The organism is Alkalibacterium subtropicum, from assembly GCF_900112455.1.
Classification (GTDB): domain Bacteria; phylum Bacillota; class Bacilli; order Lactobacillales; family Carnobacteriaceae_A; genus Alkalibacterium; species Alkalibacterium subtropicum.
On sequence record NZ_FOLT01000011.1, the window covers coordinates 1 to 54,638 of the forward strand.

At 44.5% G+C, this 54,638-nt stretch carries 43 protein-coding genes; 34 read left to right on the forward strand and 9 right to left on the reverse strand.

What is annotated here, in order from left to right:
- The first annotated feature begins 101 nt into the window (after positions 1 to 101).
- The 9 genes from BM049_RS09365 to BM049_RS09405 all read left to right on the forward strand — a co-directional run bounded on the left by BM049_RS09365 (position 102) and on the right by BM049_RS09405 (position 14,215).
- Positions 102 to 2,423 (forward strand): glycoside hydrolase family 31 protein, encoded by a 2,322-nt coding sequence (locus BM049_RS09365; RefSeq protein ID WP_091530921.1) that lies wholly within the window; start codon positions 102 to 104, stop codon positions 2,421 to 2,423.
- Between the two features lie 470 nt (positions 2,424 to 2,893).
- Positions 2,894 to 3,325 carry a GNAT family N-acetyltransferase gene (locus tag BM049_RS09370; RefSeq protein ID WP_091530923.1) on the forward strand — a complete coding sequence of 144 codons (432 nt, stop codon included), beginning with the start codon at positions 2,894 to 2,896 and terminating at the stop codon, positions 3,323 to 3,325.
- A 252-nt stretch (positions 3,326 to 3,577) separates the two neighbouring features.
- Positions 3,578 to 5,050 (forward strand): lipopolysaccharide biosynthesis protein, encoded by a 1,473-nt coding sequence (locus BM049_RS09375; RefSeq protein WP_281242227.1) that lies wholly within the window; start codon positions 3,578 to 3,580, stop codon positions 5,048 to 5,050.
- Positions 5,051 to 5,122: 72 nt separating this feature from the next.
- Positions 5,123 to 6,286, forward strand: coding sequence for a DegT/DnrJ/EryC1/StrS family aminotransferase (locus BM049_RS09380; protein ID WP_091530927.1), 1,164 nt, complete (start codon positions 5,123 to 5,125; stop codon positions 6,284 to 6,286).
- A 195-nt stretch (positions 6,287 to 6,481) separates the two neighbouring features.
- A complete protein-coding gene (locus tag BM049_RS09385) occupies positions 6,482 to 7,684 on the forward strand; it encodes an ATP-grasp domain-containing protein (RefSeq protein ID WP_091530929.1) in 1,203 nt (400 codons plus the stop codon).
- Positions 7,685 to 8,342: 658 nt separating this feature from the next.
- Positions 8,343 to 9,377 (forward strand): GNAT family N-acetyltransferase, encoded by a 1,035-nt coding sequence (locus tag BM049_RS09390; RefSeq protein WP_091530931.1) that lies wholly within the window; start codon positions 8,343 to 8,345, stop codon positions 9,375 to 9,377.
- 247 nt (positions 9,378 to 9,624) lie between these two features.
- Positions 9,625 to 10,767, forward strand: a complete 1,143-nt coding sequence (locus tag BM049_RS09395; RefSeq protein WP_091530933.1) for a DegT/DnrJ/EryC1/StrS family aminotransferase — start codon at positions 9,625 to 9,627, stop codon at positions 10,765 to 10,767.
- A gap of 18 nt (positions 10,768 to 10,785) precedes the next feature.
- On the forward strand, positions 10,786 to 11,673 hold the full coding sequence (gene rfbA / locus BM049_RS09400; RefSeq protein WP_091530936.1) for a glucose-1-phosphate thymidylyltransferase RfbA: 888 nt from the start codon (positions 10,786 to 10,788) through the stop codon (positions 11,671 to 11,673).
- A 244-nt stretch (positions 11,674 to 11,917) separates the two neighbouring features.
- Positions 11,918 to 14,215, forward strand: coding sequence for a glycoside hydrolase family 65 protein (locus tag BM049_RS09405; RefSeq protein ID WP_091530937.1), 2,298 nt, complete (start codon positions 11,918 to 11,920; stop codon positions 14,213 to 14,215).
- A gap of 565 nt (positions 14,216 to 14,780) precedes the next feature.
- Here BM049_RS09405 and BM049_RS09410 read toward each other — a convergent pair.
- Positions 14,781 to 15,479: an SDR family oxidoreductase gene (locus BM049_RS09410; protein WP_091530940.1), complete on the reverse strand. Its 699-nt coding sequence runs from the start codon at positions 15,477 to 15,479 to the stop codon at positions 14,781 to 14,783.
- A 265-nt stretch (positions 15,480 to 15,744) separates the two neighbouring features.
- On the opposite strand from BM049_RS09410, the gene BM049_RS09415 reads away from it, so the two are divergent.
- The 8 genes from BM049_RS09415 (at position 15,745) to BM049_RS09450 (ending at position 27,373) form a co-directional block, all read left to right on the forward strand.
- Entirely contained in the window at positions 15,745 to 16,785 is a 1,041-nt protein-coding gene (locus BM049_RS09415; protein ID WP_091530942.1) for an ATP-binding protein, read from the forward strand.
- 445 nt (positions 16,786 to 17,230) lie between these two features.
- Positions 17,231 to 18,088, forward strand: coding sequence for a metallophosphoesterase (locus BM049_RS09420; RefSeq protein ID WP_218147242.1), 858 nt, complete (start codon positions 17,231 to 17,233; stop codon positions 18,086 to 18,088).
- 110 nt (positions 18,089 to 18,198) lie between these two features.
- Positions 18,199 to 19,446: an MFS transporter gene (locus tag BM049_RS09425; RefSeq protein ID WP_143079478.1), complete on the forward strand. Its 1,248-nt coding sequence runs from the start codon at positions 18,199 to 18,201 to the stop codon at positions 19,444 to 19,446.
- A 244-nt stretch (positions 19,447 to 19,690) separates the two neighbouring features.
- Positions 19,691 to 20,539 (forward strand): aldo/keto reductase, encoded by an 849-nt coding sequence (locus tag BM049_RS09430; protein ID WP_091530947.1) that lies wholly within the window; start codon positions 19,691 to 19,693, stop codon positions 20,537 to 20,539.
- A gap of 128 nt (positions 20,540 to 20,667) precedes the next feature.
- Positions 20,668 to 23,352 (forward strand): HAD-IC family P-type ATPase, encoded by a 2,685-nt coding sequence (locus tag BM049_RS09435; protein ID WP_091530949.1) that lies wholly within the window; start codon positions 20,668 to 20,670, stop codon positions 23,350 to 23,352.
- An 849-nt stretch (positions 23,353 to 24,201) separates the two neighbouring features.
- Positions 24,202 to 24,771 carry a GNAT family N-acetyltransferase gene (locus BM049_RS09440; RefSeq protein ID WP_091530951.1) on the forward strand — a complete coding sequence of 190 codons (570 nt, stop codon included), beginning with the start codon at positions 24,202 to 24,204 and terminating at the stop codon, positions 24,769 to 24,771.
- A 215-nt stretch (positions 24,772 to 24,986) separates the two neighbouring features.
- Positions 24,987 to 26,135 carry a plasmid pRiA4b ORF-3 family protein gene (locus BM049_RS09445; RefSeq protein ID WP_091530953.1) on the forward strand — a complete coding sequence of 383 codons (1,149 nt, stop codon included), beginning with the start codon at positions 24,987 to 24,989 and terminating at the stop codon, positions 26,133 to 26,135.
- Between the two features lie 164 nt (positions 26,136 to 26,299).
- Complete coding sequence (locus tag BM049_RS09450) at positions 26,300 to 27,373, forward strand: bifunctional glycosyltransferase family 2/GtrA family protein (RefSeq protein ID WP_177188669.1); 1,074 nt, start codon at positions 26,300 to 26,302, stop codon at positions 27,371 to 27,373.
- Positions 27,374 to 27,438: 65 nt separating this feature from the next.
- On the opposite strand, the gene BM049_RS09455 is transcribed toward BM049_RS09450, so the two are convergent.
- Positions 27,439 to 28,155 (reverse strand): GntR family transcriptional regulator, encoded by a 717-nt coding sequence (locus BM049_RS09455; RefSeq protein WP_091530957.1) that lies wholly within the window; start codon positions 28,153 to 28,155, stop codon positions 27,439 to 27,441.
- 177 nt (positions 28,156 to 28,332) lie between these two features.
- Between BM049_RS09455 and BM049_RS09460 the strand changes: the two genes are divergently transcribed.
- Positions 28,333 to 29,013 (forward strand): N-acetylmannosamine-6-phosphate 2-epimerase, encoded by a 681-nt coding sequence (locus tag BM049_RS09460; RefSeq protein WP_091530960.1) that lies wholly within the window; start codon positions 28,333 to 28,335, stop codon positions 29,011 to 29,013.
- Positions 29,014 to 29,136: 123 nt separating this feature from the next.
- Here the strand turns inward: BM049_RS09460 and BM049_RS09465 are convergent, their stop codons facing one another.
- From BM049_RS09465 to BM049_RS09480, 4 genes are all read right to left on the reverse strand, one after another.
- Positions 29,137 to 29,838: an FAD-dependent oxidoreductase gene (locus BM049_RS09465; protein ID WP_091530962.1), complete on the reverse strand. Its 702-nt coding sequence runs from the start codon at positions 29,836 to 29,838 to the stop codon at positions 29,137 to 29,139.
- Between the two features lie 89 nt (positions 29,839 to 29,927).
- Positions 29,928 to 30,740, reverse strand: coding sequence for an aldo/keto reductase (locus tag BM049_RS09470; protein WP_091530964.1), 813 nt, complete (start codon positions 30,738 to 30,740; stop codon positions 29,928 to 29,930).
- 80 nt (positions 30,741 to 30,820) lie between these two features.
- Positions 30,821 to 32,587 (reverse strand): DUF4153 domain-containing protein, encoded by a 1,767-nt coding sequence (locus BM049_RS09475; RefSeq protein ID WP_091530966.1) that lies wholly within the window; start codon positions 32,585 to 32,587, stop codon positions 30,821 to 30,823.
- Positions 32,588 to 33,191: 604 nt separating this feature from the next.
- Complete coding sequence (locus BM049_RS09480) at positions 33,192 to 34,118, reverse strand: alpha/beta hydrolase (RefSeq protein ID WP_177188670.1); 927 nt, start codon at positions 34,116 to 34,118, stop codon at positions 33,192 to 33,194.
- A 189-nt stretch (positions 34,119 to 34,307) separates the two neighbouring features.
- Between BM049_RS09480 and BM049_RS09485 the strand changes: the two genes are divergently transcribed.
- The 6 genes from BM049_RS09485 (at position 34,308) to BM049_RS09510 (ending at position 40,076) form a co-directional block, all read left to right on the forward strand.
- Positions 34,308 to 35,669 (forward strand): diguanylate cyclase domain-containing protein, encoded by a 1,362-nt coding sequence (locus BM049_RS09485; protein WP_177188671.1) that lies wholly within the window; start codon positions 34,308 to 34,310, stop codon positions 35,667 to 35,669.
- Between the two features lie 513 nt (positions 35,670 to 36,182).
- Complete coding sequence (locus BM049_RS09490; protein ID WP_091530973.1) at positions 36,183 to 36,920, forward strand: SDR family NAD(P)-dependent oxidoreductase; 738 nt, start codon at positions 36,183 to 36,185, stop codon at positions 36,918 to 36,920.
- Positions 36,921 to 37,322: 402 nt separating this feature from the next.
- Entirely contained in the window at positions 37,323 to 37,790 is a 468-nt protein-coding gene (locus tag BM049_RS09495) for a hypothetical protein (protein WP_091530975.1), read from the forward strand.
- Between the two features lie 135 nt (positions 37,791 to 37,925).
- Complete coding sequence (locus BM049_RS09500) at positions 37,926 to 39,035, forward strand: NADH-dependent flavin oxidoreductase (protein WP_091530977.1); 1,110 nt, start codon at positions 37,926 to 37,928, stop codon at positions 39,033 to 39,035.
- A 63-nt stretch (positions 39,036 to 39,098) separates the two neighbouring features.
- Positions 39,099 to 39,509, forward strand: a complete 411-nt coding sequence (locus BM049_RS09505; RefSeq protein WP_091530979.1) for a GtrA family protein — start codon at positions 39,099 to 39,101, stop codon at positions 39,507 to 39,509.
- A gap of 18 nt (positions 39,510 to 39,527) precedes the next feature.
- The gene (locus tag BM049_RS09510) at positions 39,528 to 40,076 is read left to right on the forward strand and encodes a cysteine hydrolase family protein (protein WP_091530982.1); all 549 of its coding nucleotides are present in this window, start codon (positions 39,528 to 39,530) and stop codon (positions 40,074 to 40,076) included.
- 73 nt (positions 40,077 to 40,149) lie between these two features.
- Here BM049_RS09510 and BM049_RS09515 read toward each other — a convergent pair whose 3' ends face one another.
- Together BM049_RS09515 and BM049_RS09520 are read right to left on the reverse strand one after the other, a co-directional pair.
- On the reverse strand, positions 40,150 to 40,671 hold the full coding sequence (locus BM049_RS09515; protein ID WP_091530983.1) for a hypothetical protein: 522 nt from the start codon (positions 40,669 to 40,671) through the stop codon (positions 40,150 to 40,152).
- Between the two features lie 181 nt (positions 40,672 to 40,852).
- Entirely contained in the window at positions 40,853 to 41,725 is an 873-nt protein-coding gene (locus tag BM049_RS09520) for a competence protein ComK (RefSeq protein WP_091530985.1), read from the reverse strand.
- Between the two features lie 359 nt (positions 41,726 to 42,084).
- Here BM049_RS09520 and BM049_RS09525 point away from each other — a divergent pair, with 359 nt between their 5' ends.
- The 9 genes from BM049_RS09525 (at position 42,085) to BM049_RS09565 (ending at position 52,066) form a co-directional block, all read left to right on the forward strand.
- Positions 42,085 to 43,170: a sensor histidine kinase gene (locus BM049_RS09525; protein WP_143079479.1), complete on the forward strand. Its 1,086-nt coding sequence runs from the start codon at positions 42,085 to 42,087 to the stop codon at positions 43,168 to 43,170.
- 28 nt (positions 43,171 to 43,198) lie between these two features.
- On the forward strand, positions 43,199 to 43,840 hold the full coding sequence (locus BM049_RS09530) for a response regulator transcription factor (RefSeq protein WP_091530991.1): 642 nt from the start codon (positions 43,199 to 43,201) through the stop codon (positions 43,838 to 43,840).
- Positions 43,841 to 43,932: 92 nt separating this feature from the next.
- Entirely contained in the window at positions 43,933 to 44,865 is a 933-nt protein-coding gene (locus BM049_RS09535) for an ABC transporter ATP-binding protein (RefSeq protein WP_091530993.1), read from the forward strand.
- A gap of 12 nt (positions 44,866 to 44,877) precedes the next feature.
- Positions 44,878 to 46,149, forward strand: a complete 1,272-nt coding sequence (locus BM049_RS09540) for an ABC transporter permease (RefSeq protein WP_091530996.1) — start codon at positions 44,878 to 44,880, stop codon at positions 46,147 to 46,149.
- Complete coding sequence (locus BM049_RS09545) at positions 46,150 to 47,241, forward strand: ABC transporter permease (RefSeq protein ID WP_091530997.1); 1,092 nt, start codon at positions 46,150 to 46,152, stop codon at positions 47,239 to 47,241.
- A 391-nt stretch (positions 47,242 to 47,632) separates the two neighbouring features.
- Entirely contained in the window at positions 47,633 to 48,532 is a 900-nt protein-coding gene (locus tag BM049_RS09550; protein WP_091531001.1) for an ABC transporter ATP-binding protein, read from the forward strand.
- The gene (locus BM049_RS09555; protein ID WP_091531003.1) at positions 48,533 to 50,131 is read left to right on the forward strand and encodes an ABC transporter permease; all 1,599 of its coding nucleotides are present in this window, start codon (positions 48,533 to 48,535) and stop codon (positions 50,129 to 50,131) included.
- 637 nt (positions 50,132 to 50,768) lie between these two features.
- Entirely contained in the window at positions 50,769 to 51,101 is a 333-nt protein-coding gene (locus tag BM049_RS09560; RefSeq protein WP_091531005.1) for a PadR family transcriptional regulator, read from the forward strand.
- Positions 51,098 to 52,066 (forward strand): permease prefix domain 1-containing protein, encoded by a 969-nt coding sequence (locus BM049_RS09565; RefSeq protein WP_091531008.1) that lies wholly within the window; start codon positions 51,098 to 51,100, stop codon positions 52,064 to 52,066. Before BM049_RS09560 ends, BM049_RS09565 begins: the two co-directional genes overlap by 4 nt.
- A 268-nt stretch (positions 52,067 to 52,334) precedes the next feature.
- On the opposite strand, the gene BM049_RS09570 is transcribed toward BM049_RS09565, so the two are convergent.
- Positions 52,335 to 53,363: a zinc-binding alcohol dehydrogenase family protein gene (locus tag BM049_RS09570; RefSeq protein WP_177188672.1), complete on the reverse strand. Its 1,029-nt coding sequence runs from the start codon at positions 53,361 to 53,363 to the stop codon at positions 52,335 to 52,337.
- A 167-nt stretch (positions 53,364 to 53,530) separates the two neighbouring features.
- Here BM049_RS09570 and BM049_RS09575 point away from each other — a divergent pair, with 167 nt between their 5' ends.
- Positions 53,531 to 54,493 (forward strand): aminopeptidase, encoded by a 963-nt coding sequence (locus BM049_RS09575; RefSeq protein ID WP_091531014.1) that lies wholly within the window; start codon positions 53,531 to 53,533, stop codon positions 54,491 to 54,493.
- The last annotated feature ends 145 nt before the right edge of the window (positions 54,494 to 54,638 follow it).

Sequence of the window (54,638 nt, forward strand, 5' to 3'; positions counted from 1 at the left end):
CTCATATCTTACGAGATGAGGTAATCGAAAAGAGGTTCATAGGGTTATCCAGTAAAAACCGGAAGGTTAAAACCCTAAATATAATATACAAGGAGTATTGTATGAACCAACTAAAAAATATCATCAAGGGAAACACCTATCGTTTTACCGTGCTGACCAATAAACTGGTGCGCATGGAGTATTCTAAAAACGGCATTTTTGAGGACCGGCCAACACAGATCGTGAAGAACCGGGAGCTCGGCGAAGTGGATTATGAGCTGAAGGAAACCCATCAGATGATCGAGATCATCACGGATTCCTTCCATCTGCGCTACATGAAAGAGAAAGAGTTTTCTCCAAAGAATTTGTCGATAGATGTTAGGTACAACTATACGAATTATACGAACAGGTGGTATTATGGTCAGTACATTCCGACGCTCAAAGGGGCATTGCGGACCGTTGACCGAGTGGATGGCGAGGCACCGCTAGAAGAGAGTATCATTTCTAAATACGGCTACGCGACGCTTGATGATTCGCGGTCTTTTGTTTTTGACGAAAATGAAAACATCAAGGTGAAGAATCACACGCAGACGGATATGTACTTTTTTGCTTATGGCAGAGAGTATTTGAAAGCCGTTCAGGATTTTTACCGCTTATCCGGGCATCCGCCTCTATTGCCGCGTTACGCTTTAGGCAACTGGTGGAGCCGCTACTGGAAATACACAGAACAATCCTATATGAAACTGATCGATAAGTTTGAAGAAGACGAAATCCCGCTTGCCGTCAGCGTCATCGACATGGACTGGCACCTGACGGATGTGCCGTCGAAATACGGCAGCGGCTGGACAGGCTATACCTGGAACAAAGAATTGTTTCCCGATCCGGAGCGGTTTTTACAAACGCTGCAGGACAAAGGTCTTGCAGTCACGCTGAATGTCCATCCGGCAGACGGTATAAGGGCTTTTGAAGAGCAGTATGAAGTCATTGCTGAAAAGCTGGATCTTAACACAGAGATCGAAGAACCGGCTCATTTTGATTTGATGGATGAGGACTTCCGACAAGTCTATTTTGAAGATGTCCACCACCCACTGGAAGAGCAGGGCGTCGATTTCTGGTGGATCGACTGGCAGCAGGGTGAATTCAGCAGCAGCGATATCGATCCCCTGTGGCTACTTAATCATTATCATTTCAAGGATATGAAAGAGCGCGGCAAAGACGGTCTGATCCTGTCGCGTTACGGCGGACCAGGCAGCCACCGCTATCCCGTCGGCTTTTCAGGCGATGCGATCATAACGTGGGATTCCCTGCGTTTTCAGCCGTATCTCACAGCCACGTCTTCCAATATCGGCTACACTTGGTGGAGTCATGATATCGGCGGGCATTTCAAAGGGTATAAAGATGAAGAGCTGACGCTGAGATGGTTCCAGTTCGGTGTATTCAGTCCGATCAACCGTCTGCACAGCTCGAACAGTGCCTTTTCAAGTAAGGAGCCCTGGAAGTATAGCGTCAACATCCGTGATGATATGACGACGTTCCTGAGACTGCGTCACGCACTGATTCCCTATCTCTATACGATGAACGTGTTGAACAGCGAAAAGGGGATCCCAGTGATTCAGCCGGTGTACTACAAGTATCCGCATGAAGAGTCAGCTTACGCTATCAAAAATGAATACTTCTTTGGAAGCGAACTGCTCGTTCTGCCGATAACGAGTAAGAAAGACGAAGAAACCGTCTACGGCAGTGAAGTCTTCTATTTCCCCGAAGGACACTGGTTCGATGTGTTCTCCAACTTCAGATATAAAGGTCAGACTGAACTGAACGTTTTCAGAGACGAAACGACGATCCCGGTCTTTGCCAAAGAAGGGAGTATCATTCCGCTTGATCCGAGACCGACGGAAACGGATGCCCACAAGCTTCCTGTAAATATCGAATGGCTCATCTATCCGGATAGAAGCAACTCATTCGATCTGATCGAAGACAGAGAAGAAGGCAGAGCAGTAACGACCTTCGAATTGAATGAACTGGAACAGTCGCTGACCCTGCGGATCGAAGACAACAGGAACGTGCTGCCGGAAGAGCGCAGACATATCATTCATTTTAATGCGTCTGAAGAAGTGAACATCCTGGATGTAGAAAACGGAACAGTGCTTGACAAGGCCGTCGACAACGAAGTCAACAGAACGACAGTCACCTTCCTCCCGGATAAAGGGAAAGAGATGATCGTGAAATATTCGAAATTCAGAATTATCGAAAACCAGGACATCAGTGTGGAACTATTCAAGCGTCTGGACAAAGCCCAAGTCGGCTATTTCCTGAAAGACGACCTGCTCATTTCCTTTAACAGCGACTTGTCCGACTTCAGTCTGCTTTCATTACTGAATGAACTGGAAGAAGAACAGCTCAGTCAGTCGTTGTTTGAACTGCTTTATATTAAGAACAGCTGATAAAAGCCCTTTACAATGATTAGAAAAAGGTATTTAAAGATGATCGAATTTGAAATAGGTCCTTATTCACAGAGAATAGGGGCCTGTTTTCTTCGCGGTCAGCCTTTTCTTTCTTCACCTAATAAGACTTAAGCTATAATCGATCTGGAAAGAACAGGATTTAGAGGAGTTCAACAGTAGAATGAAGAAGCAGGAAATTTCTGCTGGGAATCCCTTGAGACATTTTACTGATCGAAAGTGGTTTGACTTCTCAAATAGAAGACAATCCATTATTATATACATAAGATTATATAATCATTTATATACTTTTTCTTCAGCGTTTACTACAGAGAGCCTCCCGTCATTTACTCCCTTTTTTAGATTATTCTCAGATACAGGGTGGAATGACTTTCATTCATTTTTTTCATATCCTAGCAGATTATTTCAAGTTATTGTGTTAAACACATCTTAAACAGAGGTCAGTGATTATTATGAACGAAATATCAGATGTAGATACAATGTATCAGCTTTTGATCAAATTTGACACTGTGTTTTCTCCCTCTCTTTCTGAGAAGGCGCGTGGTTTAAAGGATTATGCAGAAAAACTCGTAAATAATGCGGTGACATACGCTGCTATAAAAGATTGCGAGGTGGTTGGGTTCATCTCTTTCTATTTAGGTGATGAGAAGCAGGCATACGCTTATATCACATTGTTGGCGGTAGTGCCAGAGTATCAGGGCAGAAAAAATGCTCAGGCACTTTTTGATAGATGTATCGAAAAAATCAGAGAAGTTAAGATAAATACAGTTGAGTTAGAAGTTGAAAAAAATAATGTATCAGCTATCAGTTTTTATAAAAAAAACGATTTCAAAATCATTGAGGAAACATCAGATAATAATTTTTATATGCAAAAGCAACTGTGAACAATTAATCTGCACCAACAAATTATAGTTAAGGCATGACCAGCTAGTCTAGTTTCTAAATCTTTATACGTCAGTAAAAAATGAACAGTGAGGAGTAGTCATGAAATTAATAACGCTCTCATTGGGGGATGACCGTTCTTGACTTGATTTTCTGAAGGAGATCCTGTTTAAGATAGATCAAGGAGTCAATATCAGGTTGCTGCTTTTAAGTTTTTGATTATTTTATATCACCTTGACTACTAGAGAAAGAAGGTGGACATCATAGGGAAATCACATAATAAAACGACTATTATATCTTCACTTTTCTGGAGGCTCATGGAAGGTGGAGGGACCCAAGGCATACAATTTATCATTCAGATTGTTTTAGCAAGATTACTATTGCCAGAACAGTTCGGTACGATCGCGATAGTTATGGTGTTCATACATGTGGCCCAAGTGTTTGTTCAAAGTGGGTTTGGAACGGCATTGATTCAAAAAAAGAATGTGGATGAAGAAGATTTTTCGTCGATTTTTTACTTAAGTTTAATGATTGCTGCCGTTTTGTATTCACTTATTTTTCTCATATCACCGGCTATTGCATCTTTTTATAGCATGCCCGTATTAATACCTGTTTTAAGAATTTTGTCCCTCATTTTGTTTACAGGAGCATTTAATTCGATTCAATATTCATTTGTTTCCAGGAACCTTCAATTTAAGAAGCTGTTTAAAAGCAGTTTAGGTGCGATGTTTATATCTGGGGTTTTAGGTGTGGCTGCCGCCTATAATGGATTAGGGATATGGGCATTGGTCATTCAACAGTTAACAAACCAAATCTCCATTTCGGTCATTATGTGGTTTACGATTGAATGGAGACCTAAGTTAGTATTTTCGCTCGCTAAAGTAAAAGATTTGTTTACTTTCGGCTGGAAATTATTAGCTTCATCATTGTTGAATGTTTTTTATCTCGAAATCAGGACGTTGTTTATTGGTAGACTATATAGTTCATCAGCTTTAGGATTCTATAACAGAGGTGAGCAATTCCCTAAATTAATTGTGAATAACATAAATGGATCGATAGATGCTGTGATGCTGCCCACCTTATCAGCACTGCAGGACGACCGAAAAAGGGCGAAGGAAATGATGCGTAGATCGATCGTAACCAGTTCTTTTCTTATTTTCCCTATGATGATCGGTTTGGCAGTGGTCGCTGAACCCTTGGTTATTCTTATACTGACAGATAAATGGATTCCCGCTGTACCATTTTTACAGATGTTCAGTATTTCATACGCCTTGATGCCCATACACACAGCTAATCTCCAGGCGATCAATGCTATGGGAAGAAGCGATATATTTTTAAAACTCGAGGTCATAAAAAAGCTGATCGGCCTTACGATCTTAGCTGTCAGCTTACCTTTCGGCGTATACGCTATAGCCATGGTTCAAGTGTTGAGCGGGATTATTTCAACGTTTATCAATGCATACCCCAACAAACAAATTCTGAATTACAGTTATAAAGAACAGTTAACAGATATCATGCCCTCCTTTTATATTTCCATGATTATGGGGAGCATTGTATACAGTATGAACTATTTAAATATAGCAGAATGGCAGATTCTTGTTATTCAGGTCTTTGCCGGTACGGTTATTTATATAGGGCTGGCAAAAATATTCAAGAATGAAAGTTATGGTTATTTATTAGAAACGGTCAGGCAACTGATTCTAGAAAAAAGAAAAGCATCTGTATAAAGTAATCAATCATGTGATTTATTCGGACATGGTATTCAGTCTAACCAATAGTGTGAAGGGAGTATCAGGTAAATGAAAGAATCGATCAAGGTGGTTAAATCATCGATGCCGCCATTTGAAGAATATGCCGAAGAAATCAGAGAATTGTGGGATACCCATTGGCTGACAAATAACGGAAGCAAACATAATGAACTGGAAGTGAAAATGAAGGAGTTTCTGGATGTCAAGAATCTGGAATTATTTGTAAATGGTCATTTAGCTTTGGAACTCCTTATAAATATGATGGATCTGTCGGGCGAAGTCATTACCACTGCGTTTACGTTTCCCTCAACGACACATGCGATTGTTCGCAACGGATTGACCCCAGTCTTTTGTGATATCAATCGCTACGACATGACGATCGATGCAGATAAAATCGAAGAGCTGATAACTGAAAAAACATCTGCAATTCTCCCTGTTCACATATTTGGCAATCCATGTGATGTAGAAAAAATCGATAAAATCGCAGAGAAGCACAACCTGAAAGTTATATACGATGCAGCCCAATCGTTTGGTGTGAAAGTTGGCGGAAAAGGAATAGGCACATTCGGTGACGCCTCTATGTTCAGCCTGCATGCTACTAAATCGTTTCACACGATTGAAGGTGGTGCAGTTACTTTTAATGATGACCTCATGAAAGAAAAGTTGATGAAACTTAGAACATTCGGATGTATAAATAAAAGGGGTGGCGGTAGAAATATAGTCGGAATCAATGCAAAAATGAATGAATTCCAGGCCTCAATGGGATTATGTAATCTGAGACACTACCAGGCTGAGATAGAAAAGAGAAAGTCTATCTATCATTACTATTTAGACAAATTGAGTGATGTAAAAGGTGTTAGGACTATTGGTGACATGCCAACTATAGAGAAAAATTATACCTATTTCCCTATAGTTATCGATCCGGATAACTATGGACTCTCGAGAGACGACTTATTCGATTCGTTTATCAAGAATGATATTCATCCAAAAAAGTATTTTTATCCACTTATGACAGACTATGATTGCTATAAAGATCATTATGGCGAGGCTGATATTCCAGTGTCGAGATACATAGCTGATAATGTATTAGCATTACCTATGTATGCCGATCTGAAACATGATGATGTTGACAGAATTCATGCCATACTGATTGAAGGCGGATCACAAAGTATTCAGCAGGGCTCGGAAAGAGTTGGGCGCGAGGATAAGCTTTAATATAGTGGTACAAGGCTTCGCGCTGACGAGACAAAGCACATGTCAGCGTATCGAGCCATCCAACTATGACACTAGGCGCTGTTATTAAACTTAAACCATTTATACTTAATTATATGTTTGAACGAACAGTCAGTTAGTCGGACTTTATCATAAATTTTTATGTATACAGAACAATCTGAGGGGAATGGATACAGTATGAAAAAAATTTTAGTTTTAGGTGGGGCCGAAAAAATGCTCCCTCTTTTAAATTATGCTAAGGAAAAGGGGTATTATATTATTCTTTGTGATTATTTATTAGACAATCCGGGCCGTGAGTTTGCTGATGAATACTTTAGCACCAGTGCCACCGATAAAGAAGCGATCCTTGAATTAGCCAGGGAAAAAAACATTGACGGTATTATTTCATTTTCGTCGGACATCATAGCATTGACTGCGGCATATGTTGGGAACAGACTCAATATACCTTCAAATCCATATGAATCTGTATTAACCTTGAGCAGAAAAGATTTGTTCCGCCATTTTCTGCAAAAGAATCATTTTAATTGCCCGAAGGCAGTCAGCTTTCATTCGTATGAAAGTGCCGTAAGAGAAATTGACCGGTTTAAAATACCTTTCATGGTCAAGCCCGTTGATTCCGCCGGCAGTTCTGGTGTCGTAAAGATCGAGGATCTGAAGCATTTTAAACAAGCATTCATGAATGCCATTCAAATTTCAAATGAAAAAAAAGTAATCATTGAGGAATACGTGGAAATGAATCACGAGTGTATGATTGCCGGTGATGCGTTCGTGCTCGATGGTAAAGTTGAATTTATGGGATTATTGAACAGTTACCGTGGGGCCATCATAAGTCCGTATATACCAACGGGTACAAGTTATCCCGTTTATCTTGATGAAAAACAGGTTGGAGAAGTGAATGAAACAGTTCAACGAGTAATGGACATTCTTGACATTAAATTTGGCGGATTCAACTTAGAGCTGATGTTTGACAAACAGGGGGAACTTTATATTATTGAAATTGGACCCAGAAACGGCGGCAATATGATTCCACAGTTACTAAGAATGGCAACCGGAATAGATCTGATTTCTACTTTGGTTGAAACCTCTATCGGCAATTACGATATTGATTTACAAGTCAAAAATATTGCGCCATACTGTTCAACGTACGTTATACATTCAAATAGAAAAGGGAAATTGTGTAACATTAAATACAAAAACGGGATCAAAGATAAAATCGTTCATGAGTTTATGAATTTGAAGAAGGGTGATATGGTAGAAATGTTTGACAACTCAAAAAAAGCAATTGGTATCATCTTTTTAAAATTTAACAGTTTAAAAGAAGAAAAGACGATCCTGAATAACATAGAAGATTATCTTGAAATCGAATTGGATAATCAATAAAAAGTATCTTTCTATTCCGGGGAGTTTATTATGAGAAGACTTAACAGAGGTTAAGCAGAAAGGTGAGAAACAAACAACTTCTGCTGGACATCCCACTGAACGCCCGGTTTTAACAGACAAATAGCTTACGTTTGACAAATGATCGATTCAAACTTAGACTTTATGTATGTTTAAAAATTAATCTATCACAATCTAAAAATATATTTTAATTAGATCAATAAACCAACTCAGAGAATAAATAGTCACAACCGAACACCCGACATTTTCCACATCGAGTGATCCTACTACTGCCTCGAAAAGTCACTTCAATTCAAATTTATTACTGCATCAACCGATACTTCCAGTCTGATCAGCCTTAAACTCAAAACCATTCTAGTCAACGTACTCCTGCTCTATCTTGGGGCTAGTCAATAGATTTCTTCATTATTGATTGCTCCCCCCTTATATTCCTGACCTTTGATATCCGTTAGTACAAAGACTGATGCTCCAGCGGATGAAATTATGCGAGCATCATCCCAGTTAAAATCTGCTGGATAATCGACCTATAATTTTTACATCAATATTTATCTCGACACTCTTTGATCATGTATAAATTGATTATAATTGCCGCACAGAAAATCTAAACTCTTTAACTATTTAGTAAAGGTGAGTGATAGCTATGGAAATAAGTGTAGTAAATGGACACCGCATTCAGAGTAAAACCCTCAATAATCCTCTGAACTATAAAGATATTTACTCTTCTTACACATACGCACAACTGTATGAGGAGATAGAAAACGGAGAGGCAGTATCCTATACCTTTGAGAATGAGTATGGAATAGTCGACTATACGTTTATTAAACGTAAAATACCTTTCTTAGTGGAAGGAAAACAGTTCTATGATATTACTACAGCCTATGGTTACGGTGGACTTGAAATCTCCAATGTCACTGATAGTGAGGCCCTGCTCGATACTTACTTCAAGGCATTTCATGACTATTGTCAAACTAATGATATAGTCAGCGAATTCATCCGGTTTCATTTATTTGAGAATGAGGAAATAAAAAAATATTTTTATGGCGAAATTGGTTTGATCGGGTCGCATATATCAAGAAATCTGAACGACCCAATCGACTGTAATTTCCATAATACGATTTCCAGAGCAGCTAGAAAAGCTGAAAGACTAGGATTACATGTCTCCTTTGATACGTCTGGAGAAAGTGTGGACGATTTTCTCAATGTATACACAGAAACAATGGATAGAAATAACGCGAAAGATTTTTACTACTTTGATAAGAAATTTTTCGAAAAGCTGCACCATCATTTAAAAGATCAATTTATCTATGCCAATGCTGTATATGAAGACAAAACGGTCTCATCGATTTTGGTTTTATTTGGAGAAAAATACGCCTATTTCTTTCTAGGCGGCACTCTTCAAGAATACTTAAGCACGGATGCATCAACTTTCCTTCAGTATAATGTCATTCAATACCTTAAAGAAAAAGGCCTTGATTACTATACTTTAGGTGGGGGGTATAAAGGAAATGATGGTTTGTACAGGTATAAAAAGAAATTTGACAAGCAGGGGGTTTATCCGTTCCATGTCGGTAAAAAAGTGCATGATCTGGATGTATACAACAAGCTGGTGGAAATGAGCGCTTCAAAAGGTGATATTGATACAGAATCAAGTTTTTTCCCGCTTTATCGCATGTAAACAGTCATTTACCGCCAAGATAACCTCTGCAATTCGACATAGGAAGCAGACGATCACTTTACCTTATTTTCTGAGACTATTCCATACTTACTGCATTGAGAGAGCCAACTGTAAGTTTGTTCATGTCTATCTTGTTTCTGCTTCTTAGTTTCATAAAAATATTACTAAACTATTCTAGTTGCACTTTAAGCAACATTGATGCAAGGACATTGAACGGTCAAAAGCATTCTATAGGAGTTGAAATGTTATGTCGGACATACCCGTCACTAAATCTTCTTTACCTTTGTTTAAAGAGTATGTAGATGAAATCAGTGATATATGGGACTCGCACTGGTTAACCAATATGGGTTCAAAACATGAAAAATTGACAAGTATGCTGGAGGAGTACCTCCACACGCCATATGTATCATTATTTACTAATGGCCATCTGGCACTAGAAAATGCCATAGAGTCATTTGGGTTAGCCGGTGAAGTGATCACTACACCCTTTACATTCGCATCCACCACTCATGCGATAGTTCGAAACAACCTTATCCCAGTTTTTTGTGACATCGATCCCGAAACCTTTACGCTTGATCCTAATAAACTGGAGCAATTGATAACAGAAAGAACATCAGCCATTATTCCGGTTCATGTTTACGGGACGGTCTGTGATACGGAAGAAATTGAACGTATTGCTAAAAAGCATAATTTAAAAGTCATCTATGACGCAGCTCATGCTTTTGGTGTAGAAGTCAAGGGAAGAGGGATCGGAAACTTTGGCGATGCCTCGATGTTCAGTTTTCATGCCACTAAAGTGTTTAATACGATCGAAGGCGGTTGTGTCACTTTTCAAGATGCTCAACTTAAAGAAAGACTCTCTCAGCTGAAAAACTTTGGCATAACAGGTCCGGAAACCGTTGAATTTGTTGGAGGCAATGCAAAAATGAATGAGTTTCAAGCTGCTATGGGGATCTGCAATCTGCATCATTTGAAAGATGAAATAAGTAAGAGAGAAAAAATCGTCAATATATATAGAGAAAGGTTAGAAGGAATACCGGGTCTGAAACTCATGGCAGTGCAGGAGGGTGTTAAACCGAACTATGCTTATTTCCCTGTGGTCTTTGAAGGAGAAGGATGGGATCGAGATGAGGTCGTTGCTCAATTAGGCAAGCATAATATTTTCGTTCGTAAATATTTTTACCCGCTCGTTAGTGATTATGCCTGTTACAGTCATCTGGAAAATAGCACTGAAACACCCATTGCTAAAAAAATCGCTTCCCAAGTGATCACGCTACCGCTTTATGCTGATTTATCTCTGGAAGCAGCAGAGCACATTTGTCAACTTATTCAAGATCTTTATTATACTAAATCAAAAAATACTCAGGCACACATGGGGACCACTCTATAATCGAAAGGTGGAATATCGATGAAAGGTATTATTCTAGCAGGCGGCAGAGGAACACGGTTGTATCCAATGACACAAGCGATTTCCAAACAGTTACTCCCTATATATGATAAGCCGATGATTTATTATCCATTAAGTACGTTATTACTTGCAGGGATCAGCGATATACTGATTATTTCTACCCCCGAAGATACACCGATTTTCGAAAAATTACTGGGAGACGGAAGGCGACTGGGGATTCGTTTATCTTACGCGATACAGGATTCTCCTAACGGTTTAGCCGATGCCTTTATTATCGGGGAGGATTTTATTGGCAACGATGACGTCTGTCTGATTTTAGGAGATAACTTTTTCTATGGGCAGGACTTTACTAAAGTGCTGATGAGAGCTCAAGAGATCAACACAGGGGCAGTCGTTTTTGGTTATGAGGTCAAGGATCCCAGAGCATTCGGTGTAGTCGAATTTGATGATAATTTCAAAGCCTTATCCATTGAAGAAAAACCGTTAAATCCTAAATCGAGTTTCGCCGTTCCTGGCTTGTATTTCTACGATAACCGAGTCGTTGACTTTGCCAAATCAGTTATGCCATCAGAAAGGGGAGAAATCGAAATTACGGCTATCAACAATGCCTATATGGAAATGGGTGATTTATCTGTCTTACCTCTAGGACGTGGGATGGCATGGTTGGATACGGGAACCCCGGAAGGGATGCTGAAAGCGGCAGAGTATGTCGAAACGATTCAGACCAGACAGGGACTTTACATTTCCTGTATTGAAGAAATTGCCTGGCGAAGAGGATTCCTCAGTGATGAACTGTTAAGAGAGACAGGCGAAGCGTTGATCAAAACTGACTATGGTCAGTATCTGCTGAAATTGCTTGAAGTAGTGAAATGGAAAATGACTTTGTAGGGGAATTTGTTCTTCGCCGACTAGGCTGTAATAAAATATTTCGGGATGAACAGTAAATAGAGGTATCTTATATTTATGAATATCATTTGAGTTTGTCAAAAAGATCAAATTATATTCATTATTTCACTTCGTTATAGTTATTATTGGGATGACTCTAAAACATCTGTCAAACAATATAGTGTAAATCTAAATCTATTAGATTTACACTATATTTATAATAAGATTTACAAAAGGGGAGAAACATATGAGTGCAAAAACCACTAAAGACTCAAAATGGATTGTGACAGAAGAAGGAACAGATGCGAAAACGATCAGACAGAATGAGACGTTGTTTGCATTGTCCAACGGTCACATCGGGACACGAGGGAGTCTGGAAGAAGCGGAGCGGACAAAGGAATACAGTCACAGCGAAGCGACGCTTGTCAATGCCTACTACGACAGCGAACCAATCCAGTACGGGGAGTGGGCATACGGTTATGCTAAAGAACACCAGACCGTCATCCCCGTGCCCAATGGAAAAAAACTGGCTATCCGTTTAGAGAATGACTTGTTTGATCTGACAACGGGGAAGACCACTAACCATAAGCGTCAGCTCGATCTGAAAAAAGGACTGCTTACCCGTTCGTTTACTTGGGAAAATACGCAGGGACATAAACTGGACGTCAAGATCGAGCGGTTCGTCTCTTACGATTATCCTGAGCTGCTGGCGCAGAACATCACACTTACCCCACAGGATGATGGCTGTGACCTTCAGATGGTTGCGAATCTTGATGATTTAAAAGAGCTGGGAAATATCACAGAGGAAGAAAGCAATGATCCGCGAATCAAGGCACACAAAGAGAGGCGCTTCCAGTCCAAGCGTCTGGAAGACTTCGACAACCAGCTGTTGCATATAGAAACAAATAATACACACCTGCATCTGATTGTTGGAGAAAAGAATCAGCTCTCTGATCCTTCAGTGCAGTCACATTTTGAAGATGGGGCGGAAAGCTGGAAGCTGGAAACGAAAAAAGGCGATACGATACAGCTTGAACGATTGATTGCCTATAGCAACATCTTTCATGAGGAGTCAAAAATAGAAGATAAAGCACAAAGACTGACCACGATCTTAAACGAAGCGTCAGCAATCGGTTTCAAAGGGCTCAAAGAAAAGCATATCGCGCATATGGAAGAGTTCTGGGAACTTTCTGATATTGAGATCGTCGGAGATGACGAACTACAGGTTGGGCTGCGCTTCAATCTGTTTCATCTGTATCAGGCAGCCGGCCGCGATGGTAAGCGAAACATGTCCGCCAAAGGATTGTCGGGTGAAGGCTATGAAGGACACTATTTCTGGGACACAGAAATGTATATGCTGCCGTTTTTCTTGTATACGCAGCCTAAAATCGCCAAACATCTTTTAAATTATCGCTATACGATCCTTGAGGAAGCCCGGAACAGAGCAAGGGAAATGGCCGTCGATAATGGCGCACTCTTTGCCTGGCGTACCATCAACGGGAAAGAAGCCAGTCCGTATTATCCTGCCGGGACCGCTCAGATCCATATCAATGGTGATATTGCTCATGCCGTTCACACCTACGTCAAGGCAACTGGGGACAAACGGTTCGGTATGAAAGAAGGGCTTGAGATTTTGGTAGAGACTGCAAGGTTCTATGCCGGCTGGGGACATTTCGACGAGAAGCGAAAAGGCGCGTTCGTCCTGAATGATGTGACCGGGCCGGATGAATATACGGCCATTGTCAATAACAACTATTACACGAATCTCATGGCCAAGCATAATTTCAAGTATGCCGCTGAGATGGTCGAAGCCGTTTTGGAGTCGAATGACGAAGATGGTTTAGGCGTCCTGAAGCGTATCGGTTATGATAAAGCAGAACTTGAGAACTGGAAAAAAGCGGCTGATAAAATGTTCCTGCCTTACGATGATGAACAGCAGCTGACGATGCAGGATGACAGTTTCTTCCATAAAGAAGTGTGGGACATCGAAAACACGCCGAAAGAGAACTTCCCGCTGCTGCTGCATTATCATCCGCTGACGATCTACCGCTATCAGGTCAATAAACAGGCGGATACGGTGCTGGCCCAGTTTCTGTTCCCGGATGAGTTTTCACAGGAACAGAAAGCCAGAGACTACGACTACTATGAATCGGTCACGACGCACGATTCATCCTTGTCGCGTTCGGTGTTCGGCATGATGGCCAGTGACCTCGGTCAGATGGAAAAAGCCTATAACTATTTCATGGACACGGCTCTGATGGATATTACTGACTTGCAGAGCAACACGAGAGATGGGGTGCATGCGGCTAATATGGGCGGTACCTGGATGAGCATGGTCAATGGTTTTGGAGGCATGCGTCTAGTGGAAGACAGGCTCCATTTCAGACCGCGGCTGCCCAAAGACTGGACCTGCGTCACCTTTAAAGTCCAGTTCCGTCATCGCCTGATCAAAGTATCGATCAGCAAAGATGATACTGAGTACACTCTGATCAAAGGTGAACCGCTCGTTATCAGACACTTTGATGAAGAGAAGCATTTGAAATAGGCAACACTATACGAAAAGGGTGCTGACCTTGACTGGTCAGCACCCTTATTTCTCCAGATCCTCTTTTGTTTTGAGCATACTCGCTGTCAGCGAGTATGGCCCGTATTTTCGAACCGCTCATTGTCGGCTTTTTCATGAGTAGGTCGAAATTGTTTCAGTTATGCCTGCTCGAAATGTTTTGCCAGCCGGTGGTAATAGTAAAGGGGAAGTAAGGCCAGCCCAGCTCGAGACACACACTGAGATGGCAATAAAACAGTCTTTTACTTACTACCGGTTGTGTCGATCGATTTGAGAAGGTAAAAGAGACCGGTTTTGTTTGCCACTCCAACCTAATACTGCTCTGGGTGGGTAGAAGTTGGTCTTTTTACTGCCCACCCGAAGTGACAAAAAAGTTTACCGGACAGAACATAGCTTATGTTGAGCATACCAGGGTCGCTTAAACCTGTCAGTTGATCCAATCGTTCATAGTTGGGACAACTGACAGGCCTGACAGCAGTAACGGGCCACTTATACAACCAGACTGCTCTATTAAAAAGAAAGCCTTCGATTTCGAAGGCTCTCCATCTTAAGTCAAATGATTTTTGATCACGATCTCTGGGACAGTCAGGTTTTTGCGCGCTTTGACGTTGGCTAAAATGATGTCTGCCACGTCGTCGGGATCCATGAGATGCTGAATCTCTTCTTTTGAATAAATATCATCCCAGAAGCTGGTTTTCATGCCGCCCATATAAGCTGCCAGGACATGGATATCGGTATCGGCCAGTTCTTTCACGATGCTTTCTGTAAAGCCGCGGGCCCCGAACTTACTGGCGCAGTATACTGATTCAGATGCTTTGCCTTCCAGCCCTGCGGTGGAGATGACTTGAATGATGGTTCCTTCATTGCGTTCTTTCATTTCCGGTAAAACGGCCTGAGTACAGAAGATGGTGCCTTTCAGATTGATGTCGATCATATCGTCGATAGACGTTGATGAGATCTTTTCCGCATCATCGAACACGCCGACGCCGGCATTGTTCACTAATATATCGATAGTCCCGCTTTCTTCTTTGATCTCTGAAAAGACGCGGGTGACTTCTTCTGCAGATGAAACATCCAAAGTATAGGCGGAGACACTGTCCGACTTCATTTTATCTGCCACGAATCTCAACTTGCTGTAGGTGCGTCCGAGCAGGGTGATGTGATACCCCATTTCAGAATACTTTAAAGCCAGCGAGGCGCCTAAACCGCTTCCTGCACCTGTGATCACGACATGTTTTGCTTCCATTACTACTTCCTCCTTCACGGTATCTTTCTTATTATCAAAGTACCAGATAAACCCTTTTTTAGCAACGATTAAGGCGGGCGACCCAGATGGAAAAGAGGAATGCAGGCATAACTCAAGAGGAATGCTGAATCTCACAGGATATAGATTTTCTCTATGTATGTTACAGGTCCTTCAAAACATAAATGACGCATCACATATGTTAGAATTGATATAATACAAGAACGAAACTGAAAATTTTCCTATTACATGTTTGGAGGGAAACTACATGGTAAACATTGAAAAAGCTGATCTGAAAATAATCGAAAGAGAAGAAGCGGATTTTGAATTGAAAGAAGGGCTGAAGTCAGCACTTTTAGAAGAAGCCGCAATCAAACGAGGTTACAAGGTCGAACGTCTCGGGTTTGATACCATGATACTCACGCTTGAAGGCAAGGATCTGCTGTTTCGTGATATGAACGGCCCCCTGTCGTCGGCAGCGATGATGCGTATCGTTGATGACAAATACCGGGCGCGTTCTTTGATCAAAAGACAGAACATCACAGTACCAGAGTCGACCTACTTACGTATTCATGAACGGGATAAAATCAAAGCGTTTGCTGACCAAATCGGTTATCCGGTCGTGCTGAAACCGAACGATCTCTCACGGGGGGAAGGGGTTCATACTAATATCAACGATGAGCGGGCACTTATGGAACACCTTGACAAAATCGCAGAACTCATAGGCAATGAGTATGAACGTATCCTGATCGAAAAACAGTTCAATGGAGATGATTACCGCTTCTTTGTCGTCGACGGGACAGTGTTTGCCGCTTCCAAACGGGCACGCGCGAATGTCACCGGCGATGGGGAGCACACTGTTCTGGAACTCATAGAAGAAAAAAACAGGCTTCGGGCCAAGGATAGAGACTTGAAACACTTCCTCATCCCCACTGAGAAAAATAAACTGGGACGTCTCTACAGAGAGGGACGGACACTGGAAACTGTTCCGGACAAAGGGGAAACGGTCGTGATCCGCGATGAATCCAACATAGCCAGCGGCGGTGATGGGATCGACTTTACAGATACCGCACATGAGGCATTCAAGGGTATTGCAATCAGAGCTATACAGGCTATTCCCGGGTTCCATTACGGAGGGGTGGATATCATCACCAACGACATTACGAAAGAACCGGCAAAAGACGAGTATGTGGTCACGGAAGTGGAATTCAGTCCCGGCCCCATGAGTATGTCTCACTGGGAAGGCAAGCAGCGGGATATGCCTAATCCTATACTGGATTTCTATCTGAAAAATCTTGACAGGCTTTAAACTGATTTTTTCACAAAGTGGTCCCCCAGGGAAGAAAATCCTTCGGGGACTATTCTTATGGATTTTCGGTGAGTGCAGGTCTTTACTTCAAGACTGCGGTGATGAACTGATGAGTGTGACCTTGGCGCTTCAAAGAAAGCTTTGGTCGCCCGAAGCACTCTGAATAAGGCAGTTGAAAGCAGATAGTACTGGAATCAGTAAATCATTTCTAATAATCAGTTTACTGATCGAAATAAGTGCTGAAACAGCTTCTATATTTTCCCAATAAAGTATATAGTAGAATCAGTTTGATCCTACACTACTTTACTGGGAATATTTTCGTGAAATGATAGAATCCTCAAACAGTATAGTTGCAGCGATCAGCTCGTGAGTTTTATACTTAACAGATGCCCCTTTATACTAATAAAGAGAAAACTGAATCAAGTCATTCATTAAGGAGATTATAATGAATCATAAAAGAGAGATACGAAAAGCGATGCTGGTTCTGCTGCTGATCGTTGGACTGGCCTATTATTTTTACTGGGGAAACAATGCGGTCGAAACGACTCATTACACCTACACGAATGAAGCGATCCCGGATAACTTTGACGGCTATACTGTCGTTCAAGTATCGGACTTGCACAATAAAGATTTCCACGGCGAACTGATCCCTAAAATAGAGGAAGCAGATCCTAATATCATTGTGGTGACCGGAGATCTTATAGACAGAAACCGGACGGATCTGGCCTTTGCTGAGGCCTTTCTTGAAGAGGTGATGACGCTGGCACCGGTTTATTTTGTGTCCGGCAACCATGAAGTTGCATCTGGCAATTATCCTGAGCTACGGGAAATCATCGACCAGACGGGGGTCTTAAATCTGGACGATGCCAGCCGGGTCCTGACTCAAGATAATGAGCAAATCAACTTGCTTGGACTGGCTGATCCGCTCACTATGCAACTGGATGACGTTATTGAAGAAGGATCAGAATCTGGTGTCATCAAGCAAACGATCGAAGAGATTTCAACTGATGATCCGGAACGCTTTGATCTGCTTTTATCCCATCGACCGGAGCTGTTTGACATGTATGAGGAAGCTGGCATCGACCTCGTTTTGACTGGTCATGCTCATGGCGGACAGATCAGGCTGCCGTTCATCGGCGGGCTCTTTGCACCATCGCAGGGATTCTTTCCCGATTACACTGATGGCAGATATGTGGAAGACGAGACGACCATGATCCTTAGTCGCGGCCTGGGGAACAGTATTTTCCCGCTGCGGGTCTTTAATCGTCCTGAATTAGTCGTGATCACTTTACACACAGAGTGAGCTACGAGACGAGAAGTGATTTTTTAATGAGAATTGAGCAGACGTTCTTACTTCTCAGAGCGGCTTTACGTATAATAGTCAGTATTGATTGAAAAGTGAGGAGAGATGGTGTGCAGAATAGAAGTAGCATGCACTGGATCGTGGCTGTGGCTATGAGTGGCCTGGCGATCAGTGCCGTTGGATTACCGATAATGACAAACGGGGTATTTATTACACCTATTGCTGACAGTCTGGATGTTTACCGCGGATCTGTCGCCATGCATAATACGCTGACCTTGCTGATGAAGGCAGTCATGTCCTTGTATGTACCCAGACTGATCGACCGGTTCGGTTTTAAACGGACGATCATCTCCGGTGTCCTTCTGGCCGGGGTGTCCAACTATCTGCTGGGATGGGTAGCTTCGCTATGGCTCTTTAACATCCTGGGGACCCTTCGCGGGATCGGAGCGGGGCTGCTGGCATGGGTACCACTGACTATCGTCATCAATGAATGGTTCAATGAGAAACACGGACTGGTCACCAGCATCGTGCTGAGTTTCAGCAGTGTCACGGGAGCGATTTTCTCTCCCATTTTCTCCGGTCTGATCTCATCTCTAGGCTGGGAACAGTCCTACCGCATCATGGGGATCCTGATCGTCCTGTTTGCTTTACCGGCCATTCTTGTCCCCTATACGCTGGATCCCAGAGAGAGTGGTTATTTACCTTACGGCACGGATGATTCACAAGAAGGCAAAGCCAAGGAACGGGCCGTCATCAAACGGGATGAACAGCGGGATGTATCTCTGTTCATCTTCGGACTGTTATTTATTTTCACTCTGTTTCAGACCTTGCTTATAGGCGTGCCGCAGCATTTCCCCGGGTTTGCCCAATCGCTGGATTATTCTTCGGATGTCGGGGCAACCATGCTGTCCATTGCGATGGTCAGCAGTATTGGATTCAAGCTCGGCTTAGGTTATGTCAGTGACCACTGGGGTCCTGTGAAAAGTACCGTCAGCGTTTTGACGCTGATTGGACTTTCCAGCGCCGTTCTGTTGGGTTTCGATCTTGTGCCGATGCTATATGCCGGCGCCTTTCTGTTTGGTGCGGCGTTTTCCATTCCATCGGTCAGTGTCACCCTGCTGACAAAGGAGTTTTTTGGAAGGTACAATTTTACGCGCCTGTTCCCGATCCTGGCTTTCTCGACGAGTCTTGGGGGAGCGATTTCCCTGGCGGCAGTCGGCTTTATTTATGACTTTACCGGGTCTTATGCTCCGGCCTTTGCGGTTGCTTTAGGCATCAATGTGTTGAATATCATCATCTTGCTCATCATCTCCAGTCGGATCACCAAACGTCAGGCGGATAAAAAGAAAAGTGGTTGAGTAAATATCCCTGAAGTCGGTGCCTAGAGCATCGGCTTTTTTTGATGCAGTATGGTGTGATGGACATCATGACTGTACAAAAAGATCGTCAATGAACGATCCTTATCAGAATGCAGCCTGCGAATAGTCTTCGGAGGCAGATCGCGGCCGGAAGCTGAATCCGGGCCAGCTGACACTTTACCTTAGATTTACGTCTGGACTTTTTATATAATGAAGAAAGATAGAGGGAAAGGAGTCAACAATTATGACGATGGAACATTATTTTGAAACGAATGACGGGTCGCGCTTACCTAAAATCGGTTTAGGCACGGTTTACATTAAAGGGGCCAAAGGGGTCCAGAGCACACTTTCGGCCATCCAGAACGGCTACCGCCTGATCGATACGTCGACCAACTATAACAACGAAGGGATGGTGGGGGAAGCGATCAGACGCTCTTCCATCCCTAGAGAAGCGTTCATCATCAGTTCCAAACTGCCCGGAGAGGCGCATGCCTACGATAAAGCCATCATGATGATACAGGAGTCGCTCTACCGCATGGGACTGGATTACTTTGACAAGTACCTGATCCACTGGCCGCTGCCGAAGCAGGATAAATATGTGGAAGCGTGGCAGGCCATGGTGGATGCACAGAAATTCGGTCTTATCAAATCGATCGGTGTGTCAAACTTTCTGGAGGAACATCTGGACCGGATCATTGAAGAGACCGGGGTCGTCCCGGCGACGAACCAGATCGAGCGTCATCCTTACTTCAATAATAAGGAACTGATTGCCGTCAACAAGGAACGCGGCATCCTCACCGAAGGCTGGAGTCCCTTTGGTAGAGATAAAGTGGACGTTTTGGGGATAGATGTCCTGAAAGAAATCGGTGAAAAGTACGGCAAATCAGCCGCACAGGTCGTTTTAAGATGGAATATCGAGAACGACGTACTGACTGTGGCTAAATCAGCCTCACCGGAAAATCAGCGCGCCAATCTGGATGTGTTCGATTTCTCATTGACGCCAGAAGACATCGAAAGGATCGATGCACTCGACAAAGGAGAACCGGGACGAGTGGAAGGCCAGCATCCTAACGAATACGAAGAGTTCGATTAGGGTCGAATCCCTTTAAATTAATATGTCAAAGCGTTCAGCGAACTTATCGCTGAGCGTTTTTATTTAATAAAAAACCTCTTTTATATTATGATTAGGATACAACAGTTTGCAGGAAAAGGATGAGGACGATGGCTAAAGATAACGAAACAGAACAAACCTATTATCAATATGAAAATGAAGAAATCGTAAAAGAATTCGATTCAGATGCGACGGAAGGGTTAAGTTCCGAAGAAGCGCAGAAGCGTCTGGAGCAGGACGGACCGAACGAGATCGAACATGAGGAAGTATCCAAATGGACGATTCTGATCAGACAACTGAATAATGTCGTGATCTACATACTTTTTGCAGCGGTGGCGCTGACTTTAGGCATGGGACACTATTCGGATGCTGTGGTTATCGGTCTGGTCATCATTGCCAATACCTTTATCGGCTACTACCAGGAAGTGAACGCGTCCAATGCCCTGGAAAAAATCAAGGATATGCTGTCGACGCAGGCGACGGTCATCAGAGACGGTAAGCGTGTCGATATACCGGCCGAAGAAGTCGTGAAGGGTGATCTGGTCTATATCGAAGCGGGGGACAATATACCCGCCGACCTTCGCCTGATAGAAGCTGAGAATATGAAAGTACAGGAATCTTCGCTGACTGGGGAATCCGGTTCGGTGAGCAAGGAAGCGGAACCCCTGGAAGGGAAAAAATCCACCGGTGACCAGAGCAATATGGCTTTTTCTTCGACATCGGTCACGAACGGTAACGGTACGGGTGTCGTTGTAGCGACTGCCGAAGAAACCGAGATCGGCAAAATCAGTTCGGCCGTCAGTGAACAGTCGCATCAGAAGACACCATTGATGAAAGAAATCGACGGGTTAGGTAAAAACATCTCGTATGTGATTTTAGGTGTGGCGGCCCTGCTGTTTGCCCTGGGCTTCTTCATCGGCGACTATACGCTCGCGGCCCTTTCACTTGCCGTCATCACCATGATCGTCGGTTCGATCCCGGAAGGACTTCCAGCGACGACCTCTGTGGTTTTAGCCATGGGTGTAAGGACTTTGGCGAATAAAAAGAATACGATCGTCAAAACACTGCCCGCAGCTGAAACACTTGGTTCAGTCGACATCATCGCGACAGACAAGACAGGCACGCTGACACGGAATGAAATGACTGTCCAGACGATCGTGACGACAGAAGACACCTATGAAGTCACCGGTGTCGGGTATTCTCCAGATGGGGATATACTGAAAGATGACGAACCGGTCGATCTTGATGAACTGGAGACATTGAAGGAACTGATCCAGTCAGGATATGAAGCCAATGAAACGACGCTTGAACAGGAAGAAGACAAGTGGATCATCAACGGTGAACCGACAGACGGGGCTTTTCTGACGCTTTATCAGAAAAGTCATAAAACGGAAGAGTCGGATTACGAAGAAATCGACCGGATTCCTTTTGATTCAGACTACCGTTACATTGCTTCACTTTCACAGCATAAAGAAACCGGGGACCAGAAAATCTATGTGAAAGGTTCCCCGGATAAGATTTTTGAGATGGCAGAAGGGTCGGATCCGGACTTCGACCTGTCACACTGGCAGGATAAAGTGGAAGAGTTGTCTTCCAAAGGACAGCGCGTGGTCGCTGTCGGCGTGAAGAAGCTGGACCAGAAGAAGGAAGATATCGATCATCCGGATATGGAAGACGGCATCACCTTCTTAGGTATCGTCGGTATCATGGACCCGCCGCGGGATGAAGTGATCGATTCTATTAAAACCATGCGTAAAGCTGGTGTGGAGGTCAAGATGATCACAGGGGACCATCCAAGTACAGCGAAAGCCATCGCTGAAAAGCTGGGACTGGCAGAAGAGGTCAATACCATCACTGGTCTCGAGCTGGAAGAAATGAGCGAAGACGAGTTGACAGAAAAAATCAATGATTATCACGTTTTTGCCCGGACAACGCCGGACAACAAACTGAAAATCGTCAAAGCGTATAAACGCAGCGGCAAAGTCATTGCCATGGTCGGTGACGGTGTGAACGATGCGCCGGCTCTGAAAACTTCAGATATCGGGGTGGCGATGGGTCAGAAAGGAACGGATGTGTCGAAAGATTCAGCAAACATGGTGCTGGCCAATGACGATTTTTCCACCATGCAGACAGCCATCCATGAAGGCCGACGCATTTACGACAACATCAAAAAGAGTATCCTGTATCTCCTGCCGACGTCGTTTGCCGAAGGGCTGATCATTGCAATCACGCTTCTCCTGCAGAACGACCTGCCGCTGCGGGCCACTCAGATGCTGTGGATCAATATGGTTTCGGCCATCACGATCCAGTTTGCCTTCATCTTTGAACCGGCTGAAGAAGGAACGATGGAGCGGCCGCCGAGAGATACGAGCGAGCCATTTGTGGGTAAGCGTCAGGCCTTTGAAATTGCCTATGTCTCTATACTGATGGCGGGATTGAGTCTGCTTGCATATAATTGGCTCACTACTTCTTACGGTGTCGATCAGGCAACGGCCAGTACCACAGTCGTGAATATCATGGTCATGAGTAAGATATTCTATCTCTTTAATATCCGTACCCGCAAACCGGCCTTCTCAAAAGAGTTCTTCAGTAACAAAATGGCCTTTGTCATCATCGGGATCATGCTCGTACTGCAGCTGATCCTGACGTATGTGCCGTTCATGCAGCGCTACTTCTATACGGAAGGGTTGGATGTACTGGAATGGCTGATCGCGATCGGCGTCGGGATCATCGTCCTGATCGTCACCGAAGCAGACAAGTTGATCCGACTGAAGGTTTTGAACAAAGACGAATAAATGAGTTGAGAGGAGAGCGTTCGTTTGACACGAACGCTCTTTTTTTATGGAATGAATAGGCGTAGTCAACACGATAATGGTTTTTAAGACAACTTCAGCAGTTAGTAATTAAGTTTAAGACCGTACTTGGCGAACTTGACTGATTTTGGGTGATACGTTGAGGGACTCTCAACGTATCTGCCGAAGTTGGAGGAGGTTCGGTCGATAGACGCACTCACGTCGCTCCTACTTACCGAAGTTGGCTAGGTTCGGTAAGTAGGATGGGGGCATTCATTTCTATCAACCGAAGTTGGTCAACTTCGGCGTGTACGACCGGGAGCTCATATCATAACGACCGAACTTCCGTCACTTCGGCGTGTACGACCGGGATACCATATCCTAAAGACCGAACTTCGCTTTATTCGGTCTTTACGTTGATCAAACAAGACTGAATCGACTGAAGTCAGGGGATGTTCGGTCGATTCACTCACTACCAGTTGCTGTACAGACCGAAGATAGGTCGATTCGGTCCTTACAGACGAAAAGAACATTTCAATGCACCGAAGAGAGGGAAACTTCGGCTTATACTAACGCCTCTCTTTATCCTAACGACCGAACTTCCAGAATTTCGGCTCTTACAAACCTAGTCCCATATCCAATCGACCGAACTTGCTGCAGCTTCGGCGTGTACGAGAATAATAGTCATAAGAGTCAACCGAACTTGGACGAAGTCAGCTCGTTCAAACATAAGAGAGTAGTGAAAGCACCTAACCCCCTCGGGAATCACTTCCAAACAATCAAAAACTCCACTGATTTTGGAATCCTGATGCTATACTTGATATAACAGAAACGGAGAAAGAGGCGACAGAGATGTTTACACAGAAGATCGATGAGGAAATAGCGTTGAAGCTGAAAGAGTATCAGGACACTCAGAAAATGTTCGCACTGATCGACGCCTCTCGGAAACAACTGAGCCAGTGGATGACCTGGGTGGATGAGGTGCGGTCACCGGAAGATGTTGAAAAAGTCACACGGCGGCAGCTGCTGCAGTTCGTTAAAAAAGAGGCGATGCATTTTGTGATCCTTTATCGAGATGAAGTGGCCGGAGAGATCAGCCTGAAAGAGATCGACTGGACCATTCAGTCAGGTGAGATCGGGTACTGGCTGGGCAGTGCCTATACCGGCAAAGGAATCATGGCTCGGGCAGTCAAAAGCATGCTGGCTTATGCATTCGAGGAACTGGCTCTGCATAAAGTGGAAATCTGGGCTGCCGAAGAAAATGCGAAGAGCCGGAGGATCCCGGAAAGACTGGGGTTTGTACAGGAAGGCACGCGTCGGGACGATGAACTGATCGGCGGAAAGTACATTACGATGATCATATACGGTATGCTGGAAAATGAGTGGCATCAGGCAAAGGCGAAAGGAAATAAGGAAGGATAGGATGCCGGTCCTATCCTCTTCACTATACCAAATCTTTTCGCACATTTTCACTCAACTAACAAGATTGACCGTAGTCAGTACGTTGCATCTGTCAAACAGAAACAGCTGTTTACCGGTTACGCGCTCAATCTCTTAAGCTCAGGTTTCTTTTAGGTGTATGCCCTCTATCAATGGTATACTAAATTTACTAAGTAATAAGGGATGGAGGATGAGTCATGCACATCTATGCAACAAAAAAAGTCATGCAGGCGTTCAAAAAAGCAGAGAAAATGACTTCAGGAACGATAGAAAATATGACAATACTTGAAGAGAGTGATTCGCCCGAAGAACAGGCATTATTTGAGTGGCACATAAACAGTGTAAAGGTAAATCAGGAGGATCTGCTGATCGTGACACATGATCTGTCGGGGCTGACCCTGCTCATAGTTAATGCTGATACAGAAGACCTGCTCGATTTTTATGAATGGTTTGAAGAAGCTCTCTATGATCTGCTCGGCAAACTGGGATTCAGTCATAAAAGTATCCAGCAGTACCTCACTTATTCCAAGGGGCGTCAGCTGACCCTCGGCAAAGCAACAGATTTTAAAAAAATCGGACGCAATTCTTCAGCCGTCTCTCTGTTGCGGCAACTGGACTATTATCAGGAAAATGAGTATATGGTCCAAAGTTACTGGCAGTATCAAACCAGTCGCTTGAACCGTTCACTTAAACAGGCATCCCAGCCGTTCACACAATTTATCAATGAATATGAGAAAGTCATTGGTCCTGTGAGCTTCAACGTGAACATGGCTGAAATTGAAGTTCGGTTGAAAATGGGCGATCTCCCCGATGTCATCCGTGTCATTCAGATGCCGATGCAGCTTACATTCGAAGATCTGCACCGGGTGATCCAGAAAGTCTTCATGTGGCAGGATGCGCACCTGCATCAGTTTATTATGGAAGATGGAGCAACCGTTATCAGCGCCGAGCAGAAGAGGAGTATGGAACGTTATCAGATGGAAAGTCAAGCAGAGGCTTCTGCTGCAAGTCAGCTCAAGCTGGCAGATGTCATCACACCGGAGGAAAATGGCATCTTCACCTATGTTTACGATTTCGGAGATTCCTGGGAACACCGTATCCGGGTCAGAAGGTTCTATTCTGAGAACAGACGGATGTTTCCCAAGCTCAGCCTGATGTCAGGGGAGCCGGTACCTGAGAATGTCGGAGGGCCACCAGGTTATGCCGATTTTCTGGAAGTTATCAATGATCCGACCCATGACGAACACAGCGTCATCAAAGAATGGGCGAACGATTATTTTACCCGTCTGAATCTGTTCAATGATGTGAATAACTTCAATCATGATTTGACAGTCATGCACTCTTGATTTTTCCCCCGCTCAATATGCGGACGGGCTGTCTGAAGTGGGGGCCCTTTACTATTCCTGAGTATATGAGATTATAAAACATTTCAGATATGGTATGATTATTATTGACTATAGTATGATGAATCCGTGCATTTATCATAAATATGACGCAGTGAGGAATGTCTATGAAAAATTGTATTATCGTTATACCTGTTTTAGATCCAAACGACGCATTCACCCCCTATGTGAAACAGCTGGTCCAAGAGGACTTCAAGTCGATCATTATCGTCAACGACGGCAGTTCCAATGAAAAGACTCAGATATTTGAAAAGCTTGATGAACTGCCGGAAGTGACAGTTCTGACGCACGCCGTCAACATGGGTAAAGGCCGGGCGCTCAAGAATGCGTTCAATTACATATTAAATGATCCTGAATTATCGACTCAGGATGGTGTCATCACCGTCGATGGTGACGGACAGCATAAAGTAAGTGATGTACTTAAACTCTGCAGTGAACTGGAAGGGAAATCTTCCAGCCTGTTACTCGGTGTCAGACATTTTCAGGAAGATAATGTGCCGTGGACGAGCCGTATGGGAAACACCATTACCAGACGTCTATTTAAACTTTTATATGGAGAAGGACTGAATGATACCCAGACTGGCTTGAGAGGCCTGTCGACAGATATCCTTCCGGACTTCGCCGCGATCGAAGGGGAACGGTACAGTTACGAAACGAATATGCTGATCGTGGCTATCCATAAGGGGATCGCGATCAAAGAAGTCACCATCGCAACGGTATATATCAAAGACAATGAAGAAAGTCACTTTAACCCGGTGAAGGATTCTGTAGAAATCTATGTTTTGCTGTTCAAAAATTTTTTTAAATTCATGAGTGTGTCATTCACTTCGTTTCTGATCGATATTTCTTTCTTTCAGATTTTCCTGTTTATCCTTGGTTTTTTGATGACACGCCGGCGGATCATAGCAGCGACGCTTCTGGCCCGGGCAGTCTCCAGTTTGTTCAACTATACGGTCAACCGGAAGTGGGTCTTCGAAAGCAAGAAGCGGTGGAAGCATACCCTTTTCAGTTATTATGGTCTGGTCGCGGTAGAAGCAATGGCGTCTGGACTCAGCGTATACTGGCTGTTCCAGCTGACAGGGATAAAAGAAGTGATCCTGAAGGTCTTCGTCGATGCCATACTCTTCATGATCAGCTACCGTATCCAGAAGTTCCTGATATTCAAATCGCACGAAAATTAAAAACGAGTCCGCATCCTCCAGCCCATTAAGGCTGGAGGAGACGAACTCGTTTCACTTTTATTCGGTTAGTTGTTTACGATGGTCTCTGATACAAACGAATCTGCACGATGCTTTGTCACACCAAATTCTATCGTGTCACCTGTATCCAGATAAGTGATCTGTTCAGTGACACCGATTGGATCATTTACGTCGACTTCAAGATGACGTGCCTCATCTTCATCGGCTTTTTTTACAGTGATCCGGCGATGTGCACTTTGAATGGTCAAGCCGAGCTCATCTTTGATATAATCATATAAAGAGGCCTCTAAATGCTTTCTTTCCAGACCGGGAGCGCGTTCGATAGGGATCGCTGTTTTTTCTATGATCGCAGGCTTGCCATCGACACATCTCACGCGATGGATATTGTAGACGAAACTTCCAGGTTTCAGATTCAACTTGTCCTGAACGATATCGTCAGCCTGTATGACCTCAAAGGCCAGGATCTTGCTGGTGACTTTATGACCATTATTGCTGTGATTAGCAGTGAAACCGTCAAGCTGAGCGGAATTCGTGATACGCTGGATCTCTTTTTGACTCAAATCTTTCACAAACGTTCCGGAGCCGCGACGTTTGATGATCAATCCTTCATCAACCAGTAAATCCAATGCGCGCTTGACTGTCATCTTGCTTGTGTTGTAAGCTTCACACAAGTCCTTCTCAAAAGGCAGCTGTTCAGTCGCAGTATAATCGCCATTAATGATTTTACCTTTAATGTCGGTATATATTTCTTCATATTTTTTCATAACGCACCAATCTTTCTCTAGTAGTTGACTCACTTTATCAATTATAACACACTCATAAAAAAACATTGTAACATTACATGATTTACATGAGTATGACATATTCTATTAAATAACATGTCATATATTTGTTATAATATACTTATTAATAGTAAAAATCAAGCAATCGGAGGGGTAAAAATGTTAAGAAAAGTTAAAGGTGGATTGATCGTATCTTGTCAGGCACTTTCGGATGAACCGTTACATAGTTCATTTATCATGGGCCGGATGGCAATAGCAGCAACGGAAGGGGGCGCCGTGGGCATACGCGCGAATTCGAAAGAAGATATTACAGAAATCAAGAAACAGACTTCTCTGCCGATCATCGGTCTGGTGAAACGTCATTATCCGGATGTCAAAGTGTATATAACAGCGACAATGAAAGAAGTGGATGAACTAATGGATGCGGGCTGCGATATGATCGCCGTGGATGCAACGAAGCAGGAGAGACCTGAAGGAGAAACACTGGAGGCATTCGTTAATGCCATTCGGGGAAAATATGAAGATATCTTACTGATGGCTGATACGTCAACGGTTGAAGAAGGAGTCGAAGCGGAGCGTCTGGGATTCGATGTGGTGTCTACAACACTTGTGGGTTATACAGACTACACCAAAGACCAGTCTATTTTCGCGAACGACTACGCTATGCTCAAAGAGTATCTGGAAAAAGTATCCATACCGGTCATCGCAGAAGGACATGTGGATACACCGGAAAAAGCAAAAGCTGTTTTAGATCACGGTGTACACTCTGTGGTGGTCGGAAGTGCGATCACTCGCCCGCAGGTGATTACCCGGCGATTCGTCGATAGGATCAACAGCTGAACATAACACGACATTCAGAACGCCGCAGCGACTACTTGAGGTAAACGCTGCGGGGTTCTTTTTGTATCAGAATGAAATCGTTAAAGCGGTCATATGGGAAAGGACTTGAGCATGCGGGGAAAATCAATAACCGATATACGGATCGAAGACGATATGGGTAAAGGACACGCCGTTTTTTCTTAAACGTTTGTTGATGTCGAGAACTGTTTTAGGCTTGCCGGCGATATAATAGATCGCATCGTTGCCTAAGGTGTCTGCCAGTTTTTCATAGACTTGACGTGTCTGGTTGCGGTCCTTAGTGTAAAACGGATGAAACCGGGGATTGCCTTCAGCGATCCGGTCGATTTCTTCTTTGAACAAGTGGGTATCTGACGAGGAATAGACAAGAAAAATATCTCGGCGTGTATCGTATTCCAGTTGCTTGACCATGGCACGATTGGGTGTGATCCCTATGCCCGCAGCGATCAGAACGATAGGGGACGTTGTATCTTTCGTTTTGTACCAGCCGAATGGACCGATCATATTCACTTTGTCTCCTTCAGAAAGGGAAAAAAGTGTTTTCTTAAAATCGCTGACAGGTTCGTTGATAGACGTAGCGATCATCAGTTTAGTTTCTGAAGGCGGGGAAGCAATCGAAAATATACGAAACGGCTGACCGCTGACTTTTTTGCCCGGGATCGTAAACACCCCGTGTTCCCCCGGGGCCCAGATGAGGTCTTTTGGATAATTAAACAGAATCACATAATAATCGTCATGTGGATGGGTGATCGAGTGAACTGTCAATGTCGTTCGGTTGAACATGCCTTTAAAGTCATTGATTTTCATGTCGTGGCTCCTTTCATTTCAGTTAAATAGAAAAAACCCGTTAACTCAAGATATACTCAATCAGTTAACGGGCATTTTATTACATGAAATTAATCGCGGACGTCTCTGATTTGTTGGAGTATTTTAACATCTTCATCAGAAATTTCAAAATCCAGCTGTTTGTTTTCGATAATACGGCTTTCATGTGTTGACTTAGGAAGGGGCAGCGTGTCTTTTTCCAGACAGTAACGGATAGCCAGTTGAGCCACTGTTACATCATACTTCTCAGCCATCTCTTTCAGTTCAGGCATATCCAGGACCTGACCTGTAGCCAGAGGAGAATAGGCTTCGACCACAATGTCATGGTCTTTACAGAATGACAGCAGTTCTTCCTGATCTTTACCGATATAGAATGGGATCTGGTTGGCCATTGGGACAATGTCACATTCATCTAAAATCGGCTGCAGGTTTTTGATTTCAAAGTTTGAAACACCGATGGCTTTGATCTTGCCGTCGTTGTATAATTTTTCCATCGCCTTCCAGGACTGAATATTTCCTTCGGTACAGTCTTTACCGATCTCGCTCCATGGCCATGGTGCATGGATAAGATAGAGGTCAAGATAGTCGACACCTAAGTTGGTGATCGTTTCATTGAAGGCCTCGAGTGTTTCGTCATACCCCTTGATTTCTGCAGGGAGCTTACTTGTAATGAAGATATCTTCTCTCGGCGTGTCGAACTCACGGATAGCTTTGCCGACATTTTCTTCGTTTTTATAAGCAAGCGCGGTATCGATGTGTGTGTAGCCGTTTTTCAGAGCCATCGTTACTGAATCATAAGCCTCTTCATTTGGGATCTGCCATGTGCCGAACCCGATACTTGGAATTTTGACGCCGTTGTGAAATGTAAATGTGTCTTTCTTCATACTTTATATTCCTCCTAAATTTTGATCCTTAATAATTATAACGCAAAACGGATGAAAATGCTTACTTTTTGTTTATAAATCTAGTCATAGCTGATGAGAATGATAAATTCGCCATCCATAAATTCATTTTCCTGAATTTCAAGACGTTTTACGATCACCGTCAGACGGGAGTTGTCATCCTCGGTGGTCAGCTGCATTTCTGAAAGAGGGCGTTCCGGATTCATCCTGTTTTGATCCCAGGCTGAATCGATAAGTTCAGACAGATCCTGTTCCAGCAGGACCGTTTCGTTTTCCAGCAGGACAATGGTCAGATCCTCGTCTTTTGAGTTCAGTTCGAGTCGGTAAGGGTCCTGATTAAGTGGGATTTCACGGTCATTCAGCTGGAAAGTAGTCACTTCGACGATTTCGTCGATGCCTTCCGTAGAAAAGACCAGCGGTTCGGTCATATCCAGAGAAATGAATGCATATCGGGGACCGGATGTACCGGGAACCTCTCTATCCTCGGCATAATAGTAATGATAGCTGGAGTCAAAGCCGAACGTGTTCTGAAAGTCTTGATAATAACTGAAGTCTTCAGGCAGCCAGTCCAGGCGGTCAAGCTGTTCCTGCTGATTCAGGTAATTCATACTGTAGCTGAAACGGGCTTTTTCTTCGTTAGTCAGCTCAGTGTCAAGCGGTGTGACTACACCGTCTTCATTGACATAAGGAGCGACCAGCTCATCGATGTTACTGGCCTGATTTCTGATCCCGATCGAAACGGCATCAATGACAGGCAGTATGGATATAACGCCCAGGCCGATCAGCAGGAATGGTATCACTCTTTTTTGAGAGGTCAGAAAACTGTAAATGAGTGTACTGACTATAGAGAAAATCCCAAACAGTAAGACAAAGTATCGGCCGTGTGTCAGACCGAAATCGGCCGTTTTCAGACTTGATGAAACGGTCTGGAAAATGGCTATGACAAGCAGCAGGTAAGGATAGAAGCGACTAAAGAGTTGAGCGATTTTCTTATCCACATGCTCAGCGAGAAACAGCGTCAATATACCGGCGATCGTATAACTGATCAGCATGGGTTCCATCAAGTTGTCCTGCCAGAAGTCCCCGGAAATATTTGTCAGTATATAGGCGATGAGGATCGCACTGAAAACAAGCAGGACCGGAATGATGATATAGGCGATCAGGATTTCAAGCAGCGGGGGGATGCTTTTCGCTTCTTTGACCGCTTCAGTGAGTTCTGTCTCTTTAAAATGCGGCAGCCGGGACAGAAAGTAAACCGGTGCAATGAACTCAAAAACGATTGCTGCACTATAGGCAAACCAGCGATAATCCAGCTCATAAATGAGCGTCGTATAGGCACTGAAAATCGCACTGATGCCCATAAACAGAATAACGGAAATCAGCAGGCTCGAGAATACGGCTTTAATGAAAATGATCAGCGAATCACTGAACAAAAGCCTTTGGTGGAGCGTCGGCAGGGCGATCAGCAGGACGGCCAGAGTAAAGTAGAGGACCATCGTCCGGACCTGACCGGACTGATTAAAGCCCATCGGAGCCTGACGCAGATAAACATAATATAAGAGCGAAAGGATCAGACTCGAAAGCTTGCTTCCCCATAGTATTGCCTTGCTCAGTGGTTTGATTTCAGAAACCAGCTGTATAGAAACAAGGGCCAGCACACCCAGTCCGGCACTTAACGCCTGATTCATATAATCCGAATCGCCTTCGGAGCGTATGGTCAGGATCGTGAACAGGACAATGAGCGCAAGCAGCGCGGTTGCAAGCGGGAAACGTGAGAACGTCGCGAGCCACTGCGTTTTCCTTTTCATGAACCAGTTTTTAACAGACATATCGATCTCCTCCAATTGTGAACCTTTTAATTACTTTCAGTTTACGACTATATGACGCATTTAGCAATCAAATCGCCGGGGTGAAACTTAAGGAAGTCTAACTAGTTGAGTCACTTTACACTTTAAGCAGGATCATTGATTAAGAAGTGAGAGGCTTCGCAAGTGTGCCCATAATTTTGTGAGCAATAAGATAAAGGGTATGCAAAAGGCGGATTAAGTGCCCTTCGTAACGGGAAGAACAGTCTGATGGTCACGCAAAGGTGGATTCCGTGCCCTTCGCAACAGGAAGAACAGTCTGAACGTCACGCAAAAGGAAATTGCGTGCCCTTCGCGATAGAAAATGGATGTCGAACGTCACGCAAAAGTGGATTGCGTGCCCTTCACAATAGAAAAAGCAAACTGAACGTCACGCAAAGGTAGATTGCGTGACCTTCGCAATAGAAAAAGCAAGCTGAACGTCACGCAAAGACATATTGCGTGCCCTTTGCACCAGAATCATCAGAGCGAAGGGCATCCACTTCACTCATTAAGGTTGATTCTTCTAGCATGAAACAACTCTTTGACATAATGAAAGAGATTGGACATCACGTCCAATCTCTCCATCTTATCCGTTCTTTTTGTAAAATGCACGATTCAGCGCCTCAGTACGGGTCTGCATCATCATCTTCGTCAAGTCGCTTGATGCCAATAAATCAAAGGAATGAAAGGCATGAAGAACGCAGTGGGTCTCCACCTTCACCCCGTCTTTTTGCAGGGCTTCGGAAAAGAGCAGCCCTTCGTCTCTCAGGGGATCGTATTCACAGACCTCCACATAGGCATCAGGCAAGCCAGCAAAAGAAGCAGCTTCCATTGGCGAGGCGTACTTATTCGGCAGATCGACTTCATCACGTATATAGAGCGACCACATCATTTTGTTGAGTTTGACACTCCAGAATGGAAAAGTGTGGAGCGATTCAGCTCGCATGCGTGCATCGCTAACAGGATAAATATGAAATTGATAGAAGAAAGGAAAGGTATTTCTGTCTTTATAGTAGAGCAGGACATTGTTTGCCAAAGTGGAGCCTGAACTGTCGCCTCCGATAGCGATTCTTTCAGGATCGATTCCGAGATAGCCGGTATGCTGTAACACCCATTCACTGGCTCTTAGAGCATCGAAAAACGGTTCAGGAAAAGGATGCTGGGGAGACAGGCGATAATCGACGTCAATGACGATGGCATTTGTCTGCAGAGCGTATTCTGCCGTCAGTCTTTTGATATGCGGAGGCCGCGTCAAAAAGAATGAACTGCCGTAGTAGTAAAGTAAGGCTGGAGAGGGCTGTTTTGTTTGCTCCGGTATATATATGATCAGAGTGATCGTGTCTTGATCGGTCGCTGATATCCTGATCTGCTTTACCTTTACACCTGGCGGAAGACGAACGGCGCGTCGGGAAAGGTCAAGGGATCCGTTTATCAGGGGAAGCACCACAGGGGAAAGAAACAGTGCGAGCGGTTTATATCTTTTTACTTCATTAAAAATGGAAAATTTAGTCACAGGCAGGCTCTTTTCTGTATAGTTATCGCGTCTATCATAGTTTAACTTTACAATATTAGCTTCTCCAATAAAATCCCTTTTGATTCAAATCCGGATTAATTTGTGAAAATATGACTTTTTGATATACAATTATAAACAACATAGTGTATAATTACTATATCTATATTTTATATGAAGCGGGGGATCACTGTGAAAAAATGGGCCATATCTTTTCTGATAGCAGCTTTGGCAGCGCTTCTTCTATACATTCCCGTTAATGACCTGCATATCGAATACAATAATCAGCTTTATGAAGAACAGCGTGCAGATGCGAGCGAACACTTAAATATGATCCGTGATGACATTCAAGCTCGTCTGGACAGCAGTTTGTTTTATGCAGATTTTTTTGAAATGATCGTCAGTCAGGATCCCGATATTTCCGAAAGCGAACTTCGTGAATATGGCGCATTTATAGTGGGACGGAATCCTTTGGTCGACAGTATCAGTTTAGCTAAAGACGGTATCATCCATTTCGTTTACCCATTAGAAGGTAATGAAGAATCGCTGGGCTATAATCTGCTGGAAGACCCCGACCGGAAACTCTATCTGGAAGAAGCTATCGATAAACGAAAAGCAGTTGCTCAGGGTCCAGTCAAAACTATTCAGGGTGGAAGAAAGATCTTTAACCGTAAACCTGTCTTTATTGAAAAAATCAGTACTGAAGAGGTGTGGGGATTTGCCAATGTGATCATTGATTTCGATAATCTGGTCGAAGCAAGCCTTTTACCGAATCAGTCTCACGCGTTTGACTATGCCATCAAAGTGGAATCCAAGTGGGTGGAGTCGACATCTTGGGGAGATGAATCTGTCTTTGAAGAGGATGCAGTGACCGCCTCTATTCTTTTACCGGAAAACGAATGGACGATCGCTCTGATCCCTTCGAATGGCTGGAACAGGACCCATACGATCCACAGTGTAGAAACGATTGTTTTCTACTTTTTCATCTTAATTATATTTATTCTGGTTATGTTTTTTGTCCTGCAGTACTTGAAGAAGCGGGAGCTGTCACGTACAGATGCTCTGACACGTCTGTTGAACAAAAAAACATTTGAAGTATCTGTCAAGAGGGTGCTGAAACGTTCATCCAGAAATAATGGTCTGCTTCTGATCGATTTTAATGATTTTAAGAGGATAAATGACACACACGGCCACTTAGTTGGAGATCAGGTCTTAACGATCACTGCTGAACGTCTGATGCATTGTCTGAAGAAGGGGGATCTGATCGGCCGGATCGGTGGAGACGAAATGATGATCCTAGTAAAGGATATCGATGCAGCTACGCTGGAGTCGATCAAAGAGCGCGTCATCCGGCATATTGAAAAACCTATTGTCCTAAATAAGCACATGATCAATCCGTCCATTTCAGTCGGTCAGACCCTGGTCAGTCAATGGCTGCCTTTTGATCATCTTTACGATATCGTCGACAAAAAAATGTATAGAGACAAAACGGTCAAGAAGAGTCGGAAGGCTCAACTGTCGATCTCGTTCGATCTTCCGGATCTGGAATCTTAACTCACATGAAAAGCCACGGGTATTTACTTTTTCTAAATAGTATTTCTTGCTATTTACTAGAAAAACGTTAATTGCCGTGGTTTTTTTGATATGGCACCGCCGTAATGGGTTATAGGGGGGCCGATGCAGAGGATGATGATGCATGACGGAATTAAACATTAACTTTTAACTATCACTGGCAGATCGTGGCCGTTGGTGCTTTAAAAGTCTTCTTATCATCACCCGGACAGGCCTTTTCAGTTTCCATATTTATAGATTTTTACATCAAACAGTTCGGTTGGAGCCACGGTCAGATTTCCAGTTTTTATTCCAAGGCAACCTTAATTTCCGGTTAATCGATGCCCTTTGTCGGCGCCAATGCTCGAAGACAAACAGGCTATAGAGAATGACTAAGTTGATCGGCTTATAAAAGACCATTCATCAATGGTCTTTTTTTCAGTTCTATTTTTTGAAAACAAGAGGGCGTTCAAGGTAATCTGTAGATGGAGAAACATTAAGGAGAGGAGAAAGTCAATGAAGTTAAAAGATAAAGTAGCCGTCGTGTTCGGTGGCACATCCGGTATCGGTGAAGCCACGGCGAAAGCCTATGCCGAAGAAGGCGCTAAAGTGGTGGTCAGTGGACGTGATGCAGAAGATGGCGACCGTATCGTTAAAGCAATCAAGGACAAAGGACAGGAAGCCATATTTGTGAAAGCGGACGTCACGGATGCCTCTGAAGTGAAACAGGTGGTGGACACGGCCATCGAGACGTTCGATCATATCGATATCCTCTATAACGGGGCCGGCATACACGATAAATACAAGTCAGCTGTGGAAGTGGAAGAAGAGGAGTACGAGAAACTCATGGCGGTGAATGTGAAAGGCCCTTATCTTGCTTCCAGGGCAGTGATCCCCCACTTTCTGGAACGAGGCGGCGGCACGATCGTCAATGTCGGTTCGCAGGCGACGCATGTGGCAGGTCCCGGCGGCTCAGCTTATGTGACGTCTAAACATGCGATTGAAGGCTTCACCAAACAGCTGGCTTATGACTTTGGTGAAAAAGGGATCAAGGCAAATCTGATTGCTCCGGGCTTTGTTGATACACCGATGACCGAAGGAATCGAGGATGAACGCTTGAATGATATCCCGGCTAAACGTGCCGGCAAGCCGGAAGAAGTCGCAGCCCTGGCTGTCTTTTTAGCTTCCGAAGATTCAAGCTATATGCATGGCTCTACCGTTACCATGGATGGCGGCTGGGTCACCGGAAGATAATTTATACTGGTGAGGCTGGACATTGATCCAGCCTCTTCTTTTTTGTTTTAATGATCTGTTCGATTCAGTCTATGGAGAGAGGGGATAATCCATCTGATCCGACACATCAGACGGCTCAGAAAAATCTTAGTGCTTTTACCCCCATAAATGGTTCCGTCTGAATTGGCATACTATATGACTGAGGTAGAAGGATCATAATTCAGTTCAATCGACCGTCTCATGGCGTCTTGAACTTAGGATATCTCATTTTCTGAAAATAAGCGGCATATCAAAGGAATTCCTTTTAATGTTCACAAAGACACAATATGTTAACATTATTTATTAAATTATTGAATTAAAGCTTTATTTATGCAGGAATATTTGTTAAACTATTCACATAGAAAAGATTAGGAGAGATCAAAGATGAAAAAAGTTATGTGTGCCTTACGCTTTGTATTTAGAAATGGTGAAACATGGACGGTTAAACGCGAACAAATCGGTGATTTATGGATCAAACAGGTGACAACAAGCTTCGGTCGAATCGGTGATGGAGATTTTGAAGAAATTCATCCCTGCGAGTCTCTGAAAATCGAAATCTTACATGAAGCAGATCACGTGAACTCTAATGACATCAATAAAGGCGGACTCGAAGCCGGTATGTTTGCCCGCGTGACACAGTTCCAGGATATCGAAAAAATGGATATCCTCTATCGCGACAGCAAAAATGGCGAAAAACGCATGGATGTTGAAAAAGACACGATTTATTTCCCTTATAAAGCCCTTGACACTGATGGTCATGACAATGCGCACCAGACTGCTGCGGTCATGAATGAGAAGCTTTATATCGTGATCGATCCTATCCAGACCGTTAAAGATATATACGGTCACTAAGGTTCTGCCTATTCTTAATGTGTTCCCTTACCTCAGCCAGATGGATAACCCCCATCTGGCTGTTTTTTTGCTTAAAAATTGTTTTTCATTTGACCAATCGGTACAATGAGAGGGAAGAGATAAGGGAGGAAAAAAATGACTAACGAAAAATATGCACAGACTTTTACCTTTGATAAGGGTCTGACTTTGAAAAACCGGTTTGTGATGGCACCAATGACGACTAAAATGAGTTTTTACGATGGTGTGATCACGGAAGACGAAAAACGGTACTATCACATGCGGAGCAAGGAAGTCGGAGCAGTGATCACGGCTGCAGCCAATGTTTCTGAAAATGGTAAAGGCTGGGAAGGAGAACTCGGGGTCTATGATGACAAGCACATCGCTGGTCTCAGCGACCTGGCCGCTTCTATTAAAGTCAATGGCACGAAAGCCTTTCTGCAGCTCTATCATGGCGGTCGGATCACCCAATCGTCAGTCCTGAAAGGGACTCAGCCGGTCGCACCCAGTTCAGTGAAAGCACTGAGACCGAATTCAGAAGTACCAAGAGAACTGGAAGAAGAGGAAATATATCGGATCATTGACGACTACAAAGAAGCCGCCATCCGAGCGGTCAAGGCCGGGTTCGATGGGATCGAGCTGCATGGGGCGAATACGTACCTTATACAGCAGTTTTTCTCGCCGCATTCTAACAGACGCACGGATCAGTGGGGCGGAAGTATGGAAAAACGTTTCACATTTATCGATAAACTGGTGGATGCCGTGACCGCTGCTGCAAAAGAAGCGGCTGCAGAACCGTTTATCGTCGGCTACCGGTTTTCACCTGAAGAAATCGAAACGCCGGGGATCCGCTTTAACGAAACACTCTATCTTGTCGAGAAGCTGTGTCAGAAACCGCTGGATTACCTGCATGTGTCATTAAGAGATTATAAGCAGGTCTCTCAACTGGACGACTACCAGGACAAGCCGATGCTTGCTTATCTCAATGAACAGATCGATGGCCGCATACCTTTTATCTCGGTCGGAGATATCCGAACAGGGGAAGATGCAAAAGCTGCTCTGGAAAACAGCGAACTCGTCGCTTTGGGTCGCGTGCTGCTTTCAGATCCCAATTGGGTCTCCAAAGTCATGGCGGATAAGGAAGAGATGATCCGGTATAATGTGGCGGAAGAAGAACGGGATGTGCTGGCATTGACAAACGGTGTCTGGGGATTCATGCAGGGCATGATGCCGGATCGCTTAAGATAGGTCCAATGATTGAAAAGCGAGTAGAAACTTTGATTTAAAGGCTGACCTTAAGGATGTGATTGCATGATAAAAAAACTGTATGCCAGGTTTGAACAATTCATCGATTACTTCCTGTTCGGACTGGCTACTGCAGTCATTGGCATCTCGGTTTTTTACGTATTGAATGAACTGATCGGCTGGCAGTATCTTATAGCAAATGCCGTATCAGTTATCACCGCGATCCTTTTTTCTTATACAGTCAATAAACGCTATGTCTTTAAGACCAAAACCCGATCGCGCAGAAAGTTTTTCAGAGAAATCGGCTTGTTTGTATCCGTCAGGATAACGGCCTCCTTACTGAACATGCTCGGGCTGTTCATTCTGGTCCGTTTTGTCAGCATGCATCCCACCTGGGCTAAAATTTCCGTCGAGATCATTATAGCGTCAACGAGTTACATTATCAGCCGCAGACTCATTTTTAAACATCACAATTAACTGGAAAGGAAGAGATGAATGGATAAAGCATTGATCAACATTGACTACACCATCGATTTTGTCGCAGAAGACGGCGCGCTGACTTGCGGAGAGCCCGGTCAGGCTGTTCATGATAAAGTGCTTGCCCTGACGAAAGAGTTCTATGAAGCGGGTGAGTTTGTCGCATTCGCGATCGACAAGCATACGGAAAACGATCCCTATCATCCGGAGACCGGCCTGTTTCCGCCGCATAATATCGATGGAACAGAAGGGCGTTTACTCTATGGCGAGCTGGAAACCTATTACCAGGAAATAAAAGCGGCCAAAAATGTTTACTATACCGATAAGACGCGTTACAGTGCCTTTCATGGTACCGATCTGGAAACCAAACTGAGAGAACGCGGGATCACTGAAGTGCACCTCGTCGGTGTCTGCACGGATATCTGTGTGCTGCATACGGCCGTCGATGCTTATAACAAAGGGTTTACTGTCGTGGTACACAAGGATGCAGTGGCCAGTTTCAATCAGATGGGGCACGAGTGGGCTCTAGGACATTTCCAGGAAACCCTCGGTGCAAACGTCGTCTAGTCAAGGACTAAGCGCAAACGAAAGAGCCTCTGCTTCTCATCTCGATCACGAGAAAGCAGAGGCTCTTCAGTTTTCAGCTGAATTGTATATAAATACTCAAATCGAACGGTTCATCTTCTTCACGAACGCGCTGGGAGGCTGCATCGTAATATTTATAAGGACCGCCCTTGATATAGGCAAACGCCATTAAAATCGTCGTCTGCAGATAATGTTTGACATCCAGGTTGAATTTTTCCGGTATCTGCCCCAGTAGGACCCCTTCTATGTAGAGGTCGAAATTCCCTTCAGAGGTCGGGATGAGGGTTACATTATGCGTGCACAGACTCTCATATTTATAAATTTCCTTATTTCCTTCTTTTATACTGATATCTTTTTTCCCGATGTAATACCGGTGCGTTCTGTCTTTTTTTATCATGCCCTTAACTATTTTATTTATCGTTTCCTGATCAGCAGTCAACTCGCTGGCCTGGAGATAATGTTTACTTTGAATAGACAGGACATCGCTGGATTTTTTTATCGTATTCATGCTTAAAAAATCGATCGATTGAGTGGAATGATTTTTTACAAAGGTTTTTAATCGGTCATATAAGCTCAAGACATATCCCCCTCTCAAAAAAATTGCGTTTACAGGTCGCGGCAAGTTGAGGTCCGCTATTTTATCCTAACTAAGATAAACCCTGTTTTCAAATAATAAGTCTTATTCTTACTATCGACTAAGATAGGTCTGAGTTAATAAATAAGAACAAATAAATCACTCATCTTCTGATTTTGTTCAATCATTTAAAAAGCAGGGAATAGGGGAACCGTGCTTTTATTTCATCCAGATAAGGATTGTCCTCGCCTAAAACCGTCTGCAGCATGTCATTTGCTCTATGTAGCGACATATAGTCAAAAATTTTAACGAGTGAAAGGGGCGGATGACCGGCAGTCACTGAAGTCAGTTCTTTCTTAACAATATTGAGATCTTCATACCGGCTCTCTTCATAGAAAGGGGCAAACATATTCTGGAGATCTCTGGAGAGCGCTTTGGTCGTATGGTAGAGTCTGGATGTTTTCATGAACATATCGTCTACTTTCTTCCTTGGAAAGGGGAGAGTCAGCTCGTGCAGCTGCCTGATCTTTAAGCAGGTCAACTGACTGGCAACCTGTTCTTCATAATAGAGGACATGGTGAAAGGCGATCCAGCTGGAGTGATTCTTAGCCGTTCCTTTAACGGGTACGAACATGGTCTCACCGACCACATAGGGGCAGCGCTGGTTGATGCCCAAGGTCTTGCCGAACTGTTTGACGAAGCCATAGTCGACTCGGCAGTAATCAAAATAACGCTTCATTATCTTTGATGTCGTTTCTTTAGACTTCAGTATTTCACCAGACAGCTGAAAGACAAGTGTATTGTATTCGCAGTCAGGATAAGAAGATAAATCGTAAATGTAAAAAGAATGCCTTGAAATAAGCAGATGTTGCTGTTCGATCGCTTCGTTCAGTGAGCGACTCAATGTTTCGGCGTTGATTTCCAGCGTGCGTTTTGACTGATAGAGGTTACTATGTATGACGTAAGGCGGTGACTCGTCGTGCAGGAGACTGTTTGTATAAAAGGACGTTAAATCTCTGTAAATATGGATCGGTTCATCTTTTGAAAACTGGACCATGACGTTTGCTCCTTCGTTGAATACCTCAAATTAAGTTAGCGCTTTCAAATTCAGGCGGCGACTAACCGGTAGAAATAGTGTATCATATCACTTGTTTCAATGAATGATGATTGCTGTCTATTTGCATTAAAAATTGATGATAAAGGGTATATTTACAGAGGTGAAAAGATAGGTTTGTCGACCGCGGTTACCGACTCTGTTAGAGGTGTTCTAAAGGTATCGACCGGCAGATAAACGACCGGATATCTTAGTAGAAGTGTTCAGATCCAGCAGTATAAACGATTAAATATCAGGTAGTGTTATGGTATAGTAAATATATATAATGGTGATAGGGAGTGGGGGTAAGGTTGAATTTCTGGATGAATTTTTTAGTGCTTGTACTGAACTGGTCCGTACTCGTCTGGCTGAATAATGGGGGAGTGCTTCTGATGCTTTGGAGCGCAGCTTTTTTTGCCGCCTATTTCATGCTTCCCATCCTGGAAGAAAAGCTCAGGGAGAGTCTGTTCTATCTGCTCGCCGGCGTGGCTATCGTGACCTTCTGGACATCACTTACGTCTCCTCATTTGTGGCTCCTCCTTCTTGTCCTTTGTCTTGACTCTAGTTTGTTTATGCCGGGAAAAGCCTTTATACGCTATGGTCTCATTTCTTTAGGACTGCTCTCAAGTGGTCTTGTTATGTTGAACCACTGGCAGTCATTAGCCAGCGCTGTATTTTTCTTCGGTTTCAGCCTCTACGTTTTCAGGGCCTTCAAAGAGTCAAGAAATACGAATCACATCACCGAAAAAAATCTTAAAAAAATCTCAGACGATTATTCAAGAATGAAGCGGCAGATGGTGACCCGAGACCATATGGCGAGACAAGAGGAACGCAGCCATATTGCCAGGGAGATACATGATTCAGTAGGGCACCGCCTGACCGCGCTGCTGATGCAGCTGGAAGTGGCTCGTCATAAAGCAAACGACAGTGAAACGAAAGCCTATTTTGCCGGTTTAAAATCCCTGGCTCAGGATAGTCTTCATGATACCCGATCTGCGGTCAAAGCGCTCAAATCAGATGAAACGTCAGGGATACAGGCCGTGGTTCACCTGATCCGCAAACTGGAAGCGGAAAGCCATCTGGAGATACGGTTTGTCATTCAGTCTGGCGTATTGGGGCTTAAGTTATCCAATGCCCAGTCTGTCACTGTTTACCGGTCCATCCAGGAAGCACTGACGAATATGATGCGTCACAGTCAGACAAAGAGAGCGACGATCGAATTTACGCATCTTGGCGATCGATACCTGCAGTTTAAAGTGTCTCATCCCGTCCGCTTTAAAGTGAGGATCAAGGAAGGCTTCGGCCTGACCAGCATGCGGAACCGACTGGAAGAACTGGGCGGGACCCTGTCGCTGACTCAGGATCAGAAAGAACTGAAAGTCATTGGACAGTTTCCTTTAAATCAATGAATTATGTATCAAGGAGTGGATGCAGTCGATGTATACGATAATACTAGCCGAAGATCAGTCACTTGTCAGACAAGGACTGAAAATGATGATCGAAACGGACCCTGAACTGAAAGTCATTGGGGAAGCGGAAACGGGGAGGGAGGCCATCGCGCTGTGCGAGAAGCAAATCGTCGACCTTGTCATCATGGATATTCGTATGCCGGAAATGAACGGCCTGGAAGCCAGCCGGCTGATCCGCAAGCAGTGGCCGGATCAGAAAATCCTTATCCTGACCACCTTCAATGATGAAGCTTACGCTATGGAAGCGTTAAAAAGTAAGGTCAATGGTTATCTTTTAAAAGATGGCGATGTGGAGGAACTGAACCGGTCGATCAAAGCGTGCCTGAATGGTGGGCTGATGATCGAAGGGCAGGTCGCTGCAAAAGTCATGCCACAACTGATCGATCGATCCGGGCAGAAAAGAAAAGCCCCTGAAGTGGGTCTCACTGAAAGCGAACGTGAAATCGTCGAGAAGATCGCTGAAGGTAAAAATAATCAGGAGATTTCAGAGGCGCTGTTCCTATCGGTCGGGACCATCAAAAACAAGATTTCTGTCATTCTGGATAAACTTGAATTGCGTGACCGGACGCAGATCGCGATCTTTGCTTTGAATCATCAGATCAAAGAGTGACTTGAGTCATCCTGATGAATGACTCGAGACAGTAGGCACCGGTCTCTTTTTTTTATATGATTTAACTACAGATAAGGAAAGAAGGGTTACTTATGCTGGAAACGAAAGCATTGACAAAAAAATTCAAGTCCTATGAAGCGGTCTCCAATGTCAGCCTGTATTTAGAAGAAGGGGAATCAGTCGGGCTGCTCGGTCCCAACGGTGCCGGGAAGTCCACAACGATCTCCATGATGTCGACATTGCTTCCGCCGACTTCCGGTGAGGTCCGATATAACGGGGTCGATGCCCTGAATAAACCGCAGGAATTAAGGCGGGTGTTAGGGGTTGTCCCTCAGGAAATCGCTTTGTATGAAGAGCTGACAGCGTATGAGAATATGAAGTTTTTCGGACGTATTTATGGACTGAAAGGCCAGAAGCTCGAACAGCGCATCAAAGAGGTGCTGGAACTGATCGGGTTGACGGAAAGGAGCAAAGATCGGGTCGAGACTTATTCTGGAGGGATGAAACGCCGCATCAACATTGGGGTGACCCTACTGCATGAACCGCGTGTCCTGATCATGGATGAGCCGACTGTCGGAATCGATCCCCAGTCACGGAATTACATTCTCGAAATGATCCGCCGGTTAAACAGGGAAAAGGATATGACGATCCTCTATACCAGTCACTATATGGAGGAAGTGGAAAAATTGTGCGACCGCATCTACATTATGGATCACGGTGAAATCATTGCGTCAGGCACGAATCAGGAGCTTAAAAATATCCTGGCAAACGATGAAACGATCCGGATCGATGTCGAGACGCTCTCCAAAGACTTTGCTGACCGGCTGTCTTCCCATGACGTCGTTCAGAAAGTGACCCAGGAAGGAACAGGGTATAAAGTCATTGCCACAAAAGGCGATGATCTGCTTGGCGACGTCTTTGAACTGGCAAAACGTTCACATACGAAAATCACCAGTGTGGTCGTTCAGACACCCACGCTGGAAGATGTCTTTCTGCATCTGACGGGCCGTACGTTGAGGGATTAGAGGAGGGATGAGATGTTACATTTAATAAAAAAAGACTTTCAGCTTCTATCCCGCAGCCGTTCCGATCTGATGCAGCTTTTGCTGATGCCGTTCCTGCTCATAGCTATACTGGGCTTTGCTCTGGGGGATCTGCTGTCGACCGGCTTTTCCATCGAGCCTTTTCCTGTTGCGGTCGTAGAAGAACAGAATGAGGATGAAGCGGAAGAAGCCTTTGAAAATCACTTGATGGCTATCGGTATGGGAGAAGCAGAGAGAGCGCAGCTCCTGGCTGTCACGGACGAACTGGATCCCAGGGACGAACTGTTCAATGTCCTGGAAAGTGATGAAGTCAGTGAATGGGTCACCGTTTCAGAAATGTCGAGCCGTACCTCAGCAGAGGAAGCCCTTGAAGAAGGTGAGGTAGAAGGGGTGATCGTTATTCCTGAAGGCTTTTCGGAAAATCTATGGAAGACTGTCCTCTTGAATGAACAAACCGTGTCCGAACTGGATCTGGCGCTGGTAGACTTTCAAAGTGTACCGGCGGATATCCTGAGAAGTATCACCAGATCATTTGTGGACCGTTTCAACCTCGAATTGTCGATCGCTCTCGCTTTAGAGGGCGAAGAGGAGACCGCTGCTGCCGCTAACGACTATGGTGAGATCGTTTCGCTGAATGCGGTAGAGCCCATCACTTCCTTTCAATATTATACGGTGGGCATGGGGATGATGTTCGCCCTTTACACTGCTCCAGCACTGGCGAGTCGGGCATTTAAAGAGAAAGAACAGCACGTCTTCGGCCGACTGATCGTCTCCGGGACCCGGCCCATAAACTATCTCTTGAGCAAACTCGTTTCCGGTATGTGGATCACGTTCGTTCAAGTCGCTATCCTCTTTGGGTTGAGTACCCTCGTCTTTGGCACGTTTTCCGGCAGGGAGCTGTCATTCTGGCTGGATGCCGGCCTGGCTACGCTGATCCTGTCATTTGTCGTAGGGGCGATCACCAGTCTGCTGACATCCATTGCGCTCTATTCAAACAGCGATGCTACAGCAAGTACCTTTGATGGGCTGATCGTGACGCTCTTTGCATTTCTTGGAGGGAGTTTCACCCCGGTCGAACAGTTTTCGGAGAGTTTGAAGACATTGGGGAACTGGACCCCGAATGGTGCGATGATGACCAGTTATCTGCAGCTTCTGCAGGGCTTTTCTCTTTCAGAAGTCTCATCTCTTATGGTTAGAGTCGTCATCATGGCTGTCGTGCTTGCCGCAATGAGTATTGTGATCTTTCCAAAAAGGAGGCTGGATTAAATGTGGACGGTATTTAAACTGCAGTGGCAGCGTCTCTTCAAAAAGCCTTTACTCGTCCTGTTCTTTTTAGGATTGACAGTGCTTTTCGTTTACTTCATGGGTGGAAGCCAGGGCAACCAGCAAATCACCGTACGGACCTTCAGTCAGGAACTGTCGAGCGAGGAATTAGATGAATGGCTCGCCAAGCTGAACGAAGATGACACGTTTATTTTTGAAGAGAGTGATTATGACACCGTTTATGAACGGATACGAATGAATAAAACAGCCTTTGCTCTGGAGCTGAATGAAGACGATTACCGGTTTTTAGTGGGACGCGAAAATATTGAAATGTCTCCGATCATTCAGCATGTCGATCAGATTTTTACGCGTGAAAAAAGGCTGTCGGCCATCGCGCAAAACGATGGAGCGGATCCTGTGGAAGTGGAGACCTTTATCACCTTAAATACGGAGGCCGGTAATGAGGAAGCTGCAACCAACCAGGCCTATCCCATTATGCTGTTAGTCGGCATGACGTTTTTCTTCTCGATTTTTTCGATCCTGCTTTTGATGATCAATCTTGTCGAAGAGAAGAAAACGGGAACGTGGAACCGGCTGATTTTTTCTCCTTTGAGCAAAACGACGATTTATTTGGGTCAGCTGCTGCATTACTTTTTAGTCGGCCTGTTCCAGATCGGTCTGGCATTCGTTATTTTAGACGCTCTTTTAGGCATCAGTCTGGGGAATAATTATATGGCTATGCTGGTGGTGACGGTGAGCTTCGTGTTCGCCATTGTTTCCCTGGGTCTGCTGATCATCGGATTGGTATCGTCACCGCAGCAGCTGCAGGTCGTGATCCCGATCGTCGCCACATCGATGGCAATGCTCGGCGGAGCATTCTGGCCGCTTGAAGTAGTCAGTAACCGCATCCTTTTATTTCTTGCAGAGCTTATGCCCATCAAACATGGCATCCAAGGAATGATGGGGGCTGTGATCCAGAACAGAGGGGTCACGGAGCTGTTAGAACCAGTCTCAGCTCTGCTGCTCATGGGGGTCCTGTTCATGGGCATCGGGCTCAATCTGATGGAACGAGTCTCTGAAAAGCGAAGCATTTAGAAAGATGAAAATGTAGACGGAAGATGATTGACCACTCTGGTCAGATATGGTAATGTAACCGTATAATCAGAGTGGTCGATTTTTTTACGTATGCTGACCGGCCTGGTCAAAAAGGTTTAAAGCAGGGAGGTAGTTACGGGGGAGGCCTTTATTTCTACGGAGATGAAACCAAAACGGCTCCTGTTAGCCACCATTGGATTCCGCAGGCAGAGATGGCTGAGACGTGTATGTAATCTCTTTCATCTCTTACGTTATACGATGCGCCGGTATACTAAGTAAGGAAAAGAGTGACCTTACCTGACACGTCATCGCATGATGCTGAGAACTGGGTTCAGGAGTACGGTAATTAATGATACATAAAGTAAGAGTGTGATGGAGGAGAGATAATCAAATGGAAAAAATTATTGAAATCCGAGGACTGAAAAAAGCTTTCGGAAAAACACAGGCTTTATCGGATGTAAGTTTCGACGTTTCCAAAGGGGAAATCGTGGGGTTTATCGGTCCAAACGGATCGGGAAAGTCGACCACGATCCGCATCCTCTTGGGTCTGATCAAAGCAGATGAAGGCAGAGCATCGATTTTTGGACAAGATGTCTGGGACGAAGCTGTAGATATTCATAAACGGGTGGCGTACGTACCTGGAGATGTCAGCTTATGGCCGAATCTGACAGGCGGGGAAGTCATCGATCTCTTCCTCAGTATGCGCGGTCAAAAAGTTGACAAGCAGAGAAAAGAAGAACTGATCAAGAAATTTGAATTTAATCCGACCAAAAAATGCCGCAGCTACTCAACAGGGAATCGCCAAAAAGTCGCTCTGATCGCAGCGTTCGCGGCTGATGCGGATGTGTACATTTTTGATGAACCGACAGCCGGACTGGATCCTCTGCAGGAACGTATCTTTCAGGAACAGGCACGCGAAGTGCAACAGAGGGGCGCCAGTGTTCTCTTATCCAGTCATATTTTGTCAGAAGTCGAACAGCTCTGTGACACCGTTGCGATTATCCGACAAGGCGAAATCGTGGAAGCCGGTTCAATGAATGAACTGAGACACCTGACACGTACACAGATCGTGATGAAAACAAACGAGAAGGTGCCTTCGCTTGAAGAGCAGGATTTTGCTCATGACGTCTCACGTGAAAAGGGAGAAATCATTTTCCAGCTGGATAGTGATAAAATGCCGGAATTTCTGCATTTTATCGCACCCTATCATGTCACAAAGCTTGAAAGCGCGCCGCCGAAACTCGAAGACTTGTTCATGCGTCACTATGAATCGACGAAAGGAGGGGTCTGATTGGCTCAAGCATTTATGCAGACAGCGCGGTTGTTTCGTTTTTCTATTAAGAAAGACTGGGGAAAAATCAGTTTGTGGCTTTTGGGCTCGGCCTTTTTCATATTCGGGGGACTATTTGAAATTGTTCAACTTTTCGGTGGTGATCCGGCCGAACGGGAAACGTTAGCTTTAGTATTTCAGAATCCAGGAATGATTGCCTTATTTGGACGGGCTCTCGGAGAACAGAATTTTACTAACGGTGCGATATTCACTCAAGTAATGACGATCATGACCTTTATTTTAACAGGTATCATGTCGATCTTGCTGGTCGTCAGAAATACCCGTTCTGAAGAAGAGGACGGCATCCTGGAGCTGATCCAGGCTCAGCCGGTTGGACGTGTGGCTCATACCGCGGCTGCCATCTTACTTCTGGTCACAACGAATATCCTTGTCCTGATCATTTCCGTTGTTATTCTGATGGCGTTAAAAGACAGCAGCATGATGCTGGAGGGCGTACTGCTCACCGGTACCATTTACGCCACTTCAGGGATATTTTTTGGAGCTGTTACGCTGGTGACCGCTCAACTCTCGACCAATGCAAGAGGCGCCATGATGCTGGCCTTTGGTGTACTGGGTGTGTCTTATATCATACGGATCATCGGTGACGTGAGTCTGTCGTTCCTCAGCTGGTTCTCCCCAATGGGTCTGCTATATAACACCGAACCCTTTGTCAAAAATGACTGGTATCCAGTTTTTATCAGTCTAGGTACCAGTCTGCTGCTCATTGCCTTAGCGCTTTTTCTGAAACAGAAACGGGATATGGGGTCAGGACTGCTTCCGGACAAAGAGGGGGAACGTCATGCTTCTGCTGTTTTGAAAACGCCAGTCGGTTTTGCTTTGAACCTGATCAAAACACCACTGATCGTCTGGACTGTCGCCCTGATCATTTTGGGCGTTACCTACGGCTCAGTCATAGGGGACTTGGATAGTTTACTGGAAGGCAATGAAATTTTGAATCAGATCATTGCCGCAGAGGAAGGTGTCAGCATTTCCCAGCAGTTTTTGGCCATGATCCTTGGTGTTTTGGCCTTTATCTCTTCGATCCCTGCTTTACAGTTTCTGTACCGTCTACGCACAGAAGAAGTGAAAGGACGGCTGAATAACGTGTTTGCCGGAACGCATTCCCGCTATGTTATTTTAGGTACGTTTTTTCTATTGAGCGTGTGCGTTGCGTTAGTTCTGCAGTTATTGGCGTCGCTTGCCTTTGGTGGAGCGGCTGTCGCCATGGACTTTAATGTTGAGTTTATCGACGTTCTGCTTGCAGCAATGGCTTATGTTCCCGCCGTTTATATATTGATCGGAATGGGAACGCTGTTTTTAGGCTGGCTGCCGAAACTCACCGCTATAGTCTGGGTATATTTAGTTTTTATCTTTATTAATCTGTATTTTGGCGAACTCTTTAATTTTCCAGACTGGCTCAGAAATCTATCGGCCTTTCAATATGTACCAGAGATACCGGTTGAAGAGTGGAGCTGGCCGGTTGCGTTATCACTGACTGGCGCTGCTCTCGCCTTTTCCGCTATCGGATTCATTGGTTATAGAAAACGCGATATCGATTAACTGGATAACTGATTTAGATGATTGGACAGACGGTGGGCGGGCAGCTCAGCGTCTGTTTTTTCATAGTTGAGTGAGCGATTCGGTTTATTCAAAGTGCTCAAAAGGACGAACACGCCGAAGTCAGGGTACTTCGGCTTTTTTAGAAATTTTCGAAAGACGAACACGCCGAATCCGTCAAACCTTCGGCGTGTTCGCCAACATCTTCCATTTGAAGAGACCGAACCATAAGATGTTCGGTCTCTTCAACATCTCCCGTCTACCCAATAAGCCGAACCGGCGCTGAGTTCGGTCTCTTCGTCACTGAAGTCTATTCCAATAAACCGAATATCTCAATGTTCGGCTTGTCCAGACCGACCAGTCATCTGAACACGCCGAACCCTTTTAAATCTAAGTATACCAAAGGAATAGAAAGAGATATTCCAACAATTTACTGATAAGTACTAGATGAGATCAGGATCTATAGATCCTGATCTTTCAATTGTAAGGATTTTCAAATAATTTCAACTTTTTACTACGTTAAGTGTGGTAATTTATGCGTGATAGTGATAGACTGAGTACAACGACAGATGAAGTACTTTTTTTCCTTGTCCAAAGTAATCACTTATACATAATTAAATTAAAGAGGAGGAGAGAATGAGTGATCAGCAGTGACGTCATCAGAGGCTATAATGACACGTTTCTCCTGTCCTTATTGGCTCAGGGAGATTCTTACGGCTATGACCTGTCCAGACAGATTCGGGAACTGACTGATGATGCTTATATCATCAAGGAAACAACGATGTATTCAGCCTTTACGCGTTTGAAAAAGAAAGGCTACATCACCTCTTATCCCGGGACTGTCACTCAGGGGAAAAAGCGCACGTATTACTCCATTACTGAAAAAGGCAAAAACTATTTAAAGGAAAAAAGGCAAGAGTGGCGTATTACCAAGGAAGTTGTCGATAAATTAGTTGGAGGGGATAATAAATGAATACGATCAGAGAATATATCGAGCAAATGTTCAAAGGCGTTCCGATGACCGAGGAAACAGCCCAGTTAAAAGCGGATATCCTGGCTAATCTGGAAGATAAATATACGGCATTAAAAGACAGTGGGGCATCCGAACATGAAGCGATCGGCACGGTGATTGCTGAGTTCGGGGATATCGATGAGCTGCTGGAAGAATTCGGCGTGACCCGTGTAAATCAACAGGTCACGACAAACTATGAGACGATGGGCGAGTCAGACTTGAGACAATATATTCAGGCAAAAGGAAAATTGGGATGGAACATCGGGCTGGGCATTTTATCCATTCTGGCGGGTATGGCGGGATTGCTCCTATTTTTAGCTTTTCAGGCTGTGCTGCCCGGAGCCCTTTATATCGGCCTGTTCTTTCTTTTCAGCTTTTCAGTCATCGGCATCGGTCTGTTTATTATTGAAGGCATGAAGGCGGGCGATCTAAAACGCTTTAACTCGCCTTATATCATTTTCCCCAATGATAAAGAACAGTTCATCTCTGAACAGGAAGACTATAAGCGGTCGTTTATTTTCAGTATCGTTGCCGGGGTGTCTCTGTGCATTATGTCGATCACGCCCATATTGATGGGCGCATTGACGACACTCCTGCCGGTCCTTGTCGGGGTTGCTTTTTCCCTGTTGCTGATCGGTGTCGGGATCATCTTCTTTACCTACAGCGGCAATATCTGGAATGCGTATGAAAACATCAAGCAGAACGGTAAATTTGTCGAAGTGATCGAAGAAGAAGCCGCCAGAGACGAGCGAAACAGGAAAATGAATTACATCATCGACGAAATCTACTGGCCTATTATCGTGGTCATCTATTTTGTCTTCAGTTTCACTCAGGGGACATGGGCGTGGTCGTGGGTCATTTTCGTTCTTGCAGGAGCTTTGGAGAGTACGATCAAATCACTCGCCGGCAGCTGGGAAAAGACCTAGACGGCTTGTCAAATTAGAATGGATCAAAAGAAAGCGGGAGCATATGCTTCCCGCTTTTTTATCTTTATTGCCTCTGCAGCAGCGAACGTTTTCAAGACATGTCACACACGACGCTTTTGCATGGTATCGGCTGACCCGTCGTAGACTTCCTGATGTGTCTCTTTGCCTGCTGCTTTACGTTCATAGCTTTGAATAAGCTGGATAAAAAAAGCCACGGAACGGAATAGTACCGTTCAGTGGCTTTTCGTGTGTTTAAAATAATGGGTAATCAGCTGTCATGGGCCAGTACGATCTTGCCGATCGTATGCTCCGTCTGCAGCTGTGCATAAGCTTTTCTGAGCGTGTCTTCATTCATCTCGCTGTAAAGTGTTTCCAGGTTGGATGTTATAAATCCCTGCTCGACCTGATTTTTCAGCTCAGTCAGATATTCGTGCTGCTTGATCCAGTCACTCGTTTCATAAACGGAGCGGGTGTACATCAGTTCATAACTGAAGGTCACGCTCTTGCCGAAGAAACGTCCCGGGAGCGGTTTCTGAAGGGGAAGCAGAGAACACACGCGTCCTTGAGGGGCAATGACTTTGCTGATTTCCCCGATGTTTTCGTCTGCTTTGGCAGCGACGAATACCGTATCCACGTTATCAAACCCTAACTCTTCAAGCTGCCTGCCGAAGGGTTCAGTATGGTCGATGATATGTTCTACACCAAGCTCTTTCACGTACTTTCTGCTTTCTTCACGTGAGGCCGTACCGATCACAGTGAAACCGTAGTTCAACGCGATCTGGCAGGCGACCGAACCTACACCGCCCGCTGCACCAACGATAAGTAGAGTCACAGCGCTGGGGTCTTCTGACAGTGAAAACAGATCCAGACGGTCATGCATCACTTCATAAGAGGTGAGTGAAGTCAAAGGCAGTGCTGCTGCTTCCGTATACGTCAAATTCTTCGGTTTAAGTGCCACCATGCGTTCATCGATGAGGTGATAATCGGCCTGAGCGCCCTGTACCTTGCTTGTGCCGGGGTAAAACACGTCATCCCCTGTTTTGAATAGCTCGACATCTTCCCCGACTTGGACGACTGTTCCAGAAACATCCCGTCCTAAAATAGTGAAGGAGTCATCAGATGATTTTTTCATCATGCGGGTAGCCAAATCAGTAGGGTTAAGACCGACGGCTTTTACTTCGACTAATATCTCCCGTTTTTCTGGTACCGGTATATCCAGTGAAACTTTTTTGAATACAGGAAGATCCTCATCTTTTTGAGGATCATAAAACCCGTAGCCATTCATTTGTTCAGTCATATCTGTCATCCTTTCGATCTTTTCTTCAGTGTACACCTTCTTATTTTAAACAACAACTGTCTTTCTTTAAAAAGTGGATAGTGATCGACTACGATTTTTTGTTGTTAAAGTGGGGCGATTTTCGATATGATGGGGATAGAATTTTTTAAAGTAGAGGAGAATAAATCATGACCAATTATATAGATAATGCACTGAAAGTATTTGAGAATAATTTCGATTTAAAGAAAGAGGAAAAAGTGGTGATCATAACCGATGACCGCATGCGAGATGTCGCCTTACCATTTTATGAAGCGGCCTGCATCAAGGGGAACGAAACAGTCTTTTCTCAGTTTCCTGCGATATATAAATCCGGCGAGGAACCCCCAGCCCTGATCGCTCAGGCAATGAAGGATGCGGATGTGGCATTGTGCGTGACTACAGCCAGTCTGACGCATACGCGTGCCAAAAAAGAAGCTGCGGCTACCGGGACCCGTATCGGTACGATGCCCGGCATTACTTTGTCGATGCTTGAACAGGGCGCCATCGAAGCAGATCCGGATACCGTTCAGAAACTGACCGATTATTTTACTGACCTGTTGGAACGTTCCAGTGAAGTGAAGATCGAAAAAGATGGAGAAGTTCTGACCTTTTCGATCAATGGCCGTAAAGGGATCCCAAGTACCGGTATCTTCCGCGAAAAAGGACAGGCTGGTAATGTTCCTTCAGGTGAAGCCTTCATTGCACCACTTGAAGATTCAGCGAATGGAAAAATCGTCGTTGACGGTTCGATCGCGCAGATCGGAAAAGTCGATCAGCCGGTGACGTTATTTATTGAAAACGGCAAACTCGTTGATGCGACTGGCCGTCAGGGGAAAGAGCTGCTCGAGCTCCTTGGTACGGAAGACGGTAAAACCATCGCCGAATTTGGGATTGGCACGAACCCGACAGCCCGCATCACAGGTGTCGTATTGGAAGATGAAAAAGTATTCGGTACGGTCCACATAGCCTTTGGCTCCAATAAACCTTTTGGCGGCGTGACCGAAGCCGGTGTACACATCGACTGTGTGGTCAAGGAACCGACCTTCTGGATCGATGGGGAAAAAGTCATGGAAAAAGGACGGGTACTGAATCCCGATCTGCCATCCGTATAATAGTAAAAGGAAAGGCTAAGACAGAAGATGTCTTAGCCTTTTTTGATCCTCTCTTTTTTATTTGAAAATAATAGTGCAAAAAAGCGCAAAAAAACACGCTCCATGTTATAATAAATACAGATAAAATTTATTTTTTTAATTGAGT

Excerpts from the sequence above, each read along its gene's own strand:
- BM049_RS09365 (WP_091530921.1), top strand. The coding sequence starts at position 102 with ATGAACCAACTAAAAAATATCATCAAGGGAAACACCTATCGTTTTACC.
- BM049_RS09370 (WP_091530923.1), top strand. The coding sequence starts at position 2,894 with ATGAACGAAATATCAGATGTAGATACAATGTATCAGCTTTTGATCAAA.
- BM049_RS09380 (WP_091530927.1), top strand. The coding sequence starts at position 5,123 with ATGAAAGAATCGATCAAGGTGGTTAAATCATCGATGCCGCCATTTGAA.
- BM049_RS09385 (WP_091530929.1), top strand. The coding sequence starts at position 6,482 with ATGAAAAAAATTTTAGTTTTAGGTGGGGCCGAAAAAATGCTCCCTCTT.
- BM049_RS09390 (WP_091530931.1), top strand. The coding sequence starts at position 8,343 with ATGGAAATAAGTGTAGTAAATGGACACCGCATTCAGAGTAAAACCCTC.
- BM049_RS09395 (WP_091530933.1), top strand. The coding sequence starts at position 9,625 with ATGTCGGACATACCCGTCACTAAATCTTCTTTACCTTTGTTTAAAGAG.
- rfbA (WP_091530936.1), top strand. The coding sequence starts at position 10,786 with ATGAAAGGTATTATTCTAGCAGGCGGCAGAGGAACACGGTTGTATCCA.
- BM049_RS09405 (WP_091530937.1), top strand. The coding sequence starts at position 11,918 with ATGAGTGCAAAAACCACTAAAGACTCAAAATGGATTGTGACAGAAGAA.
- BM049_RS09410 (WP_091530940.1), bottom strand. The coding sequence starts at position 15,479 with ATGGAAGCAAAACATGTCGTGATCACAGGTGCAGGAAGCGGTTTAGGC.
- BM049_RS09415 (WP_091530942.1), top strand. The coding sequence starts at position 15,745 with ATGGTAAACATTGAAAAAGCTGATCTGAAAATAATCGAAAGAGAAGAA.
- BM049_RS09420 (WP_218147242.1), top strand. The coding sequence starts at position 17,231 with ATGAATCATAAAAGAGAGATACGAAAAGCGATGCTGGTTCTGCTGCTG.
- BM049_RS09430 (WP_091530947.1), top strand. The coding sequence starts at position 19,691 with ATGACGATGGAACATTATTTTGAAACGAATGACGGGTCGCGCTTACCT.
- BM049_RS09435 (WP_091530949.1), top strand. The coding sequence starts at position 20,668 with ATGGCTAAAGATAACGAAACAGAACAAACCTATTATCAATATGAAAAT.
- BM049_RS09440 (WP_091530951.1), top strand. The coding sequence starts at position 24,202 with ATGTTTACACAGAAGATCGATGAGGAAATAGCGTTGAAGCTGAAAGAG.
- BM049_RS09445 (WP_091530953.1), top strand. The coding sequence starts at position 24,987 with ATGCACATCTATGCAACAAAAAAAGTCATGCAGGCGTTCAAAAAAGCA.
- BM049_RS09450 (WP_177188669.1), top strand. The coding sequence starts at position 26,300 with ATGAAAAATTGTATTATCGTTATACCTGTTTTAGATCCAAACGACGCA.
- BM049_RS09455 (WP_091530957.1), bottom strand. The coding sequence starts at position 28,155 with ATGAAAAAATATGAAGAAATATATACCGACATTAAAGGTAAAATCATT.
- BM049_RS09460 (WP_091530960.1), top strand. The coding sequence starts at position 28,333 with ATGTTAAGAAAAGTTAAAGGTGGATTGATCGTATCTTGTCAGGCACTT.
- BM049_RS09465 (WP_091530962.1), bottom strand. The coding sequence starts at position 29,838 with ATGAAAATCAATGACTTTAAAGGCATGTTCAACCGAACGACATTGACA.
- BM049_RS09470 (WP_091530964.1), bottom strand. The coding sequence starts at position 30,740 with ATGAAGAAAGACACATTTACATTTCACAACGGCGTCAAAATTCCAAGT.
- BM049_RS09475 (WP_091530966.1), bottom strand. The coding sequence starts at position 32,587 with ATGTCTGTTAAAAACTGGTTCATGAAAAGGAAAACGCAGTGGCTCGCG.
- BM049_RS09490 (WP_091530973.1), top strand. The coding sequence starts at position 36,183 with ATGAAGTTAAAAGATAAAGTAGCCGTCGTGTTCGGTGGCACATCCGGT.
- BM049_RS09495 (WP_091530975.1), top strand. The coding sequence starts at position 37,323 with ATGAAAAAAGTTATGTGTGCCTTACGCTTTGTATTTAGAAATGGTGAA.
- BM049_RS09500 (WP_091530977.1), top strand. The coding sequence starts at position 37,926 with ATGACTAACGAAAAATATGCACAGACTTTTACCTTTGATAAGGGTCTG.
- BM049_RS09505 (WP_091530979.1), top strand. The coding sequence starts at position 39,099 with ATGATAAAAAAACTGTATGCCAGGTTTGAACAATTCATCGATTACTTC.
- BM049_RS09510 (WP_091530982.1), top strand. The coding sequence starts at position 39,528 with ATGGATAAAGCATTGATCAACATTGACTACACCATCGATTTTGTCGCA.
- BM049_RS09520 (WP_091530985.1), bottom strand. The coding sequence starts at position 41,725 with ATGGTCCAGTTTTCAAAAGATGAACCGATCCATATTTACAGAGATTTA.
- BM049_RS09525 (WP_143079479.1), top strand. The coding sequence starts at position 42,085 with ATGAATTTTTTAGTGCTTGTACTGAACTGGTCCGTACTCGTCTGGCTG.
- BM049_RS09530 (WP_091530991.1), top strand. The coding sequence starts at position 43,199 with ATGTATACGATAATACTAGCCGAAGATCAGTCACTTGTCAGACAAGGA.
- BM049_RS09535 (WP_091530993.1), top strand. The coding sequence starts at position 43,933 with ATGCTGGAAACGAAAGCATTGACAAAAAAATTCAAGTCCTATGAAGCG.
- BM049_RS09540 (WP_091530996.1), top strand. The coding sequence starts at position 44,878 with ATGTTACATTTAATAAAAAAAGACTTTCAGCTTCTATCCCGCAGCCGT.
- BM049_RS09545 (WP_091530997.1), top strand. The coding sequence starts at position 46,150 with ATGTGGACGGTATTTAAACTGCAGTGGCAGCGTCTCTTCAAAAAGCCT.
- BM049_RS09550 (WP_091531001.1), top strand. The coding sequence starts at position 47,633 with ATGGAAAAAATTATTGAAATCCGAGGACTGAAAAAAGCTTTCGGAAAA.
- BM049_RS09565 (WP_091531008.1), top strand. The coding sequence starts at position 51,098 with ATGAATACGATCAGAGAATATATCGAGCAAATGTTCAAAGGCGTTCCG.
- BM049_RS09570 (WP_177188672.1), bottom strand. The coding sequence starts at position 53,363 with ATGACTGAACAAATGAATGGCTACGGGTTTTATGATCCTCAAAAAGAT.
- BM049_RS09575 (WP_091531014.1), top strand. The coding sequence starts at position 53,531 with ATGACCAATTATATAGATAATGCACTGAAAGTATTTGAGAATAATTTC.